Here is a 57,671-nt window from a genome sequence, read left to right on the forward strand (position 1 = left end):
GCGCCCGGAACTACACAGCCGACACCATGTCGACCCTCCTAACTGCGAGTCCACTCGCAAAGTGCGACCTCGTGTCGCAACGGCAGATCAGTGCATCGGCTGCGATCACCCACAGATGCGGGTGTGCGGGCTGGCAGGAGGCTGCGGCAGGAGCCCATTCACTGCGTCGCTTGGCTATCGTCCGACATTGTGTGATTGCAGGTGAAGGATGCTGGCACCTATTTGTGCGTGGGCTTGAGGTGTAACACGTCAGGGTGTCCGAGGGGCGCGTCATGAGGTCAGGCCGCCCTTGCCCGGTCGCGCCGTAGCGTTGCGCCCGGGGACCGGTCAGGGTCGGGAATCCGGTTCAGCTGCAGGCCTCGTCCTTCGCGGGGAGATTGCCGTTCAGGAGGTAGGAGGTCATCGCCCCTATCGCGCAGGCGTTGGGGTTCGGATGGATGAGCACGCCATGGCCACCGGCGTCGACCGTGACCAGCGCGGCATCCGAGCCCATCGCCCGCCGCATGCGTTGTGCCCCGTCGAGCGGGGTGGCCGGGTCACGCTCGTTCTGCAGGATCAGGACGTTGCGCGTGCCCAGCGAACGGACCTTGGGTCCTGGCCCGCTCGGCTGAACGGCCCAGGCCGAGCAGGGCGCGATGTTGGCCGGAGCACCGGCCGTCAGCGGGAATCGGGCGCGGTCGATTGCGGTGTTACGGGCGTACGTCTGGAGGTCGCGTGGCCATGCCTCGTCACCGCAGCTGAAAGCCCAGCCGGCGGAAAGCAGGTTGTCCTGCGGCACGCCCGGCATGGTCGCCTCGGCGATCAGGCCGTTGGCCTGTTCGGCGAGGAAGGAACGGTCCTCGGCGGTGGCGGTGCCGGCTGCGGCGTCACGGGCTGCCTTCCACAGCTGAGCCATCGCGGGCACCGGCGTGTCCGAGCTGGTGATCATGCTGGCGTCGCTGTAGGACAGCTGCCAGGTGAAGAGCCGCAGAAAGTTGCCGTTGATGGGAGCCTTGGTCTCGGCCAGCGTGACCGGATGGCGATCCAGTTTCGCCGCCAAGGCCAAGTAGTTGCGACGTACCTGCGCCGGGGTACTGCCGAGGCGCACCGTGTCGTTGTTGGCGACGGCGAACTTCGCCAGGTCGGGCCAGCGGTCCTCCATCGCGCGGGCAAACGAGCGGAAGTCGTCGTAGCCGCGGGCGTTCGGGTCCACCGAGCTGTCGATCACCATCCGGTCGATGGTCTGCGGGAACAGGGTCCGGTAAAGCGAGCCGAGGTAGGTGCCCCAGGAGATGCCCCAGTAAGAGACGGTGCGCTCGCCCAGGGACTGGCGGATGCGGTCCATGTCGCGAGCCACATTGGCGGTGCTGATGTGTTGGAGAAGGCCACCGGAGTTGGCCGCGCACTGCTTACCCATCCGCTTGGCGAAGGCCACGTTGTTCCTGATGGAACCGTTCGCGCCGGGGAAGGACAACACCGAGTACTGCAGGTCCCGGACCAGTTCGTCAGCGTCGCGGCCGCAGTTGATCGGTGTGCTGTAGCCGATGCCGCGCGGGTCGAAAGCCACCAGGTCGTAGCTGTCACGTATCTCCTTGGGCAGCAGACTGCCGAAGGCGGTGGGCACGTCGAGACTGGGACCGGGGCCGCCGCCGTTGACCATGAGAACGCCTTTGCGCTTCGCCAGGTCGGCCGCCGGGACGCGGGAGACCTCGACGTTGATGAGGCGACTGTCCGGCCGGGTGTAATCGAGCGGTACCCCGAGGATGGCGCACTGTTGCGGGGCCGGCGTGCCAGTCGGACACGGACCCCACTGCAGAGTCGAGGTGGCTGGCCGCGGGGTGCTGTCGGCCAGCGCAGGGAGGTACGCGGTGGTCGCGACGCCGGCGCAGACCACCCCGGCGACAGCGGCGCCGACAGCCAGCTTGCGCCCACGGCGGGAGCGGGGATTGCTTCCATCTACTCGCATGCCGAAACGATATTGATCATCGCGAAGCGTCTGAATGACGCTGGCTACCCAACTGAGGTAGGGCTGGCTGGAAGAACACCGCGCCGGATCGGCTGGTCCCCTCCTCCTACCAACCAGGGCCCGCAGATCAGTCGGCCGGTGACCGGTGCTCTCGAGCGGCCGGTGATATTCCTGCTTGGCCGCTTCGACCACCACGGGACTTTCCGGTTTGTCGGGCAGACCCATCCGGTGAAGGCCGACGATCGGCACGCTCTGGCAAGAGCGCTGCGTGGCCTGCCGTTCCGTGGTCCGGCGCCGGGCATCCGTCGCCGTGTCCGCTGCTGGCCGGGTGGTCGGGGAACCTCGCCGAGCGGCAGCCGGTGGCGTACATCCCGGTCGAGCCGACCGTCGTTGCCGAGGTGGAAGTCGACACGGCGCTGGACGGCGAAGCTCGGCCGTCAGCGTGTCACACCCGTCGTAGCCCTCGGTCAGCGCAGGAAACTGAGTAGCCGCTCGACCAGCGATGCTGGCTGCTCCTCGGCCAGAAAGTGTCCACTGCCGGCGATGACTGCCGACTCGACGTGCGGGGCCACGGGACGCAGGCTGGTACCCAGCCGGTCGCCGACAGACTGATCGCCGCCGATGGCAAGGACCGGCATGGGCAGTTGATTGCCCGCCGCGGCCCACGCCGTGTTGGTCCGGCCGTCGTCGAGCAGCGTTCGGTAGTGCCCGAAGCTCGAGCGCAGCCGCTTCGTTCCGCGGTATGCCTCGGTGTAGCGGTTGACGTCGTGGGCGGGCAGCGGATTGCTGGTGCCCGCGAGCTGGGCGTACCAAAGGGTGAAAAACGCGTCTTCGTGGCCGTCGAGCAGTAGCTCCGGCACCTCAGGAGTCATGAAGAATCCGAAGTGCCAGCGGCCACCGTGCGCCACGTTCATGGCCTGTTCCAGGCCGAGGCCGGGCACGGCAAGTTCCATCAGCGTCAGGCTGCGGACATCGTCGGGGTATTGGCGGGCCCAGGAGAAGGCGACCATGCCGCCGATGTCGTGTCCGGCCACGTGTGCGGCAGGTCCCAGGCCGAGCGCGCGCAGCAGGCCGCGGATGTCCTCAGTCTGCTCGTCTTTGCCGAAGCCGGTGTCGGCCGGCGCGGAGCGGCCGAGACCACGCAGGTCGGGCACGACGACGGTATAGCCGGCGTCGACGAGTGCGGGCAGGATTGGTTGCCAGCAGTCGCCGGTCTGCGGCCAGCCGTGCAGCAATACCAGCGGTTCGCCATGGCCACCGTGCGTGACGCTGAATTCGGTGCCGTTGACGCTGATCGTGCTGCGGGTGAGGCCAGGCACGGTGGTCATGGTCCGGGTCAGCTCTCCTACGGGACGAGGCTGGTGGTGACCGGGAGCAGGATCTGGCCTGCGGCCGAGCTCCAGTCCCGGGCCAGTTCGCTGAGCAGCATGATGGTTGCCGTGATGCCAGCTCCGGCGCTGCGCATACGCTCAACGGCGATGTCGTCGGCCTGCTTGCTCGTGGATCCGCCGGCGTCGGCGACGACCTGCACCCGGTAGCCGTCGCGCAGGGCGCTCATGGTCGGGTACACGGTGCAGACGTCGTTGGTGACTCCGGCGATGACTAGGTTCGGCCGGTCGGTGGCTTTGACCGCGGTGGCGAACTGGTGATCCTCCATGGCGTTGACCACTCCGGAGCGTCGGATACGGGTCGCGTATTGCTGTGGTGCGATGTCGCGCAGCTCAGGCAGCAGCGGGCCTTGCACCATGTCCTCGAGCGACGAGGTCAGCACCAGTGGCATGTCGAGCGCGGTGGCGGCTTTGGCCACCGCCAGGGCGTTGGCTTTGACCTGCTCGAGCGGCGCCGACCGGATCCAGCTCATCGTGCCTTCCTGATGGTCGATCAGCAGCACGGCCGTATTCTGCGGGGTGAACAAGTCGAGCGGCATTGTGTCTCCTCGTCAAGCGGATCTATTGTTCCTCGGGCGACGCGGAGCAGCTCGTCGAAGATTGATCGAAGTCCTCGATGTTCCCGTTCTTGACGGGATCGGTGTCCACCTCGCGTGGTCGATTCGATCGGTTGGCGATGGCTGTTCTGCTTCCTCGCGGCGCACCCGATACTCGCGGTCTACTTCCGCCGCCCCCTTCCCGTCCCGCGCCTTCTGCTGACCCAGCAAGGCGGCGGCCTCGCGATGGCCGCCTTCATGCGGCCGATCAAGCAACCCGCCGACGGCGAACCACTCGCTCCCGACAACCGCCCCGATACCGGCTGCGGCGAGGCCTACGATGGCAAGGCGAATGCGGCTTCGCGATCCTGTCATCCGAGACAGCGGCGAAGAGTTGCGGTGGGTTCAGTGGGCTTTCGGCGGGAGGAGTTCGGTGGCGAACTGAGGGGCCAGCTCCTGTGCTTTCGCGCGGAAGGCGGCCTCGGCCTGCGAGTCCAACGACGCCGGTGGTTCGGTTCGAGTGCCGACGGGCTGCCCTAACAGCGTAAAGAATTGTTCCTGCCCTGAAGGCGCGCAGAGGCACAGCAGTCGGGCGGGCCCGGTGCCGGCGTTGATGAACGAATGCGGTGCGTTCGCGGGGATGTTGATGGTCTCGCCCGCGCGTAGGGTCATGGTCTCACCGCGGAAGGTCGCCTGGACCTCGCCTTCGAGTACCGTGAACATCTCCTCGAAGTCGTGGCGGTGAGGCGGCGGCCCGCCGTTCGGCGGCACGTGCATGTCGATGAGCGTGTACTTGCCCGCGGTGTCCTCGCCTCTCATGAGGATCGTGTACGTGTCGCCGACGAGTCCAATGTGGGTAAGGCCTTGGTCCGTATCGGGTCGGGCAACGGTAATCCCGCGCGACAGGTCGTCAGCCGGGATGGACGTCTTCTCGTAGGGCACGCTTACTCCTCGATCGATAACACATATACGGAGGGTTTCCTCCGCTTACACTTCGCGTCTGGGGGGTGTCCATCCGGTGGAGCGGAGCCAGGTCGGCAGGTCCCAGGCACTGGGGTGGATCGCTTTGACGGCGCTGACGTCGGCCTGGTAGGCGGGGATCTCGGCGAACCAGCGGAACATCGCCTTGGCATCTTCGCTGTCCCCGAGGACCTCCAAGGGCAGTGCCTCGTACCGGGCCGGAAGCCCGGCGTGCTCGCCGAACGCTGCGGCGATCTGGCTGCCGGTGCGCTCGTCGCCGGCGATTTCGATGGCCCCGTCGGGCGCTTTGGCGTCTTCGAGCAGGAGCACGGCGCTGATCTGCCCGATGTCGTGGACGGCGATCAGCTGTAGCGGGATGTGGTCGGGCAACGGCAAGCGCAGCACGATCTCGCCGTTTTCCACGGTCAGTCCCCTGGAGACGAAGTTCTCCATGAAGGCGGCCGGGCGGACGTACGTCGCCCGCAGGCCTGACTGATCGAGATGCTGCTCCACGCGGCGTTTCGACTCGAAGTGCGGGATGCCAGAGTCGCGTTCCGCGCCGCCGACCGAGCTGAACACGACGTGTGGCACGGCCGCCGCGACCGCCGCGTCGGCCAGGGCAATGCCCTGTCGCGTTTCGCCCTCGATGGCGGCGGCGCTCTGACCCTCGGGGGTGGTCATGAAGAAGAAGGCAGCCACCCCTTGCAGGGCGGCTGACAGCGACGCGGCGTCATCGATGTCGATTCGCGCGAGTTCGACGCCGCGGTCGGCGAGCGCCTGCGCCTGGCCGGATGCGGGGTTGCGGACGAGGGCGCGCACCCGCGCACCGCGGGACAGAAGCGCGTCGACGACCGACCCGCCCTGTTTGCCGGTCGCGCCGAAGACGGCGATCCGGCCAAGCGAATGTTCGTTCATGGTTCCTTCTCGCGTCAGGTGCACGTCCGCACCTCATCAAGTTTGTTCATCCACTATAAGGTTCATCGACTGAACTATCTGGCACAGCGTACACTACTTCAGTCGGTGAACAATCGCGCTGGAGGATCGATGGGCCGCACGGACCGAGCTGGTCGTCTGGCCGAGGCGCGGCGGCTCTCACGGATGCTGGTGACGTTGGCCGAGCGGTCGCGTTTCGACTTCGTGGAAGCGATCGAATCACTCGGCCTGCCCCTACACCTCGCCCGCGCCCTCCTGCGGCTGGAGACGCCGGCGGCGATGAGCGACCTCGCTGACCGGCTGGACTGCAATCGCTCGAACGTCACCGCCATCGCCGATCAACTCGAACAGCGGGGACTGGTGATGCGGGTGCCGGGTGCCGACCGGCGGGTAAAACTCCTCGCGCTCACACCGGACGGGAAAGCCGAACGTGACCGGGTGGAGACCGCTGTGGCAGAGCAGAGCCTGGTGCTGCGGCGCCTCAACGACCGGGAACGCGCGGTGCTCGCACCGATGCTCGAACGCCTCCTCGAGCCGGAGGAGAGAATCGACTAACGGCACCACGTCGGAGATCTTCAGTCGGGCACGTGGATTGCGGCCAGATGAGTGCACATGATCTCGTCTTGCGGCAGGTCAGTCACCGACCAGCCGCAGAGCCAGGTTTCGGTCGTCGCGGCGCCGTTCCGCAAGGCTGTACGCCGCCGGTTCGGCCGAAATCGAACGAGGGCGTCACCCTCGCCGCTTCCGCGGTACGGGTATTTGAGGTGCTGGGTTGCGCTGGCCTGGTCCATATGACACTGGTTGAGCGCCGCGCAGCTGACGGCGAGATGGCTGCGGACGTCCACCATGTCGAACCCATGCCGAGTCCCGCTACGTGCCGCTGAGGTAGCGCAGCACCGCGGCGACCCGCCGGTCCACCTGGTCGTCGGGCGCGAGGTTTAGCTTGGCGAAGATGTTACCGATGTGCTTGTGTATTGCTCCCTGTGTGATGAACAGTCGCTCCGCGATGGCGGCGTTGCCCAAGCCTAGAGCCATCAGGCTGAGCACCTCCCGTTCCCGCGAGCTCAGCAGGTGCAAAGTGCTGCCGGGCCGGGTGGGGGCGAGTAGCGGGCCACCCGGTTCCACCTTGAGGGTCGTCTCGCCGTCTATCCGGTGCAGCGAACTGACGAGGAACGCACCGTAGGTCTCGAACGCCTCGCGCAGGCTGGCCTCGTGCGCGCGGAGCGCCGGGGCCCCCGGGGAGCCGGACCACATCGGCGATCCAGCATTCCGAGCTAGGGTGTTCTGTTCGTTGTCATTCATCGACGTTCTCCTGGTTGTGTTCCGACTCCGGGAAATGCGGAGTGAACGGCCGACGCCCGGTCCGAACCGCCAGCAACTCGGTGAGTACTTCGCGGGCCTGTGCGTCGCGGGCCGGTGCTTGGTAGGGCCGCCTGCGTCATCGGCCGCGACCGGTAGCGTGTTCGACCTCTCCCATGTCCTGAGTCTGCGACGAGTCAGCCGGCGGATACAGGCACAAGTGAGCCCCGGATAAGTGCGGTACCCCTGGACGTGAACCCCATCGCCGGAAGTGAGCGCGCTGCCGGGGCGAGGGTGGACGGACCCTGTCTGTCAGCAGTCCCACCGCCATCATCAGCAGAATCAGCACCGAGCCGATATTGAGCGCAACGCGCAGCGACCCGAACTTCTCGGCCTCCGGTGTCATCGCGGTGAACGGGGCCAACGGGTCGAACTCGGCAGCGAACCAACGCGGCCGCCCCGGCCACGTTCTACGGCGGTGACCACCACGGCTACACCGACTACCCGGCTCTCGCCGTCGCGTTGAGCTGACCGACGACCGGCTCGGCGCCAACGTGATGCGGGCTGCGCTGTACGGCCGAGGGCAGCCCGTCATACCGAGTTCGTTGCGGGGGTGCGTCAGTCTCGCGGTGCCGGCTCGTTCGCGAACTCTCCGGTTCGCGCGGCCCATAGGGCAACCTCGACCCGGTTGCTGACGTTCAGCTTGGTGCGGATGTTGGTCAGGTGGCTGGCGACCGTGCGCGCGCTGATGGAGAGCTCGCCGGCGATCTGAGCGTTCGTCAGACCGTCGGCCACTCGCATCGCGACGGCGAGCTCCCGGCGAGTCAGGACGCCGGTGGGATCTTCGTCGATCGGCCGGTCACCGTTGACCGCGAGATCGATGAGCTGCGGAAGGGTCATCGCGGAGCCGGCCGCCGAGGCCGCTCGCGCCGCCGCGAGGCCGATGGTGTGTTGTGCGGTGCTCGTCGCCGCTTCGAGCTGCCGAGTCCAGAACGTCTGCACCTGGCGGCCGATGGCGGCAGTTCCGGCCATCAAGGTGAGTGCGAGCACGTGTTTCTTCCGACGCACGGCGAGGAGCGCCGCGCACTCGATAGCGCTGAGGACGTTGTCGTGATCGGGAACCGGGATGGTGAGCACGGCCATGACGTACTCGGCGGCGGCCGCATCGTCGCGTTGCATGGTGGCGGTCACAGCGGCGGTGTGCAGCAGATTCATCCCGGCGTGGTTGGCGAAGCGGACCGTGATCGGCTGGTCCTGGTCGGCCTGCGACTCGTACGTCTGGATGGCCTCCGCGACGGCGTTGCTCGCGGCCGCCAGGTCTCCGCCGGTGAGCAGCAGCCACGCCTGTTTGGTGAGGATCCAGTCGACCTGGTCGGTCCGGCCCGCCCGGAGCAGCAATGCGATCAACTCCTTGCTCACCTCTACACCGCCGGCGAGGTCGCCGTTCGAGCCGCGCGTCATCATGAAACTGGTGAGCGCCATCGTCAGCGCGTTCACGTCATCGAGCTCACGTGCCAAGACGACAGCGTCGTCCGAGTGACGGACCGCCGCGTCGAGATCGCCTTGGCGGGCGGCGTTCTTGGAGAGCCAGGACAGCGCATTCGCGCGATGGAGTGGCGAGGTCAGGGGATTGTTCAGTACGTCGGAGAGGAGCTTTTCGACCTCGGCCAGATCGGAATTGTGGGCGAGGAAGCGCGAGAGCAGAATGGCCAGGCCTGGGTACGACGGATGACTGATGGTGGCCGCGACGTCCACTGCGTTTCGAAGGTTGTCCAGCTCGGCGACGATCCTTCGCTGTGTCATCGTCATTTCGTCACGCCGCTGGTATTCCGCGAGCTGCCGTTCGAAGGTGGCGAGCCAGTCCAGCAGCAGGAGCTGAGTGGGCACGACTCCGCCGGCATCGAGCAGGCGCTCCTGGCCGAACATCCGCAGCGATTCGAGCATCCGGAATCGGCCGGGGCGCTGCGGATCGATGACGATCATCGACTTGCGGGCCAGGCCGGTCAGCTGTGCCCACACGTTCGCCGGCGGCAGGCCCAGGTCGGCCGTCACGGCGGCGGCGCTCTGCTGATCGAAGCCGCCGGGCAGGACGGAGAGCCGGGCGAACATCTCCTGTTCGGGCTTGTCCAGTAGGTCGTAGCTCCATTGAATCGCGTCGCGAAGGCTCCGCCGGTGACCGACTGCTCCGCGCCGGGCATCGACCAGCAGATCGAGCCGCTCCGCCATCTTGGGCAGCAGGGTCTCCGGCGTCAGCACGTCCATCTGGCCCGCGGCAAGTTCGATCGCCAGCGGCAGACCATCGAGGCGATCGCAGATTTTCGCGATGACGTCGGGCCAGTCGGCGGGATCGAAGTCGGACCTCGACTCGGACGCCCGCGCACTGAACAGGAGTACCGCGTCGGCCCGCATCGGCTCGAGCACCATGACGATCTCGCCCTGCGCGCGAAGGGCCTCCCGGCTCGTGGTCACGATGTGCAACTCCGGTGTGGCGGCCCGCAGCTTCGAGACGACATCGATCAGGCCGTCGACCACGTGCTCGCAGTTGTCGAGCACGAGCAGGGCGGGTCCGACCCCGGCCGGCTCACCCGTTCTGCCCACCACTGATGCCACCTGCCACGGCTTGGTGACGCCGGCCAGGCCGACCCACCTGACTCCATCGGGGTAGGCGGGCTCGACACGCCGGGCGAACTCCGCGGCGAGTCGCGTCTTACCGACACCGACGGGGCCGATGACGCTGAGCAGCCGCGTCCCGGGCAGCAACTCGGACAGGTCAGCCAGTTCGCGCTCGCGTCCGACGAAGCGATCGAACCACGGTGGCACCCAGCCCGCCGCCGGTGGTGAATCCTGCGGGTGAGGTTGGGGCTCGGGGGTTGCCAGGTCGGCGCCGCCACTGCGGTACTGGCGGTGCAGTGTCGAGACCGGGATGTCGAGCAGATCAGCGAGTTGCCGCCAGCTGAGGCCCCTCTCGCGTCCGAGTTCCACCGCGGACCGAAGTCCCCAGGCGGCCACGCGTTGCGCCTCGGCGAGCGCCGACGCGATGGCCGCCGTCCCAGAGGCGTTGATGGCGGAATCCGTCACGGCGGCGAGCCGTCGCAAGTAGAACTTCACGTCCCGGCTCAGACTGTCGTCTTCCTGGCGTCCCAACGTGCCTCCGTGAGCTCATGACAGGCCGCGCCGATCGCTTCGCCTTCTGGGCCGAGTCGACGACCGACGAATCAACCGTTGCCGAACACGCTAATGGGGAGGTCGAAGGTGATCCTCTCACGGTGGGTGCTCAGGGGTGCGAATCGCCCATCACCGCATGCCGGGCTGCGCTCTTGAGGGGTTGATCAACTGCGGGTTTGGTGTTGAGACAGTCACGACGGCACGATGGCGGTGTGTGTGCGGCCGTCTCGTCTCGTCCCGCTCCGCAGGTCCAACTGCGGTGCTCGAGCCGCTGACGTACGTCAACGAGGAGACCGGGTACACCATCGCCCGGGCCGCGACCGGTCGTGGTTCGGATCTGCTGACTGTGGTCGGCGCCCTGCTGGGTGCACAGCCAGGTGAGAGTCGCGGTTGCAGGGCTGATGGTCGTCGCATCCGAGTACGGTCGTCCGGGTACCGATGTCGAGGCGGCTTGCCTACCTCACCTAGAGTCAGCGGGTGTCTGAGGACCCGCACCGTGTCGGGCGTGGTGGTACCGCCGCCTTCCGCGAGGTCATGCTGGGGTTGGACTGCGGCCAATGATCTCGACGTTCCTGGTCGAACATCGATGGCTGCCCGCGGTCGCCTTGGTGCTGCTGTTCCTCGTCGGACCATTGATGGGAAGCTGGTTGGTCACCCGGCCGAGGACAGCCTGGGTAATGACCGGTGTCACGTTGCTGCCGCTGGCGTTCCTGACCCTGCTGCCAGAGAACCGCCAGCTTTTCGCGCGCTGCCAGGTGCAGTGGGAAATCCCCCCGCTCACCGGTCCCGAGTCCATGGCGAACATCCTGCTCTTCGTCGCGCCGGTGTTGCTGGCGGGAGTGGCCACGCGACGCCCGGTGCTGGTCATGGTGGCCGGCAGCGGGCTGTCGGCGATGGTGGAGGCGTTCCAAGCCGCCGTGCCGGCCCTCGGTCGTTCCTGTGACTCCGACGACTGGGTGCACAACACGATCGGCGCGGTCCTCGGCACGCTGCTGGCGGTGCTGTCGCTGGCGCTGGCTCCCTACTGGTCGCGACGGGCTCGCTCCTCGTCTGTCGAGATCCATGATTAGGCCGACGCATCTCTGGGAGCCGACGCCCCCGACTCGGCATGTCCCCGCGCGTATGCGGCCCTACAACACCACAACACGCCGCGAGCGGGTCGAAGGGTGGCTGGCACCGCGCGTGGTTCGCCTGCTCGGCATGCGGCGGTTCGCCCGGATAGTGGCCCGCCCCGGTACCGGCGGAGGGCCGCCCCTGGCACCCGATCAGGTCGCATGGCTTCAAGACATGCTCGCGACAAACGCCACCACGCGGATGGCCCGAGCAGCAGCAGAGCTTTCCCGCTTCGACAGCGGGCCTTGGCTGCACCAGCGCATGACCCGCTCGCGGCCCTCGACTGGATCGGGCAGCGGCGGCCGTCTTGGCTGTCTACCCGGCGAGCCGGCCGACACCACAGAATTGATCCACTTCGGGAATGGCCAGGTCGCTCGCCTCGGGCCGCCACCGCGAACACGAGACCACGCCTGGGTCGAGCAGTTCCAGCCGGTCGAAGAACCGAGTTATCTGTTGCGCGGAGCGGAAGGTGATCGGGGGCGTGGCGTTCTCGTTCCAGAACCGCCGGGCTGCCTCGGCCTCGGCGGGATTCACCTCGTTGCTGGCGTGGGCGATCGCCAGGTAGCTGCCGGGCGGTATCGCGTCAAGGAGCCGGTCGACGATCGCTTGCGCCTCGTCGTCATCGATGACGAAGTTCAACACGCCCAGCAGGGTCAGCGCGACCGGTTGGGTGAAGTCCAACGTCCGAGCGGCCTCCTGTAAGACCTTCTCAGGTTCGCGCAGGTCGGCCTCGACGTAGTCGGTGACACCCTCGGGGGTGCTGGTGAGCAGTGCGCGAGCGTGCACCAGCACCAGCGGATCATTGTCGATGTAGACGATCCGCGACTGCGGGGCGACGGACTGGGCGACCTCGTGAGTGTTGTCCGCAGTGGGCAGCCCGGTGCCGACATCGAGGAACTGGCGTATCCCGGCCTCCCCGGCGAGGTATCGCACCGCGCGGCCGAGGAAGGCCCGGTCGGCGCGGGCGGTGGTCCGCATGTTCGGCAGGAACTGGAGGATCTGCTCACCGACCTCCCGGTCGGAGGCGAAGTTGTCCTTACCACCCAGCCAGTAGTTCCAGGTCCGCGCGGTGTGCGCCACACCAGTGTCGAACTTCGACGCGTACTCCGGGCTGTCGGCCATCTGTGCACCCTCCGACTTCACATGCGCGGCGACCTCGACGCTACGCGCAGCATAGGCGCCCGGTTCCTGCCCGCTACGACCGCCCGCGCCCGCTCAACCCATTGACGTCAGTTGCCCGGATACCGCTCCGGGGCGTGGTTGTGAACCGCCGTTGCGTCACTCATCCGTGGCCACTCCACCGCGGTTGTGGCGGCAGGCGGAACGTTCCGCACGGCTCGGAGGGCGTTCCGGAGCGGCGGGAGCCGCTGTTCCGGTAAGCGGGCAGGCGTGAAAGGGACATTCATCGCTGGGCCGGATCGCCGGACTACCGATCCAGGAAGTCAAGATCGACACGAGTTTCGTACGCGACCTCACCACCAAACGGGACCGGCAGGCGGTCACCGGCGCCGTCCTGCATCTGGGCCGTGGTACTGATGCGAAAATGGCCGGCATCGCTGATTCGTGGGAGTGACATGACATCCTTGTTGCCGGGTCGGGCGGCGGCTGTCCTGGATTTCGGGCCGGGCCGGGTGCTGCTGGACTCGGTCACCGGTGGCCCGACCCAGTTCGTCGATCTGGATCGGCCGAACCGTCGGTATCTGTTGGATGCCGGCGTCAGCTGGCACAGCGTGGAGCATCAGTGGGGCGACCAGGCCGCTCCGGCGCCGGTTCGCGACGCTGCTGGCAGACAAGGCCTACAGCAGTGCGACGTTCCGCCAGGCCTGCCGCGAGCGCGGCAACGAACGATCATCCCCAAGCCCAAGACCACAGGGATCAAGGGCCTGGGCAAGCTGCGCTACGTCGTCGAGCGGACCTTCACCCTGCTGCATCAGTTCCGTCGCCTCGGCGTGCGCTGGGAGGCACAACCCATCGACGAGATCCCGAATCCGCAGCCGACCGGCGAACGCCGCGACCACCGGCAACGACCACCGACGTGCGGAACGCGGGTCTAGCCGACCTCCTCCTGCACCCGCAGGACCACCACCCGCTCGGGACGTGCACCGGGGATACGGAGTCCGGTGACGGCCAGGGCCCGACCGCTCAGGACGATGCCCGTGCCGTCGTGGTACCACGGTGGCGGCGCGAGGCCGGCGTCCGGCGTGCCGACGACGACGGGAACGATGCGGTACCGCCTGTGCGGGTCGAGGCCGGGCAGCGTGAACCGCCCCCGGGGCGACCCGTCAGAGCGGCTCAGGTAGCCCAGGAACACCAGCGCCTCCGACCGGTCCGCGCTCACGACGCCGTGGATGGACAGGGTGGCGTCGCTGTCGTCCGAGCGGATCACGTCACCGGTGTGCAGCAGCTCCCGGTGCGCCTTGTGGAACGCCACCCACTCGGCGAGGTCGTGGATCTCGCTCGCGGAGGCCTTGGCGAGGTCACACTCGATCCCGAAGTGACCGTGGACGGCGGTGCCGGCCCGGAACGACAGCTCGTGCCGCCGTCCGGTCGTCTCGTTGACCGGCGAGCCCACGTGCGCTCCGACCAGTTCGGGCGGGAGCAGCTGCATGGTCCACAGGTTGATGCCCTGGCGCTCGAGAGGGTCGACGCAGTCGCTGGCCCACACCCGGTCCGTCCGCTCGAGGACGCCGAGGTCCACGCGCCCACCACCCGAGGAGCAGGACTCGATCTCGAGCCCCTGGAAGCGTCGCTTGAGCTCGTCCATGAGGCGGTATGCCGCGAGCGTCTGCCGGTGCGTGCCCGCGGCGCCGGTCGGCATGGTGCCCGCGTCGACGAGGTCACGGTTGTGGTCCCACTTGATGTAGGCGACGTCGTAGTCCGACAGGACCCGGGTCATCTGCTCCAGGACGTGGGCGTAGGCCTCGGGGCGGGCGAGGTCGAGGACCTGTTGGTTCCGGCTGCGGAGGGGGAGTCGTCCGCCGGTCTGCATGACCCACTCGGGATGCGAGCGGGCCACGTCGCTGTCCTCGTTGACCATCTCGGGCTCGAACCACAGCCCGAACTCCATCCCGAGCTGGGTGACCCGGTCGACGAGCGGTGAAAGGCCGTGCGGCCACACCGTCTCGTCGACGACCCAGTCGCCGAGGCCCCGACGGTCGTCCCGGCGTCCGCGGAACCAGCCGTCGTCGAGGACGAAGCGCTCGACTCCGAGTGCGGCCGCGCGCTCGGCGAGGTCGACGAGCCGGTCGACGTCGTGGTCGAAGTACACCGCCTCCCAGACGTTGAGCGTGACCGGCCGGGGCCGCGCGGGATGGGTGGCCCGGCCCCGCAGGAAGCGGTGGAAGCGGTGCGCCTGGTCGTCGAGCCCGTCGCCGTATGTCGCGTAGAGCCAGGGCCCGCTGTAGCCCTCGTCCCGCCCGAGCCGGACCTCGCCCGGAAGCAGGAGCTCGCCGCCTCCGATGACCTGCGCGTCGGTGGGGAGGCGCTCCGCGAAGTGACGGTGGTTGCCGCTGAAGGCCACGTGCACACCCCAGACTTCGCCGCGGGAGAAGCCGAAGCCCGGGACGCCGGCACTGAGGATCGTCGCCGCGTCGTGGCCGGTACGTCCCTTGCGGCCCTCGCGCTCGTGGATCCCGGTGATGAGCGCGCGGCGCTGGGGGATGCGCTCCTTGCTCCAGCGGCCCGCGAAGTCGAGGATCTCTCGTGCTCGGGAGGGGATCGGCATGGCCAGGCTGAGTTCGCTGACCGTGTAGACGGTGGGGCCACGGTTGGTCAGGTGGGCACGGGCGCGCAGCAGGCCGCTGGCCAGGAGTTCGACCTCGAGCTCGAGGCCGAGCATGGCCACCTCGTCGCGGGCGTGGAACACGATGGCGCTGGGCCCGCCGTCCACCAGCCCGTCGTCGACCGTCGCTCCGGGCCCGACGTCGAGGCTGGTCACCTGGAACCGCGGTGACCAGTCCGCGCCGTCGCGGTGCCCTGCGACGCCGGGCCGGCCCTGCCAACCGGCGTGGTGTTCGGGGAGGATGGCCAGGCGGACCGGCTCGTCCACGACGTTGCCCTCGCGGGACTCCACGTTCGCGGTGCTGAGTGCGCGCAGGTCTTCCCTCGACTGGGCACCCAGTGCGGCACCCCAGTGCACCACGGCCGGCAGCCGGCCCTGCGTCGAGTCGAGGACGACGCTCACACCGGAGGCGGTGAGGTGCACGAGCACGTCCGGCGCGGACTGCCGCACGTCCGTCACGACAGCGCTGTCAGACGCAGATCGAGGGTGCGCGTCTCGGGACGCAGGAGCGCGTCCGGCCACACGTCCGGTCCACAGGCCCGTGATCCCAGGCCGGTCTGAGCCGCGTCCAGGTAGAGGTGGCTGTTTCGTGGTACCGGCAGCTCGTGCTGGTGCGTCGCCTGGCCCACCTCCTCCGCGGTGTGTCGCGCCAGGGTGAACCCCGGTCGCCGACCCTGATGGTCCGCGGCGGCCTCGATCCGGAGCCAGCCCCCTCCGGCCGTGGCGAGGTCGAGGCTGCGCAGGTCGCTGCGGTGACCGCTCTCCTGGGGCCACGCGTAGGGGAACGTCAAGTCGGTGATGTTGGCCTGGTATCGGCCGACGAGCACGCCGTGACGGGAGTCGGGGTACGACTCCCCGGGACCCGTGCCGAACCACGCTGCCCGGTCCACCTCGACGGGCAGGTCGAGGCGGACACCCAGTCGGGGCCACACGAGGTTCCAGCGGGAGGAGGGGACCAGTCGCAGGCCGAGCCGGACGCCATCACCCTCGACCTGCCAGAGCTCCTCCACGGTGACCGACAGGCGCGAGTCGGCGGCGGCCCAACGGCTGCTGCGCCGGAGGCCGTCGGCGGTCCGGTGCACGCTCACCAGACGTCCGTTCAGCCGGTCGAGCCCGGCGTCCCGCCACTGGGCGCCATACGACGGCCCCGGCGTGCCCAGTCCCAGGTGCTCCATCGGGTCGGTCACGTCGTAGCTGCCCATGTGCGAGCCGGCGTCGTTGTCGGTCGGGGCGCGCCAGAGAGCGAGAAGCGGACCACGGACCGGCGAGCCGGCCAGGGCCACGAGGTGGCCGTCCGTGAAGTCCGCCAGGCCGATGGAGTAGTCACCCGCGACGGGGAGCGCGGTCGTGTTCGCCGGCCTCTTCGTGGGCATGGCGGCAGCGGGACCGGTGGGAGCGGTCCGAGCCTGGGCGGAGGCCAGGACGTGGCCGGCCGGGGCCCAGGCCGTCCTGTCCTGCAGTGCCGCCGACACGGTGAACCATTCCTCGCCCGCTCCGGCCCGCACTCCCTCGCCGGGCAGGGTCAGCTCGACCACGGCGGTGCCGCCCGCTGAGACGGGTCCACCGTCGTCCCCCACGACCTCGAGCACCCCCTCGTGGACGACCCGGCCGTCGTGCTCGAGGCGCCAGGGAAAGACGAGGTCGTCCGTCGGCGCGGAGTGCCGGGCGTTGGTGACGGTCACGACGACGCTGCGCCCGTCCGTGCGGACGTCGAAGCGGATCGGTGCCACTACCGCGGCGAACTCGACGAGGCCCGGTGTGGGTGTCCCGTCGGACAGCACCATGCCGTCCATGCAGAAGTGGCCGTCGTGGACGCCGGTCTCCCCGAAGTCACCGCCGTAGCCGAAGTACTCCACCCCGTCCGCCGTGCGGGTGCGTAGGCCGTGGTCGCGCCACTCCCAGACGAAACCGCCGTGGAGCCTGGGGTAGCGCCACACGAGGTCCTCGTAGCGGTCGATGCCCCCGGGGCCGTTGCCCATGGCGTGGACGTACTCGCAGAGCAGGAAGGGCTTCGTGCGCTGCCGGACCGACTCGGCCACGGAGGCCTTCTCGAGCGCGCCCGTCGAGTCGCTGCCGATGCTCACGACCTCGGCGACCGAGGGGTACATGCGCGAGTAGACGTCGGTGTACTCGCCGGCGCGGTCGCCCTCGTAGTGGACGGGGCGCTCCGGGTCGCGCGCGTGGACCCACGTGGCCATCGCGGCGAGGTTGGCCCCGGTGCCCGACTCGTTGCCGAGCGACCACATGACGACGCTCGGGTGGTTCTTGTCCCGCTCGACGGTCCTCTCGATGCGGTCGAGGAAGGCGTCGCGCCACCGCGGGTCCTCGCTCGGGTTGCCCATCCACTCGTCGATGCCCGGCGCCAGGGCGCTGCCCCCGTGGTGGAAGGAGTGCGTCTCGACGTCGCACTCGAGCATGACCCAGAAGCCGAGCTCGTCGGCGAGGTCGAGCACCCGCGGGTGGGGCGGGTAGTGCGCGGTGCGGATCGCGTTGACGTTGTGGCGCTTCATCAGTTCGAGATCATGGCGTACGAAGTCTTCGTCGAAGCCGCGGCCCAGGTCGGGATGGGTGTCGTGCCGGTTCATCCCGTGCAGGACGACCCGCCGCCCGTTGACGAGGAAGCGGTCGCCGACGACCTCCACGGTGCGGAACCCCAGCCTGAGCGAGACCGTCTCCGCACCGCCCGCGGAGACGACCGTCGCGTCGTACAGCCGGGGTCGCTCCGCCGTCCAGGGCTGCACGACGCCCACGTCCACGGGCGCGGTGTCGTCGGGGGTCGCCCACTCGACGTCCACCCCGAGGTCGGGGATGCGCAGTCGCACCGGGTACGCGGTGTCCGCGGCGGTCAGCTCGGTGGTGACGAGTCCGTGCCCACTTATGTGGTCGTAGCCCGCGCGGAGCCAGACGTCTTCGATGCCACCGACGGGCCGGGCCTGGAGGGTGACGTCACGGAAGATGCCGGGGAGCCACCATTGATCCTGGTCTTCGACGTACGTCGAGGCCGACCACTGGTGCACCCGTACCGCCACGGTGTTGGTGCCGGCCGTCACGACGCCGGTGACGTCGAACTCCTGGGCGAGCCGCGAGCCGGTGCCGACGCCTACCTCGGTCCCGTTGACCCAGACCCGGTAGCGCGATTCGACGCCGTCGAAGCGCAGGACGACGGCCTCGTAGGCGTCGCGGTCGTCCCACTCGGCCGGGACGACGAAGGTGCGACGGTGGTCGCCGGTGGGGTTCTCGTCAGGAGTGAACGGCGGGTCCTGCGGGAAGGGCAGTTGCACGTTGGTGTACTGCGGTGAGCCGTAGCGTCCCTCCCCGTGCAGGACCCAGTGGCTCGGGACCGGCAGGCTGTCCCAGCCGGAGTCGTCGTAGGCGGGCTCGGCGAACGCGTCCGGTGCCTCACCCTCCGGCAGCACCCCGGGTGCGCCGAGCGTGCCCGGCACGCCGGCCAGGAGCCGGAACCGCCAGTCTCCGTGCAGAGACAGGTGGGGCGCGTCGGTGTGGAGCCACGACCGCGCCTGCCGTCGCAGGCCACGTCCGGGGCCGACGTCATCCAGATAGGAGGCTGTTTCCGGTGCCAACGTTGGTCCTCTCATGCCGCGACGCGTGGCGCGCGAAAGCGCAGGGTCAGCAGCTCGAACGGTCGCAGGGTCACCTCGACCCGGCGTGGCTCGACCCGCCGGACCGCGCTGCCATCGATGGGGCGCTCGAGCAGGTCGGTGGCCTCGACGGCGTTCCAGTCCACCGATGTGGTCACGGCCGCCTCGGAACGGTCGCCGTGGGCCTCGTAGAGCCGCAGGACGAGGTCGCCGCTTCCATCCTCGGCCAGCTTGACCGCCTCGACGACGACGGCGGGGTTCGAGACGGCGACGAGCGGAGCCACGGGCGCGCCATGCAGGGCGCGCAGCGGGAGGTGCTGCCGGTAGCCGTCCGCGACGGCCTCGGGAATGCCACCGGGACGCAGGCTGACGGTGAAGCTGTGCTGCCCCTGATCGGCGGAGGGGTCGGGGTACCGGGGCGCACGCAGCAGCGAGAGCCGCGCCATCACCATCGGGCGCCCCGACGGTGCCGCGATGGTCCGCAGGTCGTGGCCGTACACCACGTCGTTCGCGATCGCCACGCCCCAGCTCGGTTCGCCGACGTGGATCCAGCGATGGGCGACGGTCTCGAAGCGCGCGGCGTCCCACGACGTGTTGCGGTGGATCGGCCGGTGCAGGTGTCCGAACTGGAGCTCCGACGTGGCCCGGTCCGCGCGTACGTCGAGAGGGAAGGCCAGTTTGAGCAGCTTCTGCGACTCCTGCCAGTCGATGTCGAAGGCCAGGTCGAGGTGGCCGTCCACCACGCTGATTCGTACGTCGACCGCGGACTTGCCGATCTCGTGCCGGACGACGACCGCGTCGCTGTCACCCTGGACCCGGGCCGGCTCGAGGAGCTCCCGGCCGGACCGCTGGTCCTCCTCGTTGATGTCCCACGCGTCCCACTCGCGGGGGGTGTCACGCAGCAGCTGCAGCACCCCGCCCGCGGTCCCCTCCGGGAGGACCTCACGGTCCGCCACGAGGTCGCGGATCGAGACCAGGGCGCCCCTGGCGTCGACGACCACCCGCAGCCGGTCGTCCTCGAGGACCCAGGTTCCGTCCTTCGCGCGGGGTGCTGCCGGTGCGGGCGCGGACGCCGGACCGATCCCCATGGCCGGAACGCCGTGCTGCGCCAGGGGACCGGCGTTCGCGGCCAGCGGCACGTCATCGTCATCGTCACCGTCACCGGCCAGGGCGGCCAGCGCGGTCTCGATGAGTCCCTGGAGCAACGACTCGACCCGCGCGTACCCTGCTTCGGCGTCCTGGTGGACCCAGGCGATCGCGGTGCCGGGCAGGATGTCGTGGAACTGCTGGAGCAGGACGGTGCGCCAGGCCTCCTCCAGCTGCGCCATGGGATAACTGGCGCCCTTCAGGATGGCCGCCGTGGCGGCCCACAGCTCGGCCTGGCGGAGCAGTGCCTCGCTGTGGCGGTTGCCGCGCTTGGTCTTCTGCTGCGAGACGAGCGCGCCTCGATGAAGTTCGAGGTACATCTCGCCGACCCACACGGGTGGGGCCGGCAGCTCCGCCTCGGCGGCCGTGAAGAAAGACGTGGGGTCCGTCAGGCGTACGCGGGGTGAGCCGTCGAGGTCGGCCTTGCGCGCCGCCATCGCCAGCATCTCCCGCGTCGGGCCACCTCCTCCGTCGCCCCAGCCGAAGAGGCCGAGCACCTCGCGGGCCACGCCCTTCTCGCTGAAGTTCCGTTCGGCGCGAGCCAGGTCGGGGGCGTCGAGGTCGGAGTTGTAGGTCTCGGACGGAGGCAGGTGCGTGAAGAGGCGCGACCCGTCGATGCCCTCCCAGAGGAAGGTGGAGTACGGGATGGCGTTCGTCTCGTTCCACGACGGCTTCTGGGTGACGAAGTACCGTGCGCCCGCCGCCGTGGCGATCTGCGGCAACGACGCGGTGTAACCGAAGGAGTCCGGCAGCCACACCTCGTCCGACTCGACCCCGAACTCCTCGAGGAAGAACCGCTTGCCGAGAACGAACTGGCGGGCCAGCGCCTCGCCCCCCGGCATGTTGGTGTCGGACTCGACCCACATCCCGCCCACCGGGCGGATGCGGCCCGCGGCGACGGCGTCGCGAACCCTCGCGTAGAGCCCCGGCTGGCGGTCCTTCAGCCAGGCGTACTGCTGGGCCGAGGAAGCGGCGAAGACGAACTCGGGGTCGCGCTCGATGAGGTCGAGCACGTTGGCGAAAGTGCGCGCCACTTTGCGCTCGGTTTCGCGGGTGGGCCACAGCCAGGCACAGTCGATGTGGGCGTGTCCCACGGCCGAGACGCGAAGCGCGCTCGCCGGTGCCTTCGCCGAAAGGACCGGCGCGAGGACCTCGCGCCCTTGCGCCGCCGTCCCGGGCACGTCGTCGGGGTCCATGACGTCGACCATCCGCTCGAGGGCGCTGACGATGGCCGCCCGGCGCATGCCCTCCGGTGGCAGCACGTCCACGAGCCCGTCGAGTGCGGCCACGTCCTGCAGGAGCTCCCACACGACGATGTCGCGTCGCGCGACTTCGATGCGGCGCAGGGTGTAGTGCGGCTCGTCGCCGGAGGTTCGCAGGTCACCGAGCAGGGTCGGCTCGTACTCGTGGGGGACCTGCACCACGGGGTTGGCCGCGGCCTCGATCAGGAGGTGGAAGGGGCCGCGCTGCGGCAGCGGCACCCACGCGTTGAGCGGCTCGATCGCCTTCACGATCGAGCCGTCCGGTCGGTAGGCCGTGGCCTCGGCCTGGAACCCAGGCTGCTCGGCGGTGAAGCCGAGGTCGACGACGAGTTCGGTCTCCTCCGGCGCCCAGGAGGTGGGCGCGACGCCCCGCACATCGAACCACACGGTGTCCCACGGCCGGCCCCACGGCATTCCCATCTCCACGGGCTCGAAGCGCCGGCCGCGGGCCTCGTCGAAGGGGACGGGCTCACCGCCGACGACCCAGGCGCTCACCTCGACCGGCCGGGTCTCCGAGTAGACCGCCGGAGCGAGGCGGAACCGGGTGAACCGGCGGACCCGCTGCATGGCCAGGGCGACGCTGTCCAGACGTACGCGTCCGTGGGGGTTCTGCTCGACGGTCACGAACTGGTCATCCCTTCAGCGCCCCGCCGAGGCTGGAGCGCAACAAGTGCTTGCGGACGAAGACGTAGAGGATCGCGGGCGGCGCCATGTAGACGATCGAGCTGGCGGCGAGCAGGCCCCAGTCGACCTGATTGTGCTCGCTGAAGGCGCGGAAGAGCCCGATGGACAGGGGGTAGAGCTCCTGGCTCTGGAGCATCACCAGGGGAGTGAGGAAGTCCCCCCAGACACCCATGAACGTGAGCATGGCGGCGGCGCCCAGGCCGGGTCCGACGAGCGGGAGGACGACGCGGCGGATCGCCTGGATGCGGGTGCTGCCGTCGAGCCAGGCCGCCTCCTCGAGCTCGATCGGCACGGCCGAGACCGTCCCCTTGAGCAGCCACAGGGTGATGGGCAGCTGCAGCACCGCCTCGACGAGGATCAGACCGTGCAGGGTGTTGGTGAGCTCGAGCTTCACCATGATGAGGTACAACGCCACGATGGTGGCGGGCGCCGGGACGACCCTCACCAGCAGGATGCCGAACATGAACAGCCGTCGTCCACGGAACTCGAACCGGGCGAGGGCGTAGCCCCCGGCCAGCCCGAGGACGAGGTTGATCGCCGTCGCGCCGACGCCGATGACGAGGCTGTTGACGAGCAGCCGAGGAGTGCCCGAGTCGGTGAAGAAGTGGACGAAGTTGTCGAGGGAGAGGGAAGGGGCCTGGACGTTGGGTCCGGCGTTGGCGTCGACGGCGCTGAGCACGACCCAGGCGAAGGGCACGACGCAGAAGACGACGAGCAGGGCGATCAGCATGTAGCCGAGCACCCGCTTCACGACATCGATGCTCGTGAGACGCCGTTTCCTCCTCGGCGCGGCGAGGTCTGCCGCAGGCGACGGCTCCCGGCGGCTAGTGACGGCGGTCATCTCACACCTCGACCTTCGCGAGGCGGACGTAGACCAGGCCGAGGACGAGCACCAGCGCAAGCAGGATCATGGAGGCCGCGCTGCCGATGCCGATCTGCGAGAACTGCAGGGCGCGCTCGTAGATGTAGATCGCGGAGATCGTCGTGCGCCCGCCCGGACCGCCCTGGGTGAGGAAGTAGACCAGTCCGAAGGCGCCGATGGTGCTGATCGTGGTGAGGAGCAGATAGAGGAAGACCGGTCCGCGGATGAGCGGCAGCGTGACGAAGCGGAAGACCTGCAGGGCTGTGGCGCCGTCCATGCGCGCAGCCTCGATGAGCTCGCCGGGAACGTCCTCCAGCGCGGCCTGGAACATGATCATGGCGAAGGCGATGCCGCGCCAGATGTTGACGACGACGACGGACGCCAAGGGCACGACCTGCAGCCAGTCGGTGGCATCGGCGCCGAACAGCCCGGTCAGCTGGTTGAGGGTGCCCGCTGAGTTGTTCGACAGCACACTCGCCCAGGCCAGGGACGCGACCACCTCGGGAACCACCATCGGCATGAGGATCGCGGCGCCGACGAGTCCCTTCCCCCGGACCCAGGGCCGGGCCAGCAGGACGGCGGCCGTCATCCCGAGCACGGTCTGGCCGATGATCGCCGAGTAGAGGACGAACTCGCCCGTCCGGCCCAGTGATGCCAGGAACTCGGAGTTCGACAGCAGGTAGGTGTAGTTGTCGACACCGACGAACTGCGGGTCACGCGCGGCGAACCCCGTCAGCTGGGTGTTGGTGAGGCTGAGGTACGCGCCGTACACGGCCGGCGCCAGGATGAACACGACGATGAGCAGGGCCGCCGGTCCGAGCAGCAGCAGGACCACGGGCCAGGTACGTCGGCGGCGCCGCTTCGGCGACGCCTGCCCCGTGGGGCCGGCCGCCGCCGAAGCGGTTGCGGCGATGGTGGTCATGGGTGTGCGGTCACTCCTTGACGAGGTTGGGCCCGAGGAGGTCCGTCGCGTTCTTCAAGAACGCGTCGTAGGCCTGCGCACCGTCGGCCTTGCCGTTGATGATGAGCTCGGTCGCCGCGGCAACGGCCTGGGCCACCTGCTCGGCACCGTCGCCGGTCGGCACGTAGACACTGGTGGCGAGGTCTTTGCCCGCCTGCAGGAGCTTCGGCTCGTCGGCGTACGGCTTGACGTCCGCGAGGTCGTCGCGCGGCGCCGCGGCACCGGAGCTCACCAGCTGGTCCGCGAGGGGCTTGCCGGTGGAAAGGTACTGGGCGAGGAGCATCGCCGCGTCCTTGTGCGGGGACGAGGCGGGGATGCCGTAGCCGAACCCGAGGCCGCTCCACCCGAAGGGCGCGTCACCGCTGCGCAGGCCGGGGTACTGCCAGGTGTCGACCTTCTCGTTGAGGCCCTTGATGGGCGCCTTGCCCTCCGGGCCCCAGTCGAACTTCCACCCCGAGGTGCCCTGCGCCGAGACCTGGATCTTGCCCTCGGGGAACTTGACGTACTTCGTCGGCTCCCAGGGGTTGGGGTTCTCGAGGTCCTGCACCGGGAGCAGGCCCTTGGAGTACATGGTGTAGTACAGGTCGAACACCGCTCGGAAGCCGGGGCTCTTGAGGTCCCACTTGCCGGTCTCGAGGCTGTAGTAGTTCTTGTCCGTGCCGCCGAGGATGGGCTGGAAACCCTCGGTCCACGTGCTACCGCCCCACGCGGTCCCGGCCGGGATGACGATGGGCGTGCCGCCGGTCTTCTGCTTGATCTGCTCGAGGCGCGAGAGGAGATCGTCCCAGGTGGCCGGCTGGGCGGTGTCGATGCCGAACTGGGTGAGCTGGTCCTTGCGGTAGAAGAGGTTCTGCACGCCGGTGTCGTGAACGAGGGCGTAGATCTTGCCGTCCTGGCGGACCATGGCCTTCTTGATCTGCGGGTAGTAGTGGTCCCACCCGTCCCAGTCCTTGAGGTAGTCGTCCAGGGGGGTGAGGTACCCGGCGCCGGCCCACCCGGGGACGAGGCTGTCGCCGATGTCGATGAGGTCGGGGGCCTGTTTGGCGATGAGCTGCTGGGTGACCTTCGTCTTGAACTGGTCGTCGGTGAGGGGATCGGCGACGAGCTTGACCTTGATGTCCTTGCCCTGCTTCTTCATGTCGGCCTCGAAGCCGGGGATGAGCTTGGCCACCGCGTCGATGCGCGACTGCTGGAACTCCATGACCGAGACGGTCACCGGTCCGTCACTGCCGTCCTTGCCGCCATCTTCACTTCCACCGGAGCAGGCGCTCAGCGCGCTCGCCACGATGGTCCCGGCGGCGACGATGGCGATAATACGTATCCGCTTCATCGCGTCCTTCTCCTGCTCACGGTCCGTGGACCTCTTTTACCCAATCGATGGGGAAACAACGTTGCGACAGTAATCCGTCGTTAACATGCTGGTCAAGAAGGCTGGGTCTTCCGCCTGCGATGGGGTCGATCCGGGCCGGTCGCATCTTGGCCCAATCGGTGGGAGAATGAGGCGCCACGGGTGCACGCCCGGGGACTGACGGACGTGTGAGGGAGGACCGACGTGCTGCGCGGGAGCAACCTGCTCCGCCTGGCGGACTTCAATCAAGCAGTCGTCCTGGACCTCATCCGCCGCGACCCAGGACGCAGCAGGGCCGACGTGCAACGCACCTCCGGGCTCTCCTCGCAGACCATCTCGAACATCGCTCGTCGCCTCATCGAGGGCGGGATGGTGGAGGAGAGCGCGCCGCTCGACGCGGTGCGGGGGCGGCCGAGCATTCCGTTGAGGGTCAAGGCCGACGGAGCGTTCGCCGTGGGCGTGCACCTCGACCCGGCACGCCTCACGCTGCTGCTGCTCGACCTCGCCGGCGAGGTCCGAGAGCGGCTGCAGCTGCGCATTCCCGGCGACCTCAACCCTCGCGACGTGATCTCGCTCATCGCCCTCAACACGGGCCGGCTCATCAGCGCCGCCGGGGCGGATCGGCACCGCGTGCTGGGTCTGGGCGTCGCGGTGCCGGGGCCCCTCGACGTCGTCAGCGGTGTCATGCTCGACCCGCCGCAGCTCCCTCGGTGGCACGACGTGAGATTGCGGGCGGACCTCCACGACTTCACGGGCATGCCGGTCCTGCTGGACAAGGACGTCACGGCGTCGGCCACGGCCGAGCTGCGCACCTCGGCCAGCTCGGACTTCCTGTTCCTCTACCTCGGGTCGGGTGTCGGAGCCTCCGTGGTCACGGCCGGCCAGGTGCTGCGCGGCGTGAGCAACAATATCGGCGAGGTCGGCGACATCCTCGTGGACCCCTTCGCGGAGGACCTCGGCTGGGGCGGGCGACGGGGTGGACTGGCGGCTGCCTGCGTCCCCGAGGCGCTGGTCATCCAGGCCGCACAGGCCGGACTCATGCCGCTGCCCAACCTGACCGACTACTCGGCCATCGACGACGCCTGCACCCTGATCTCGGAGCTCGCCGCCTCCGGTGACCCCAAGGCCTCCGACCTCCTGCGGCGGGCGGCCCACCGCGTCGCCGTCGGGATCGCGGTGCTCGTCAACTTCCTCGACGTCTCGCGCGTCGTTGTCGGCGGGCCGATCTGGGACCGCCTCAGCGAGGCATTCCTCCCCATTCTTGGACCCGCGGTCCGGAACGAGCTCATCGTTCCGCGGGAGTCGTTCTCCGTCGAGGGTTCCGTGGTGAGCGAGCAGGTCGCGGCGCTGGGCGCGGCAGAACTCGTGATGGACCACTTCCTGGCGCCCCGGGCCAGCGTCCTCGTCATGGACTGAGGGTCCACGAGCGCGACCGAATGCCGCCGGGTGCTGCGAGATCTAGCTCTGCACGGCGTCCGATTCGGTGGGGCTCTCCCGTGTGGTCTTGGGTTGCGGGGGTAGTGCTGACCGGCAGCACCGCACCATCGGCCGGGGAGAGCAAGTGTCCAATGACCAGGAACGGTTGGACGAGGAAGAGGCGGAGCAGGTCGAGGCGGTCCGGCCGCCCGACCTGAATCAGGAGTCGGATCGGTCCGCCACCCGCCTGGAACTCTTCTTCGACTTGGCCTTCGTGCTGTTCGTGGCGCGCTGCGCGGACGTGCTCGCGAAGGACGAGACGTGGCACGGCGCGCTGGTGTTCTGCGCCGTTCTCACCATCGGCTGGTGGGCCTGGGCGGTCCCGCGTCGAGGTCCTGCTGGCCGACCTCCTCACGAAGCGCTGAGGTTGCCCAGCGACTCGACGAGGTTGTCCCAGGTCTCCCGGTCGTCCTCGGTGTCCCCGTGCGGTGCCGCGAACCACGCCAGCCCTTCCGCGATCTCGCTGAGGTCCCACCGCAGCCGATAGAGCTCGAGCGCATCGGCCCGCAACACCACCCCGGTGGCGGCCGTGTAGGCCTCCTGCATCCCGTCCAGCTGCCAGACGTCCCGCTCGGGCGGCGCGACCATGGCCGTCTCCCAGTCGATGAGCAGCCACCGCCCACCGGCCCGCATCGTGTTGCCCGGGTGCGGCTCCCCGTGCGTGAGCACCATCTCCGGCGGCGACGAGCGGACACCGTCGACCAGCGAGCCGTACCGGGCCGTGGCCGCGGAAACCGGGCTCAGGTCAAGCTTGGCCACCCGGGGCCCGTAAGGCCCGGCTTCCGGACGCACCGGACCACCGGCTGGAATCGCATAGTCATCCGCACAGGCCAGGTCCCGGACGGAGGCCGGCGCCGCGTGAACGGCCACCACGAGGTCGAGCATCGCCGCGCGATGGGAATCCGAGTAGTCGTCCCACCCGAAGCTCTCACCCTCGACATGCGGGTAGACCGTCACCGCATAGAACTCCCCGACGCGCACGACAGGCGCCCCGACCGGCGCCACGACAAAGTCGCATCCGGAGTCCCGCAGGGCGGTAGCCGCGGTGAGCGAGGCCAGTAACTGGTCGAAGCCACCCAACTGGTCGAAGCCACCCTTGCGCAGATCGACCACCGAGACGAACCACCGCCTGCCGCCGGCGTCGACGACGGCCCAGTGATGCGCCCCGAAGCCGACCGCCCGATAGTCCAGCGTCGCGGCGGTCAGCGACCAGCCGGCGGCGAGAGCGTCGCGCACCACCGGCTCGGACAGGTCATCGGGCGGAGTCAGCACAGGCTCACGATAGGACCCCCGGCAACCGGATTTCAGCCGGCGCGGCGCTGGAGGAACTCGTAGACGTCCTGGGCGTCGACGCCCGGGAAGCTGCCCGGTGGCAGCGCGGCGAGCAGGTGGCTGTGGACCCGGGCGCTCGGCCAGGCGTGGCCCTCCCACGTGTCGACCAGCGTGGCGGGCGGGCGGCGGCAGCAGGACGGATCCGGGCAGCGGGACACCGTACGCCGGGAAGTGTCGCTTCCCCGAAACCACGCCGAAGCCGCGCTACGGGCAGAACCTGTCCCGGAGCGATCGACGTGCATGCCAATCACTCAACGGACAACAGCCGACACCGATACGCGTCGATCAGCTGAGACGCGGAAGAGTCTCTGGAGAACCGTCCCACTTCATCTCATAGGCGCCGGCGTTCGACTGTCCTCGGGCGTACGGACGGCCGATGCCCGAACCGGATCGACGGGCCAGCGCAGCATGACGACGGTCCTCCAGCACCCGGGACCTTCTCGACGCTAGCCGCAAGGATCAGGGTATGACCATGGGAAACGCCGAATTCGTGCTCGGTGGAAGGACAGTCAGATGGCGCGGGAGGCGCCATACAGGTTTGGCTGGGTATGAGGGCGCCGGAGGTGTCAGAACCGCTCAGCCCGTCATGGCGTGACGTTTCGGCCAACGAAGGCGCGCCTGGTTCGCTGCCGCGGACCTGGGCTTCTCAGTGGGGCATCTGGGCTGCTGCTGGCGGCTCGGGCGGCAGCTGCTCACGTTTGCGGCCGATGTGCTGCAGGGTCTCCTGCAGCGCGGAGACCTCGCCGAGCCACTGTTTGGTCGGTGCCTCGGCGATCCGTTCATGGGTATTGGCTTCGATGGCGTCCAGCAGCGGCCGCTGCGCCGGGTCGAGCCGCAGGTGGGGGCAGCGGATACAGGCTTAACCGAAATGATCTTGGATTCTCGGCTTCCAGGGTGACGCGACCAGTCCGCAGGCTAAGGGGCCGAAGGTCGTCGTCCACGTGTGCAATGACCTCGGCGGCTGGGGCAAGGGTTTCGTGGTGGCGATCTCACGTCGGTGGCCGGAACCTGAGAACGCCTTCCGGCGGTGGCACCGCGAGCGCGCGGGTAACGACTTCGGCTTGGGCGCCACCCAGCTCGTGCAGGTGCGGCCCGACCTGTGGGTGGCGAACATGGTCGGCCAGCACGGCATCCGCCGGGGCAGCGCCGGCCCGCCGGCCCGCCGGTCCGTTACGACGCCATCGACAAGTGCCTGCACACCGTCGCCGAGGACGCCGTCCGGCTCTCCGCTTCGGTCCACATGCCGCGGATTGGCTGCGGTCTGGCGGGCGGTCGCTGGGAACGCGTCGAGCCGCTGATCGTCGCTGCGTTCTGCGAGTGCGACGTCCCTACTACCGTCTACGACTTCGACTGATCCCGGCGATGCCCGGGGTTGCCGGGAGCATCGACCGGGCGCTGGGCTGTTCCCTGGTTCGGTGGACGAGCTTTGAGCCTGTCCTACCCGAAAGGATGGTCGGCATTTTCCGGCGTGGGACGGTGTGGCGTGGCAGGGGTGCCGGTACCCCGGCGGGGATCTTGCTGGCGAGTGTCAGCTGGCCGACGTGATGGATCGCAATGTCGTGCGCGTGCCACACTCCCGAATGGGTAGGTGCGATGTCCGGATACCGATCGTTCGAACCCTGACGGCCGTCACCCGATCGGTTTGCGGCTTGGTGACGTCGAGTGCAATGGCTTCATGACTGCTAAGCGCCGGATCGCCGGTCGGTCGGTACGGGAAGCGATGCGGTCACAGCGGTGGCAGCTGACGACTTCGGTGCTCGCCATCATCGCCAGCGCCGCAGTCCTCGTGCCGTGGTCGTGGTCGTGGTGGCGGCAGGGTGCACGGCTGGCGGACGAGTTCGGCTGGCGGTGGTTCCCGCTCGTCCAGCCGCCAGCCGACCTGGGCCAGGTCGAGCCGAGGTCCAGGTGATGGCCGAGCATCCGGCCGGTGGCGGCACCGCCGCCGACCCGCGCAGTCCATCTCGGACACTTTTCGAAAAGGCATGAATCCGACTGTATCGAGATTCTCGGCCCGCCGGACGGGATGCTGATCCGAGGGATTGGCCACTATGGATGAGGTGTGAGGGATGCCGCGTCCGGAACGTTCGCTGGATCCTGCTGCCGGTCCGGTGCAGATGCTGGCCGCGGAGCTTCGTGACCTGCGCCGGCTGGCGGGAAACCCGGGATATCGCGACCTTGCCGCCGAAGCCGGCTATTCGGTCGCGGCGCTGGCCAATGCCGCTGGTGGCCGGAGTCTGCCGAGCTTGGCGGTGACGTTGGCGTTCGTCCGCGCGTGTGGCGGCGATCCGGCCGACTGGGAGCGGCGGTGGCGTCAGGCCTCGGCCGAGTGGGCGGCGTCGCGGGAGAACGGTGTGCCGCGGCAGTCCTCGCCGGCCGAGAAGGAGCCGCCCTATCTCGGGCTGATCGGCTACGGCGTGCAGGACGCGGAGCGCTTCTTCGGGCGGCGGCGAATCCTGGCGCGATTGGCCGAGATGCTCGCCCGGCACCCGTTCGTGGCGGTGTTCGGAGCGTCCGGCAGCGGCAAGTCCTCGCTCCTGCGGGCCGGTCTGATCCCCGCGGTACGGTGCGGCGGCGACCACGTCGAGCTGATCACTCCGGGTGCGGAGCCGCTCAGGACGCTGCGTGACGCGCTGGAGCGGGTCCCGGTCCTGCTGGTCATCGATCAGTTCGAAGAGCTGTTCACGCAGTGCCGTGATCCGGCCGTTCAGGGCGACTTCATTGCCGAGGTCGCGGACGCGGCGGAGGGTGCCGAGCCGCGGACGCGAATCGTGATCGGGGTCCGCGCTGACTTCTACGCACGCTGTGCGGAGTCCGCGCCCCTGGCCCGGCTGCTCGCCGGGGCCAACGTCCCCGTGGGCCCGCTGACCCCGGACGAGCTGCGCGAAGTGGTCACTGAGCCGGCCCGGCCCGCCGGCCTGACTGTCGAGCGCGCGTTGGTGATCAAGATCGTGGCGGATGCCGAAGGGCAGCCGGGCGCCCTGCCGCTTGTCTCTCACGCGTTGCTGGAGACGTGGCGGCAACGCCGCGGCAATGTCCTGACGGTGGCCGGGTACGAGGCCGCGGGCGGGATGAGCGGCGCGATCGCCCAGACAGCGGAGTCGGTCTACCAGCGTCTGGACGCGCGGAATCGGGAGACGGTCCATCAGGTGCTCACCCGCCTGATCACGCTGGGCGAGGGGGTACCGGACACTCGGCGCCGGGCCCGGATCGACGAGTTCGACCAGCCCGGCGTGAGTACGGTGCTCGCCGAGCTGGCCGGCGCACGTCTGCTGGTGCTCGGCACCGACACCGTCGAGATCGCTCACGAGGCGCTGATCCGGGCCTGGCCCCGGCTCGACGACTGGCTGCAGGCCGACCGCGGCGAGCTTCATCTGCACCACAGGCTCACTGAGGCGAGCCTGATCTGGCGATCGCATGACCGCGACAGCGGCGCGCTCTACCGCGGCGCGCCACTGGCTGCGTGGGACGGGCGTGACCTGCGGCGCCTCAATGCCCTGGAGCGCGCGTTCCTGACCGCCGGCCGCGAACGGCGGGCGGCCGAGGCGATGGCCCAGCGCCGCCGCGTGCGGCTCGCCCTGACCGGACTGACGGCCGGTGTGGTGGTGCTGAGCGTGCTGGCCGCCGTCGCGGGGGTCCAGGCGCGCCGGGCGAACGAGCAGCGCGACCTGGCCCGCTCTAGCCAGCTGGTGGCCAACGCCCGGGCCCAGCTGCAAGTCGATCAGGAGGTCGCGCTGTTGCTGGCGATCGAGGCGGACGACACCCGGCCCACCGAGGAGGCCCAGGCGGCGCTCCGCCAGGCGGTGGCCGACTCACGGGTCCGGGCAACCGTGCCCGCGGGCCAGGGCCAGGTGATCCAGGTTTCGTACAGCCCGGACGGCCGCATGGTCGCCAGCGCCGGCGATGACGGCACCGTCCGTCTGTGGCAGCGCGCCGAGCCGGACGGGCTGATGGCGGCCCCACGCGTCCTGCGGCACGGCGACTCGGCCGTGAACGGCCTCGGCTTCAGCCCGGATGGACGTCGGCTCGCCGCGGGCGGGGCTGACGGCCTGGTCACCGTGTGGGATCTGGCCGGCGGTGCACCGGTCGTGCTGCGGGGACCGGAGACCGTCGTGCACGCTGTCGCGTTCAGCCCGGACGGCCGGCGGGTCGCCGTCGCCGGCGACGACGGCACCGTCCAGATCTGGGACCCCGCCGGCCGGCGGCCACCGCTGACCCTGACGATCGGCAGCCCCGCGCTCAGCGTCGCCTTCAGCCCGGACGGAAAGCAGGTCGCCGTCAGCGGCACCGGGACGATCCACCTCTGGAACGCGACCGGCCGGGGCCGCCCGAGGGTGCTCACCGGTCATGAGTGGACCGTCAAGGATGTGACGTTCAGCCCGGACGGACGCCGCCTGGCCAGTGCCGGCTCCGACGGCACGGTACGCATCTGGCCGGCCGCCGGTCCCGGAGCGCCGGTCATCCTGCGTGGCAACGACTCCTACGTCGAGTCCGTGGCGTTCAGCCCGGACGGTCTCCGGGTGGCCAGCAGCCACAGCGGCAGCAACACCATCCGGGTCTGGAACACGACCGGCGAGCAGGACCCGGTGGTGTTGCGCGGGCATGACGGAGCGGTGTGGAGTGTCGCGTTCAGCCCGGACGGCCGGCGGCTGGCCAGCGCGAGTACCGATGGCACGATCCGCTTCTGGGATCCCGGCGTCGCCGCCGACCCGCTCGTCCTGCGCGGCCATCATGGGGCGGCGTGGACCGTCGCCACGGGCGCCGACGGGCGGCTGATGGCCAGCGGAGGGTTGGACAAAGCAGTGCGCGTCTGGCGAGATCCGTGGCGCTCGGATCCGCTCGTTCTGCGGGGCAACACGGATGAGGTCCTGGCTGTCGCGGTCAGCGCGGACGGCCGCTGGGTGGCGAGCGGCGGACGGGACCGGACCGTACGCGTCTGGGACGCGCGGACCGGCGAGGCACGTGCCGTGCTGCGCGGCCACACCAAACCCGTCTTCGGTGTCAGCTTCAGCCCGGACGGTCAACGCGTGGCCAGTGGCAGCAAGGACGGCACGGTACGCGTCTGGTCGCTGGCCGGCGGCTCACCGCTGGTGCTGCGGGGCCATGCCGGCGGCGTCCGTGCCATCGCGTTCGCGCCGGAGGGCCGGCGCATCGCGAGTGCGGGCGCCGACGGCGCGATCCGCATCTGGCCGGCCGACGGCACGGGAACACCGACAGTGATCCAGGACCAGCCGTCCGGCCGCCAGGTATGGGCGGTCGCGTTCAGCCCGGACGGCCGGCGCCTGGCCGTCGGCGGCCAGGACGGCGCGCTCCGGCTCTGGTCCAGTGACGGCCAAGGTCCACCGCTGTCCCTGCACGGTCATCGCGACGTCGTCTGGAGCGTCGACTTCAGCCCGGATGGCCGGCTGCTCGCCAGCAGCGGCCAGGACGGCGACGGCGTGCGGATCTGGCAGGCCGGGACCGGCCGTGAACTGGTCACGGTGCGGGGCCACGGCGCCTCGGTCGAACAGGTCAGGTTCACCCCCGGCGGCCGGCTCGCCACCGCGCACGGCGACGGCACCATCCGGCTCTGGCACTGCGAGGTCTGCGGACCGATCACCGAGGTCCGCAGCAGGGCGAGGGCCCGGGCGACCCGGGCCCTCACCGCCGAGGAACGTGACACCTTCGTCCTTCCGTCCCGGTGAAGCAGTGTCAACAGCCATCCGGCCAGCTGTTCCACCGGTGCGATTGGATGAAGACCCCCGCGTTTTCAACGTACTGGCCGCCCCGCTGCTCGAGCCAGACCCAGAAGTTCTGATAGCCGGCGCTCAGGTAGAAGCAGACGCCGCTGTAGGCCGAGTTCTGCCCGTTGTTGTAGAGGGCCTTCACTGCCTGGTCGTCAGCCCAGGAACAGACGACCGGCTGGGCGTACCAGTTGTCGTCGGAGTTGCTCCAGCTGCATCGCTGGCTCGTGCCGCCGTTGGTGTGCGGCCAGGCGCATACGCTGCCCGCCGGGCAGGACAACGCGAGCCGGGCCGATACCTCCGCGGGCGTGGAGGCGCCGCCCGGATCCGGTCGGGCCGCGGCGGCGGCGCCGGTGCTCCCCAACACCAGGGCCCCGATAAGCACCAGGGCGCTGAACACCCGGCGCAGGACGTGATTCATCGTTTGCTCCCCTTCGCCTGAGGCGCCGGCCGGGCCACCTCGGCGGCCCGGCCGGCGGCAGTGCTAATAGCCGTACATGAACGTGTCGTCACCGTCGTTGAACGTGTAGTAACGACAGTGATAGGTGGTACACATGTCCCAGTACGCGTAGGTGTCCCCGGTGTTGTCGTTGAGGATGTACTGCGTCCCGGCGTTGTCGCAGGACCGTGCCTGGCGCACCTGGCCCGGGTTCCAGAAGTAGACCGACACGCAGCTGCCGTCGGTGTACATGTCGAAGACGTGGCCACGGTATTGGCCGTCGCCGTCGCACGTGCTGGCGTACTGGGCGGCCTCCTGCCCGATGAGGTTGCCGCCGTAGTACATGGTCACCGCCTGCGCCGTGCCGTAGCAGGCGGCCTGCGCCGGTGCCGCCGGCCCGGCCACGGCGCCCACCACCGCGAACGCGAGCACGACCAGGGCGGCTGTCAGCCGCCGCACCGGACCGCGGCGGACGGCGGATCTGTCGGATGGCAACATTGTCCTTTCCCCTCTCGCTGGCGGAAACCCGGCCTAATAGCCGTACATCGTGTCGTCGCCCGGGTTTCCGGTCGTGTTGAACCGGCAGACGTACGTCGTGCACATGTCCCAGTAGGACGCCAACCGTCCGCCGTAGGTGTCGTTGAAGATGTACTGAGTTCCGGCGTTGTCGCAGGACCGTGCCTCGCGCACCGGGCCCGGGTTCCAGAAGTAGACCGACACGCAACTGCCGTCGGTGTACATGTCGAAGACGTGACCGCGGTATTCGGTGTCGCCGTCGCACGTGCTGGCGTACTGGGCGGCCTCCTGTCCGATGAGGTTGCCGCCGTAGTACATGGTCACCGCCTGCGCCGTGCCGTAGCAGGCGGCTCGCGCCGGTGCCGACAGGGCGACGGCCCCGGTGGCGGCGACGGCGAACGCGGCCAGGCCGGTCAGGAGCCGCCGCACCACTTGTCTGAATATCATCCCGATCCCCTCGTTCCGGATGACCGATCTGGTCATCGAGCGGGCAATTGATGCAGGGCCGACAGCTCGTACTCGCGGTGCACGGCGTCGACCACGGATTTCAGCGCCGTGCCGCAGGGCTGCTCCACCACCGCGACGGCGATCTCCTCCCGTTGCAGCCGGCGCAACTGCGCGAGCCGCGGCGGCGGGAACACCTCGGCCAGCGTCAGGTCCGACGGGTCACCACCGCGGTCGGCGCGAGCGGTGGCCTGGGCCTGGAACGCCGTCGTGTACGGGCGCGCCTTCCGCTGGAAGTCGGCGGTGACCTCAGCCGGTGTGCTCGCCGGCTGACCGGCCGCGCTCATGCACGACCGGTAGGCCGCCCGGGCGCGCACCACCCGGGCGTCGCGTTCCGCCGCGGTGGCGATCTCCCGAAGCTGGTCGCCGACGGCAGAACTGGTCACGAACTCACCCGCGCCGGAGATCGGCGGGACCCCCAGCACGGACATCGCCCGCCGGTCGCAGGCATCCCGCGCCGACCGGTACGCCTGACGCTGCTCCGCGCTCAGGGTCCGGAGAGCCTGCCGGTTGGGGTCGACGACCGGCCGGCCGGGCTGCACCGATCCGATGCTGGTCGAGATGCCGAAGCCCGCGGTGGCGGCGAACTCGGCGGGCGCCAGGCCGGAGGCCAGCGGGGGTGGCAGCGGGCGATGCCACGGCCGGTACGGCAGGCCGTCGGCGGCCATACAAGCGGTGACCACGGCGTCCCAGCGGCTCTGGTACTCATCGACGGCTCCGCTCGGCTGCGGTGTCGTCGTGGTGGTGAGCACGTCGCGGATCTGCTCGATCTCGGTGTCGCTCAGGCGCTCGCCGCCCTCGACCCGGCAGGCGCCGAGCAGCAACGCCATGGCCACCGCTACGGTCAGCCGGCGGACGTTCCGCGAAGACGTCGACACGGTTCCCCCTCTCCCGACTCGCTCGGCACCGCACAGGTGCCGGTCCCCAGGGAACCCGGCGGCCGGGTTGTTCAGTAGCCCCGTGAGCAGGTAAACAACTGGGCCTGGGGTCGGGCCGGCTGGTGCGGGCGCCGGCACCGGTCAAGATCGGATGGTGCAGCGGTGAACCGTTGTGCTCCTGGCCGGTGGCATCGCCGTCGCCTCGGCCCGACGGGTCCTCGCGGCACCGGCGGCGGTTACCGGGTGCGACTCGACCATGGCGGCCTGCGCCGCGCACCTGCACCACGAGCAGCGGATCGGCCGGCCGAAGGTGCGGGCGCACTTCGCCGGCCGGCCATCACCACCGACGACCGCGAGTACGGGCCCGGCACGTCAGCCGGAACCGCCCTGCCCCGAGCCCGTCCCGCAGCGGGCCTCGGGCCGCTCAGTCGTTCAGCTGGGCGCGTTCGATCTCGGCGAAGGCCGCCGTGAGGCAGGCCGTGACCTGCTTGTCGGCGGCCTCGTCACCAGCGGGGGTGTCGCCGAGCAGGTCGGCCAGGCCGAGCAGGTCGGCCAGGAGGAGGGCCGCGTGGCGGGCCCGGGAGGACGGGGGAGGCAGCGGCTCGCCGTCGTCGTCGTGGACGCCCAGGGCGCCGGCCAGCAGGAGCAGCAGCACGTGCGGGTCGGTGTCGGGGTGCCAGGTCAGGGCGGCCCGGGCGCAGCGTTCGAGGATGGCGCGGACGTCGTCGCCGTCGACCCCGTCGGGGTGGGTGTCCTCGAGGACCGATGGACTGTCGCGCTGCGGGTGGCGCGCATGGCTTCGAGCTTTTGGGCCGCAGCCGCCATGGTGGTCTCGATCGCGGCGACCTCACCGAGCCAGCCTTAGGTCGTGCAGTGTCCAGTTCGCGCCGAGCGCGGCGTTGGTCTTGTTGAAGACCATCCGGGTCGCATCGTAGGTCAGCGGACGGAACGGCCGCCGCAGTGTCCACCACACCGCCTCCTCCGGCCCTCGCGGGACGATGTCCCGCAGCTCCTGCTGGTAGAGCCGCAGCCACACGAACGCGTCCGTCGAGGCCGGCAACCGCTGCAGTGCCCGGCTCCCCTTACGGACTACGCCGATCACCTGATCCTCCGGGGCGACCAGGCCCTGACAGACGCCGAGCAGCTCCGAAGCGCGGGCACCGGTGGAGATGTAGAACGCGATCAGCGCCCGATCCCGGTTGCAGTCCAGCGCCGCGAACAGGTCGTTGAACGCCTGATCCGGGATGCTCCGCGGAGCCGGCTTGGGCTCCTTCGGCTGATACGCCGCACGCCGAGACGGCGATCGGAACGGCTGCATCGGATTGTGATGGGCATTGAGCCGCTCCTCACCGTCGCCTTTGACCATGGGGAAGGGGTTGACCAGCGGCCGGCCGTGCATTTCCCGGTGGTACTCGTAGAAGGACCGGATCACCGCCCGGGCGTGCCGCCTGGTCCGGGCCGCGTAGTTGCTCGCAGGTGTCGCTTTGCCGGTGACCGGGTTCACCGACCCTGGTGCCGGCGCATCAGGGCGACGCTGCCGCGACGGCTTCTTGGCGATTTTGAGCCACAATGCGAAATCACGGGCCTCCACGCGGCGCAGCTGGAAGTGTTTCTCGAACCCGGCCCATTCGTCGGCGGTGACATCGCGGTACTCGGCGGCGTCGCGCACCGCGCGGCGGCGGGTGATGAATTGCTGGTGGCGGGCGATGACGTCGTCCTGGAACACGGCGGTTTAGCCGCGGGTGGTGTCCAGGTCGAGGTGCCCGAGCAAAGCTGCGGCGATGTGCAGGGGCAGGCCGTTGCCGACGGCTTCGGTGGTGAACAGCCGGCGGAAGTCGTGCGGGGTGAACCTGATCGGCTCGTCGCCGTCGCGCAGCCCGGCCGCTTCGGTGGTCGCGGCCGGCACGGTTCGCACGTGGTGCGGGGACAGGACTTCCTGGCGTGCACCGACCAGGCGGGAGAACAGGTGCGGCAGGGCCGGCCCATGGTTCTTTCTCGGCCGCGTCGTAGCGCACGGCCAGGGGGATGGTGTCGGCGCCCGCGCGGGCTCGCCGCTGCACGGCCAGCAGCACCTGGACCAGCTCGGGGCTCATCGGGATGACTCGTTCGCGGTCGGGTCGGCTGGCCGTCGGGGTCGCGCAGCCAGATCCGGTCCCGGATCCAGCGGCCCCGTTCTGGCGGATCGTGCCATACGACTACGACTGGTACGGGTCGCGTTGGGTGTTGCGGGACGCCTCCAGCGAACCTCCCTTTCGCCTCGGTTATTGCCAAGCGTCTGCGAGCGCTCCAGCCGGTGCTTAACCAGGTTAATGAAGGGACCGGCCTTGAACTGAGCTTCGATGGTCAGGCGCTGACGCTCGAAACGTGGGAGGGAGAGGTCACGACATGACCGGCAAGGCGCCCGAAGCTGCTGCAGGCATTGAGAGCCGGCACTAGGAAGCACTGCCAGACCCTCGGCATTGCGCGCCGGGCGTGGGACGACTGATCGGCTCTGGCCGATCGCGCGAAGCCGCGCCCCGATGCGCGCAACGCCGCACCGGCTGAGCCGGCGGCGGCTACGGTCGGTACACCGCTGGAGCACGAGCCGACCGGGAGAACACCATGCCGACCGCCGACCGCGTCGCCGCAGCCCAGTACGAGCCGGTGTGGCTCGACGCGGACGCTACAGTCGAGAAGAGCATCGGCCTCATCGAGGACGCGGCCGCCGAGGACGTCGTCCTGCTCACCTTCACCCAGACCTAGGTCGGGGTTACCCGCTGTCCCTGTGGCTCGGCCCGGCGGCCGGCAGATGCCCCAAATAGTCAGGTGCCACGCGAACCCGCTCATCGTGGACGGCAGACACCGTAGCGTCGTGGCGACTGGCCAACGCTGGCGTTGGCATCAGATCGGCATAGGAGAACAATGACCAACGCTACCTCTGAAAAGGTTGCTCTCCTCATCGGAGCGTCCCGCGGGCTCGGGCTCGCGATGGCCACGGAGTACGTGACCCGTGGTTGGCAGGTGATAGCCACTGTCCGAGGCGCCGGACGGACACAGTTGCAGGACTTGGCGGAATCATCCGGCGGCCGGCTGACCGTGGAGAAGGTTGACATCACCGTGCCGGCGCAGGTGGCCGCTCTGCACCGGCGGGTGGCCGACATGAGGTTCGATCTACTCTTCGTCAACGCCGGGATCAGCAACGGCGATCTGGAAGTCAACGACGTATCGACCGAGACGTTCCACCGCGTGATGGTGACTAACGCATTAAGCCCCATGCGCGTGGTAGAGGCATTCCAGGACGTCGTCACTCCGGCCGGCACGATCGGGGTGATGTCGTCGCGTCAGGGCAGCATCACGCTCAACGATAACGCCGGCTACGAAGTTTATAGGGCCAGCAAATCCGCGTTGAACCAGCTGATGCGCAGTTTCGCCGCCCGCCACGTCGACGACCCGCGCACCCTGCTACTCATCTCGCCGGGCTGGGTAAGGACGGAGTTGGGCGGTCCATCCGCACTCCTGACCATCGACGAGAGCGTCCCAGGGGTCGTTGACACGATCGAGAAGCACGTCGGCGAGGGTGGCTTGCATTTCCTCGACTACCGGGATCAAATCGTGCCCTGGTAGCCGAGTTGACGCCAGTCCCCGGCTCGGCCAACACGTTCGTGCTCGGCCTCGGTCGTGAGCGGTCACCCGAATTGCGCGCCCGGCATCGGGACCCGCTGATCCGGACCGTGGGCGCTGCCGGCGCACCGCTGCGAGCCTTCTGCCTCGAGAGGAACTGGTGGTCACAAGGCGCCGGCCATCACCTGCGACACGTTGGCGCACCTGACCGCTGCCCCGTAGGCGTGCCTCGTCAACCGCCTGGGTGAATCCTTCCCGACGCGGGGGAACTGACCGACCTCCGACGCCCCGGTGGGCGCGCATGAAGCAGGCGTGAAAGATCATCCCCGCCTCGGAGTTGACCGCGGTGACCAGTCTGCCACGTTGCGCTGCCGGCCTCTGCGACGACGTCTATTGCTCGCCGCGTCATCTGGGGCCGGCACCAGCCGGTTGCACGGAGGCAGCAGCTGCCGTCGGCTCATCGTGACGCCACGCCGCGCACTTGTCAGCGGCAGATGAGGGCGCCTGCGCGGGGTCGCGCAATGCGCTATCTCGGAGTGCAACAGCGGATGAGTGCACCGCGATGAGAAACCTGGTCGCAAATCGAGGAGTTGATCCATTAAGTCGAGCGGTTCCGCTGCCCGCGCTGGCGGTTTTCCTTGCCTTGACGCCGATGGCAACCTATAGCGTGCCGAGCGTCCTGGACCTCCGAACAATGGAGATCGGTCTTGAAGTTCGCTATCAGCTACAGCACTGCTTCGCTCGGCGTGGATCCTGAGCACATGGTCGCCTATGCGCGTCACGCGGAAGCATGCGGCTTCGAGGCGCTGTACATGCCGGAGCATGTGGCGCTGTACCGCGGCGCAATGCTCGGATCGATGGAGTTGCCGGCGGACCTGCCACTGGTCGACCCGCTCGACGCGCTGAGTTTCGTCGCAGCCGCGACCAGCCGCATACTGCTCGGTACCGGTGTGCTGCTGGTGCCGTATCAGCATCCGGTCGTGCTGGCGAAGCGCCTCGCCACCATCGATGTGCTCTCCCGGGGGCGGATGCGGTTGCTGACCGTAGGGCTGGGCAGCCTGCCCGGGGAGGCGCGGGCGCTGGGTGTCGACTTCCGCTCGCGGGGTCGGCGCGCCGACGAGGCTATCGACGTGTTGCGCTTGCTGTGGTCCGGTGGTGCGGACGGCGTCAGTTTTCGCGGTGAATACTTCGCCTTCGACGAGTTGTGCAGCTTCCCGAAACCGTACGGCGTGACCACCCTGCCGATTCATGTCGGCGGGTCGAGCCGGGCCGCTGCTCGCCGGGCCGGACAGCGCGGCGACGGCTATTTTCCCGGTGGGATGCTGAGCCCGCAGGAGCGCGCCACCCAGCTCGATCTCGCTCGGTCCGAGGCCGCGGCGAGCGGTCGTGACCCCGGCGCGCTGGAATATACGAGATGGGCTTCGATCTCGATGACCCAGGAACGAGCAGAGGCGCTGGCCGCGGAGGGCGTCACCCGAGTGGTGGTCAACGTGACCTCGACAGACCAGACCGAACAGCAGGACGAGATGTCGGCGCTGGCGGAACGCTTCGAGCTGGCCGGCCTCGACAGGCGGCGCTGAACTGGCCACGCGCAATGCCCGCGATGCGGCGCGCCTGCCGCCATTCAGGCAACCCTTGCCCACGGTCGGCCACCCGAGCGCTATCCCGTCGTCGGCGATGCCGGTCTCGGCGGCGACGCGTCCGTGCGCACCAGTGCGGTGGCGTCGCGTGGAACCCGCTACGGGCGGGGGAACATGAGCCTGCTGTGCAGGACCGGGCTGCCGCCGTCGCCGTCGGTGACCACCGTGTAGAGCCAGCTGTCGTCGGTGGACCAGGCCAGGCCGCGCGGCGCGACGTCGTTGGCCGCGGTCTCGCGGGTGCCCAGCTCCTGGGTCCACTCCGGCTCGGTGCCGCCCTCGATGTAGCCGAAGAGGTCGGTGTCGTCGCCGCGCGGGCTCCACGAGCCGAGCGCCAGGCGGCCCCCTGGCGCCACCGCGACGGCCGTGGGGTACGGGCCCGTGGGATAGGTCCGGATCTCGGCCAGGCCGAAGATGGACAGCTCGGGGTGGAACTGTGCCCCGGTGGCCAGGACGATGTCGGCGGCGCCCGCGGTCACCGCGAGGTCGCTCACGATGCCGCGGATGCGGGCCTCGCAGGGGCCGGGGCCCCAGCACATCGGGTCGGGAGCGCCGCTGGTGATGTCGAGGACCCGCAGCTCCGAGCTGCTCAGGTCACGGGCGGCGACGATAAGGCGCACACCCCAGCCCTCGCGCTCGAAGACCGTCAGCAGCGGGGCGCCCTGGGCGGTCGGAAGTCTGGTGACGTACGTGGTGATCACGCCGGTCTTGAGGTCGAGCGCACTGACGCTGCCGTCGGAGCCCTCGGCGCACGAGGAGGTGAACCACAGCTTGCCCACGGCGGTCACGACGTCGCCGGGGCACGCCCGGCCGACCGGGTAGCGCCGCAGCTCCCGCCGGGTAGCGGTGTTGATCGCCGAGATGGCGTGGGCACCGCTCAGCGCGGCGTAGACGCGGCGGCCGTCGGCACTGGTCGCCAGGCCGGACACGCCGGTCTGGCCGTTGATCGTCCGCACCAGGTTGCCGGTCTGGTCGGCGACCACGATCCGGTCGCCGCCGGCCACGTAGAGTTCGTGGCGGAGAGGAACGACCAAAATGTCCGCGTGATCCGGCAGCGGCAGGGGCGTGACCGTGTACGTCGCCGCGGACGCCGGGGCCGCTCCCGTCAGGATCCCCACCGTCGACAGCGTCGCTGCCAGAACCGTGTGTGTGATCGCTCGAAGCCGCATGTGCGCTTCCCTTCGACGTCGTTCTTCCCCGCTGCTTGACGTTTGGGGTCCATCCAAGCACCGACTGCCATCCTAAATGGAGCCGTACGTCGCCGCTGCCCTGTCAGGATGTCCCACGGGTTTCCGGTCCGGACACCACGTAGAGGCCCAGCTCCAAGAGTGACCGATCCGGCTGTGAACCGGAGCGTTGGTTGGCCGTACGGCCGGGTCACTCACCGGGATGACTGGGGGAAACATGCAGGGCGTCAGGAGGACCACCGCCGACTGACCGCGGAACGCGGCTGAGGCTCGGAAATTGGTCGAGATCCATTTCTGGACCCGGTTGGCCCGACGGCCCTACGATCGCAGACGCCCTGTGCTCCGGAAAGGAGCTGCGGATCATGCCGATCGCTTCCGTCCGGCGCGCATGGCGGCGCCATGTCGCGATTCTGGTCGTTCTCGGGGTCGTCGGGGCCGGATGCGAGTCCGGTGGTTCGGCGACCGCGGAGGGCCAGGCGGCGGATCGTTCCGCCGATGCCGCTGTGTCGCTCGCGGGCGTCTGCCCGGCACGGTGGTCATCCAGACCAACTGGTGGCCACAGGCCGAGTACGGCGGCCTGTACCGGCTGCTGGGCCGGGACGTGCGGATCGACACGAGCAAGAAGCTGGTCTCGGCGCCTCTGGTGGCGAGCGGCGCCGATACCGGCGTGCGGATCGAGATCCGATCCGGTGGTCCGGCGAACAATTTCACCCCGGCCTCGAAGCTTCTGTACGTCGACCGCAACGTCACCCTCGCCGGCTCGGACCTGGATCAAGCGGCCCAGTTCAGCAAGGAGTCTCCGATAACCGCGGTATTTGCCCCGATGGATCTCTCGCCGTTGGTTCTCATGTGGGATCCGCAGACCTATCCGGCCGTCAAGACGATAGCCGACGTCGGGCGGGCCGGCGCCCGGGTGCTGACCTTCCAGGGATCCACCTATGTCGACTACCTGACCGGCGCGGGGATTCTGCGCAAGGCACAGGTGGAGGGCTCGTACGACGGTACGCCGGCCCGGTTCGTGACGGAGAAGGGCAAGGTCGTCCAGCAGGGATACCTGACCAATGAGGTCTACGCGTACGAGCAGGAGATCTCGCAGTGGAAGAAGAAGGTGGGGTGGGCCTTGGTCAATGACGCGGGATATCCCAACTACCCCGAAGCGCTCACCGTCCGGCAGGATCGTAGGACGGAGCTGGCGTCTTGTCTGGAGAAGTTGGTGCCGATCCTCCAGATGGCGACCGTCGGCTACGTCGCCGATCCCCAGCCCACCAACGACCTTCTCGTACGGCTCACCGACGAATACGGCGCCTATCCGTACAGCGCCGCCCGGGCCGCCCACGCGGTCACGGCGATGAAGGACAACCGCCTTCTCGGCAACGGTGCGAACGCCACGATCGGTGACTTCGAACGGGAACGGGTGCAACGCATCGTTGACGTCGTCACGCCGATCTTCGCCGGACAGCGGCAACCGGTGAAGGACGGGCTGTCAGCCGACGATCTGTTCACCAACGAGTTCATCGATACCACGGTCAGTCTGCCGTAGGAGCCGCCGTCATGTCGCCAGCACCAGTACCGCTGTTCAACCCGATCGCCGAGCTGTACGAGCGGTACGCCGAGATCAACGACGCGATCTACCGGCCGTACATCGCCCGCGCGCTTCCGGCTGCCGGTGCCCGCGCGGTGGACCTGGGGTGCGGCTCCGGGCGGTTCACCGGATTGCTGGCTGAGCGCTGCGGGCAGGTCCTGGCCGTCGACATCGCCGAACGGGAGGTGGCGATCGCCCGGGCCGAACGGGCCCGCCCGAACATCGAGTACCGCGTCGGCAGCCTGCTCGACGTCTCGCCGGACAGGGACGGCCGGTTCGACATCGTGCTTTCGGTCAACACGCTCTTCCACCTGTTCGCGGAGCACGACGCCGATGCCGTACTCCAGCATGTGCGGTCACTGGTCGCACCGGGCGGCGCGGCGGTGATCGTGGACATCGTCTCGCCCGGCCCACGGGCCGTGCCGATCCACCGCTGGTGGGGCTTCACCGATGCCGTACGCACCCTGGTCCGGCGGCGGTCGTTCGGCGACGCGTGGACGGTCTTCCGGTTGCGCCAGCACCCGGTGTGGATGCGCCATGTCCGGAGGAACCAGCCGTTGACCCGGCCCCACTTCCACAGCCGGTACGCCGCGCTGTTCGCCGGGGCCGTGTTCATCGACACCATCGACCCGTTCGTCTGTGCCGTGGTCTGGCGCGACCCGGAGCACCGCTGATCAGCCTCAGGATCCACCCGGGCGAGCCGACTCGTGCCACCCGCCGACCACCCATCGGGCCAGGAACCCGAAACCCCAGAACACACTCAGACCGAACAGCGAGGACAGGATCACGGCGGCGAAGAGCTGCTCCGATTGCAGCCGCTGACGGTACAGCTCGATCAGGATGCCGATGCCCGGCTGGCCCTGCTTGAAGAAGTTCAATGGCGACTTCGGTTTCGTCCGGGCCCACGCCTATCGTATCGTTCGGGGCAACCACATCCGTCGGCCGATCCCCATCGCCCCGACCGATGAGGGAGTTCTGCCATGGACGTGCACACCGACGAGAGCGCCGCCGCCAACGGCGCCTCCGTCTTCGAGGTGAAGCCACCCGAGCTGCCCACCTGGGAAGCGCCGTCGCCCGCCGTGCCCGCGGTGGTCCCGCCGCCCGCGCCGATCGCCGAGCCACCGGCCGAGCGTCCCGCGCAGCTGGGCTGGCGCGGCCGGGCCAACCGGGTCACCGGCGGCCTGCTCAGCCTGTCGGCCGGCCGCGACGAGATCAACGACCGGTCGGCCCGCAAGCGCCTGCTGCGCCCGTTCAGCCGCACCATGACCGTGGTCGTGGCCAACCCCAAGGGCGGCGCCGCCAAGACCCCGACGTCGCTGCTCGCGGCGGCCACCCTCGGCTTCCACCGTGGCGGCTACACGCTGGCCTGGGACAACAACGAGACCCGGGGCACCCTCGGCATGCGCGCCGAGGAGGCCACCCACCACCAGACGGTCATCGACCTGCTGCACGACATCGAGGAGTTCCTGTCCACCTCGGCCAGCGTCGGCCGGCTCTCCGGCTACCTGCGCCCGCAGAGCGCCCGCTTCGACGTGCTCGCCTCCGACGACCAGCCCGGCAGCATGGTGATCGTCGACGACAACGCGTTCGGCAAGCTGTGGACCGCGCTGTCCCGCTACTACCGGCTCCTGGTCGTCGACACCGGCAACAACGTCCGGGCCCCGAACTGGGTGGCCGCGACCGACCTGGCCGACTGCCTGGTCGTGCCGACCACCGTCCAGCAGGACGTGGCCGAGAGCGGCCTGTGGATGCTCGACCACCTCGCCCGCAGCGGCTACGCCGAACTGGCGGCCAACGCGTTGGCCGTCGTGTCGTGCGCCGACCCCAGGACCGACCAGAAACTGCTGGCCGACATCGTGGAGCGCTACCGGGCGGTGGTGCGCGACGTCGTGGCCATCCCCTTCGACCCCTACGTACGCTGCGGCGGCCGCATCGAGTACCACAACCTTGACGACGCGACCCGCCGCGCCTGGCTGCTCGCCTGCACCTCGATCATCGACTCTCTGGGCATCCGCGACCAGTGACCGGCGGCTGTCACAGCCCGGCCGCGCGCGGTGTCCTGTGGTCGTCCAGGGAGACGAACACGAGGGAGAACGACGTCATGGAACCCCGTTTCGACATTTTCGGCAGTGCGCTCGGTATGAAGTTCGCGAAGCGGTTCGCCAACGCCGGCCAGGTGGTCCAGCAGTCGTCGCTGCCGGCCGGCCTGCAGGAGCTGATCTCGCTGCGGGCCAGCCAGATCAACGGCTGCGGCTGGTGCGTCGACATGCACACCAAGGAGGCAGTGGCCGCAGGGGAGAGCCCCGTCCGGCTGAACCTGGTCGCCACCTGGCGGGAGTCGACCGTGTTCACCGAGGCCGAACAGGCGGCGCTCGCCCTGGCCGAGGAGGGCACCCGCCTGGCCGACGCCGCCACCGGCGTGTCCGACGAGACCTGGGCGCAGGTGCGCAAGCACTACGACGACGACCAGGTGGCGGCGCTGGTGTGCGGGGTGGCGCTGATCAACGCGGCCAACCGGCTGGCGGTCATCGTGCACCAGAAGGGCGGCTCGTACGAGCCCGGGATGTTCGCCGCGGTCCTGGCGAGCTAGCCCTCAGCCGACGGTGGCCGTCGCCCGTTCGCGGGCGGCGGCCACCCGGCGCAGGGACTCGCGGACCGCGTCGTCGGAGCGGCCGTCCCGGTCGGACAGCTCGCGCAGGAGCACCAGCGACGGCTGGTCGGCGGGCCCGTCCACGGCGAGCACCCGGAACCGGGTTCCGGCCCCGAACTCAACCGTGCGGTCGTCGCGCCGCTGTCCGGCGACCGTCCAGACCAGCACGGCCGCGTCGGCGGGGGCGACATCCGGGTTGGCCGCGCGGGCCGGGCCTTCGGTGGCCAGCGTCCGGCCGGCCGCCCACGAGCCGGCCGGCGGCAACCAGGCCGCGCTGAGCGCGGTTCCCGCCAACTCCCGCTGCCGCCCGTCCGGGTCGTCGGCCGGTTCCGTGGGTTCGACGGCGGCCAGGCGGACGGCCTCGAGCGGGATCGCCGGCGCCGGTAAGGTCTGGACCGGGACGGGCCCGGCCTTCAGCGCGTCGCCCGGGCTGGGCGCGTGGTGGACCGTGGTCGGCGGAGGGTTCACCGGCGAGGCGGGGGCCGGGGTGGGAGCGGCTGAGGCCGGGACGCGCGGCGTGATCAGCGGGTACTCGCCGGTGCCGAGCTGCTCGGCCGCCGGCAGGACGGCCAGCTCACCGTCGCCCACCGTCACCAGCAGCGGGCCGTAGGTCTCGGTCAGCGAACGCCACCCGGCGGCCCGGCCGTCGACCGGTGGGCTCGTCACCACCAGCCGCAGCCCGGGCAGCAGCGGCGCCAGCGCGGCCACCCGGCCGGGCAGCGTCACGATGTCGGCCTGGGCGGCCGACCCCAGCACCAGCAACGGATGTGCGTCCGCCGGCACCCGGCGGGCCGCCTCCAGCTCAGGGTCGTGGTCACCCCGCAGCCAGAGCCCGGCCCGGACGACTTCCACGGTCAGCCCGCCGAACCCGGCCGCTCCACCGGCGTCGGATGGCAGGCGGCTGTTCACCAGCTCGGGCGCGGCCGCGGCCCGGTAGCGGAACCGTGTGCCCCACGGCTGCCAGCCCCGGTGACCGGAGGCGTCCACCGTGGTGAGCGCGGGCGCGCCGTCGGCCCCGGTGTCCGGCACCCCGGCCAGCACCTCGATCGTGCCGCCGTCGCGGGACGCCAGCCGTTCGGCCACCCGGTGCAGGCGGGCGCTGTCCGGGCCGTAGGGCACGAGCAGCAGCAGGCGGCGGCGGACGGTCTTCGGCAGGGCGTCGAGGCCGGCGGCGTCGTCCAGGGGTGCGCCGGGGTGGCCGACCACCACGGTCGGCTGGTCGGGGTCGACCGGGATGGCCAGCACCGCCGGCGGCAGCACCGGGCCGGCGCCGCCGTGCAGCCAGGCGCCCGACGGCGTGGCCGCGAAGCCGACGGTTTCCGGGAGGTCCCACGACGGCGACGGGTGGCGCGGCCCCTGCCGTATCGGCGGGCGGCCGGGCCGGTAGACGTTCCACCCGCCGCCGGACACGAACACCCGCCCACCGGGCAACAGCATCACCGCCCCGCTGGGCGCGATCACCTCGATCCGCAGCCGGTCCGAGAGCGGCCTCGCGACGTCGGGCCGGCCCGAGTGGGACAGCACGAGGCGGATCGACTCGCAGCCCACCGGCAGCCGCTCGGCGAGAAGGGTGGCCAGCTCGGCCACCGCCAGCGGCGGGTCGGCGGCGACGATGACGGTGTGCCGCCCGGGCTCGCGGGGGAGCGCGGTGACCACCGCCTCGGGCGGCCCGTCGACGCCCCGCAGGACGACGGTCGTCTGTGGATGACCCAGGACACGCACGGCGGACCGAATCGGCACGCCACCATCCTGGCCGATCCGGCCGGGAGACGGAAGCCGGGGCTCAGAAGGGCGGCGGAGCCGGGGCCATCGGCTGCGGGCCGACGGACCGCAGGTAGTGCTGGAACTCCGCCTTGGCCGCGACGATCTGCCGGAGGAAGTCAGCCCCATGATCACAAATCTTTTTCGCTGGAAGCTACGGGCGCAGAGGTCCCTGGCCACCGCCCAGGCAGCTACGACACCGTGATCGACCGGTTCCCGTGCAGAGCGGCCGCCGCCGCACCCACCAGATAAGTCACCGACCATCCGTAAGTTACTCGCCGGCTACTACGCAATGGCATGGCCGCGCTCGCGGGAATCGGTGCGGCCGAGGCGGTGGACGCGGTGTCGTTCCCGGCGCGGGCGGTGGTCTTGCTCGACGCCCAGCGACTCCTATGACATCCCGACCACCCCGCGTTGGCACAACGCCGGCATGGCCTGGCCGGCGACGCCGTCCCGGCCGCCGCCCAGGGCGCATCGATGGCCACTGAGGATGCCGTGGCCCTGGCCACCGCCCTGCCACGACCACGACAACCCGATATCCGCCTTGGCCGCGGCGGAGGAGACGGTCGCCGCGAGCGCCCGCCTAGGATCCCAGTAAAGGCCACGCTGGACGCCGACCACCCGCACCCCTTGTTTACCAGGGTCATCAGCGTGGTGGACTCAGCCCTCGAGAATCGCACGCAGCCAGGACTCCGACGTATTGACATGCAAGAGCGCGGCCGATTGCGCAAGGAATGGATCGCGGGCTTGCAGGGCGTCGTGGATCGCCTGATGCTCGTCGATGGTGGCTTCGGTGACGTTACCCAGCACCAGGCCTCGCCAAATCCGCGCGCGGACCGTCTTGCCCGACAGGCCGTCCAGCAGTGACGTCAGTGTCTCATTTCCGGCCGACACGACGACGGCGTGGTGAAACGCCACATCGGCTTGGATGAGCATCTCCGGGTCGGAAGCGGCGTCACGCATGTCTTGCAGCGCGCCGGCCAGAACTTCGAGCTGCTTGTCGGAGATGCGCCGGGCCGCCAGCCCGGTTGCCGCGGGTTCGAGCAGGCGGCGGACCTCCATGACTTCGAGCAGGGTGTCACGCTGCAGCAGTTCCACGGCGAAGCCGATGCCCTCGAGCAGGAGCTTCGGCTCCAGGCTGGTGACGTAGGTGCCGTCGCCGCGGCGTACATCAAGCACGCGTGCCGATTCGAGGACCTTCACCGCTTCCCGTACGCCGCTGCGCGAGATCCCGATCTGGGCGGCCAACTGGTTCTCCGGCGGGAGGCGGGCGCCCGGCGGCAGTTCGCCCGACTGGATCATGTTCCGGAGCTTGGTGATCGCCTCGTCGGTCAAGGCCATGAATTCTCCTCGTCGCGAGGTGGACGCTGGACTTTAACAGACATCTAATGTCTGCCCCTCGTATTCGCATTTGTGGGGAAGACGCGCTGGTCTCGTGGTCCGGAAACATCAGATGTCCGCGGGCGGAACTTCCTTCCGGCCGACGTTCAGCGCAGGCGGAAGCGCACGACCACCGGTGTCCCGGCGGTGTTCTCGGGGTTCTGTACGCGGATACCTCCGCTGACCGCCTGAGCGGTGACGGGGGTGCCGTCGGGCAGCGCCGCGGACTGCTCGTCGACGGCGTCGGCCCGGCACGGTAGATCGGCCGAGGTCCGGGTATCGACGATGCCGTACAGGAAACCGCCGCCCTGAGTCCAGCGCATCCACGGTTCCTCCGCCGGACTCGCGATGGCGGTGTCGACCGGTGCGGCGGCGTGCACGGCGGCCGCATTGACCGCCATCCAGGTGGCGATGCCCTCCAGGCAGCTCCGCTGCATCTCGGGGATCCGGCCGGCCGCGTCAGGGCCGACGTTGAGGAGCAGGTTGCCGCCGCGGGAGACGACGTCGACCAGTTCCTTGATGGCCCCCGGAGCGTCGAGATAGTGACGGGAGTCCTCCAACTCGTTGTACCCGAACGAATATCCGATACCGCGGCAGCTCTGCCACATCCCGTGACCTTGGACCTCGAGGCCCTGCTGGTATTCACTGGTACGGAAGTCCCAGTGGGTCAGCCCCCACCGGTCATTGACCACTCCGTCCGGCGTCGTCTTGTAGAACCGGTCGAGCACGTTGGCGAAGCTGATCGGTCCCTGCGGCACGCCGGCCGCGGGGTAGCCGATGTCGCCCCACAACACGTCCGGGGCGTACCGGTCGATGAGGTCCATGGCGTGTCGGTAGACGTATCCGGCGTACTCCTCGCCGCCGGGCACGAAGAAGCTGTCGCCATCGTCCACGATGGGTGGTGTGGGTGCGGCGTGCCAGTCGAGGCCGCATGAGTAGTAGACGCCGAATCGCAGACCGGCGTCGCGGGTCGCGGCGGCGAGGTCGCCGATCAGGTCACGCCGAGGCCCGCGGTGCACTGTGTCCCGTGCGCTCGTGCCCGGTGCGTCCCACAGGGCGATGCCGTCGTGATGCTTGGTCGTCGGGATGACGAAGCCGGCGCCGCACCGGCGAAAGAGCGCCGCCATGTCCGCGGGATCGAAGGACTCGGCCGACCAGGCGTCCAAGAAGTCATCGTAGGGCGCACCGCCATAGATCTCGCGATGGTGCTGTTGCGCCGGCGACCCGTCGATCCGGATGGTGTTGTAGTACCACTCGGCATAGGGGTTGTGGGCGAACCAGTAGCTCTTCTCGATCGTGCCCAGCTCGCCGATCGGCTCGGCCCACGCCGGCACCGAGTAGGCGCCCCAGTGGATGAAGATGCCGAGCCCGGACTCCTTGAACCAAGCCGGGGTAGGCCGGACGAACCGTTGATAGAGCTCCGGGCGGACGGCATCGGCGGCGAACATGGCCACGACTCCTTCACAGGCTTTCAGTACGGCCGGCAACGGTAGGGATCAGGGCGTTGCGGTAGCCGACGCGGGCGGCTGGTCGGCACGCCACGTCGCGCCGTCGGGAAAGACGTAGTCCTGCAGCGTCTGGGGGCGCATCTGCGCGGAGTACCCGGGATCCAACGGCGCCAGGTAGCGGCCCTTTTCCACCACGACTGGGCTCAGGAAGTGATCGTGCAGATGGTCGACATACTCGATTGTCCGGTCGTCGGTCGTCCCGGAGACGGCGACGAGATCGAACATGGCCAGGTGCTGCACCAGCTCGCAGAGCCCGACGCCGCCGGCGTGTGGGCATACCGGCACCTCGAAGACAGCGGCCAGGAGCAGGATCGCGATGTTCTCGTTGACGCCGGCCACCCGGGTGGCGTCGATCTGCACCACGTCGACCGAGCCTGCCTGCAGCATCTGCTTGAAGACGATGCGATTCTGGACGTGCTCACCGGTTGCTATCCGGATCGGCGCCACCTCACGGCGGATCGTGGCGTGCCCGAGGATCTCGTCGGGGCTGGTGGGCTCCTCCACCCACCACGGCGCCCACGGGGCCAACGCTTTGATCCAGGTGATCGCTTCGCTGACACCCCACCGCTGGTTCGCGTCGATCGCGATCCGGATGTCCGGGCCCACGGTCTCCCTCGCGAGGCGCATCCGGCGGATGTCGGCGGCCAGATCGCCACCCACTTTGAGCTTGATCTGACTGAAGCCTTCGGCGACCGCCTCCTCGGCCAACCGCGCCATCTTCTCGTCGGCATAGCCGAGCCATCCCGGTGTGGTGGTGTAGGCGGGATAACCGGATCGCAGCAGATTCTGGCGCCGAGCCTCGCGTCCCGGCTCTGCTCGGCGCAGGATTTCCAGTGCCTGCTCACGGGTCATGGCGTCGTCCAGGTAGCGGAAGTCGACGAGGTCGACGAGTTGCTCCGGCGTCATGCGCGACAGCAGGTCCCACAGGGGCAGGCCGGCGCGTTTGGCGCGTAGATCCCACAGCGCGTTGACCACAGCGGAGATGGCCATGTGCATCACGCCCTTCTCCGGGCCGAGCCAGCGCAACTGGCTGTCGTCCACAAAGGAGCGGGCGGTGGCGCCCATGTTCGCGAGAGCTGTGTCGACGTCGAGGCCCAACACGTGCTCGGCCAGCGAGTTGATCGCTGCGACCTGTACGTCGTTGCCGCGTCCGATGGTGAAGGCGAACCCGTGACCCTCGAGACCGTCGGCGGCGTCGGTTCCGATGACGAGGTAGGCCGCCGAATAGTCGGGGTCCGGGTTCATCGCGTCCGATCCGTCCAGGGTGTGCGAGGTCGGGAAACGGACATCATGGGTAACAAATGATTCGAAGCGACTCATTGTGCGGCTCCCAGCGTCCCGTCAATGGCTGCGAGTCCGCCCAGCAGGTGCGGCATCTTGTCCGCCGCCTGCAGGTGTTGCTCGTCCACTCGGACTCCGGTCCGAACGATCCTCAGACATCAGATGTATGTCAAGTCCGCCATGAGGGCGTCGACCCTTCGAGCGGCCCTGTCAAGGGAAGAAACCCGGGATGTTGTTACGAGCTGATTAAGAAACGTTGACATCTTTCCGCCTCCTCTGCCAAGGTGGCGATAGAGACATCAGATGTCTGATGGTGTTGCATTCGGGTGCGGCCGCGGCCGCGCCGAGGTCGTGCCGGGCGCCGGCGGGACCCCTGTGAATCGCGAACGTGCCGCACTTTTTCCTCTCGCTTTGCTTCTCGCCGACGAACCGCCGTCGGCCAGAACCACGACCCCTCCGGAAGGAGCGGCATGCGAACATCCCGTCTGACCTCAATTGTCTCGATCGCTCTGGCTACGGTTCTCATCGCCGGTTGCGGCGGCGGAGATTCCGGGTCGTCCGAGTCCGGCGACAAGGGCGTCACCTTGAACTGGTTCATGTGGTCCGGTTCGGATGTGGAGAAGAACGCCTGGCTGCACATCGCCGACATGGTCACCCAGAAGTATCCGGACATCAAGATCAGGTTTGAGACCGCGCCGTTCAATGACTTCTGGACGAAGCTGACGACGCAGGCGGCCAGCGGCAACGCCCCGTGCGTGATCGGTCTGCAGGGCCAGCGAGCTCCGCAGTTCGGCAATCTGCTGGTGCCGTTGGACGACTACATGAGCAAAGCCGGCATCAAGGCGGCGGATTACGTGCCGAGCATCACCACGGGCCTGCAGTACAAAGGCAAACAGGTCGCCCTTCCGTACGATGTGGGTCCGTTCGTGATGTTCTACAACAAGGACGCCTTCAAAGCCGCCGGGCTCAAGGAGCCTGCGATGGGCTGGACCACCGACGAGTTCATGAGCGACGCGAAGGCGCTGACGAAGGCACCGAAGTACGGGTTCTGGGCGCAGAGCGACATCGGTCAACTCCTGCCGTGGGTGTTGAGCGCTTCCGGCAAGTCGGCGCTCAACGCCGAGGGAAAGCTCGACGTCGACACCCCGGAGTGGCACACGGCCGCGCAGTGGTACACCGATCTGGTCAGCAAGGACAAGGTCTCCGCGCAGATTCCGAGCGCGAACTCCTCATCCTCGACCGCCAACCAGTTCCTGGCCGGCAACGCCTACATGTCGCTGGACGGCCCCTGGGACCTGATCAACGCCCGTGAGCAGGCCAAGTTCAAGGTCGGGATCGCCCCGATGCCGGCCGGCGCGAGCGGCTCCAAGACGTGGTCCGACGGATCCGGGTTCGGCGTCACGAGGGACTGCAAGAACCCCGACCAGGCATTCAAAGCCGTCAGCGTGATGGTCGGGGCGGATGCCGAGAACTATCTCGGCAAACTCGGGCGGGCCTACCCGGCCCTCATCTCCACCCAGAACTCCTGGTACGAGGGGAACAACACGCAGGACGTCAAGCCCGTCATGGACTACTCGCTGACGAACTCAATCCCCTACACCACGATCCCGAAATGGCAGCAGGCCGTGACCGCCTTCTCCAAGCAGGCTGTGGCCACGTACAACGGCCAGGGCTCGGTCAACGATCTTCTGAGCCAGACCCAGGCACAAGGTGGTTCATGACCTCATCCGACGCGGATGCCGGCCCCCGGCCGGCATCCGCGTACCTCGGACAGGAGAACATCTATGGCCATACTTCCGGTCGACGTCACTGAAGTCGCCAGCACCCCGGGCGGGCGGAAACGGGGCGACGGCCGGGTCGCCGTTGGTTTTCTGGCCCCCAGCATGCTCGGTCTGCTCGCGTTCACGGCATTCCCCATCGTCGCGTCGCTGCTGCTCGGATTCTTCGACTGGCCGGTGATCGGCGATCACGCATTTACCGGGACGCAGAACTACGAGTCCCTGTTGCACAGCTCGGAGTTCAAGACGGCGATCATCAACACGGTCGTCTTCGTCATTCTGTACGTCCCGCTCAACATCGTGATCTCCCTCGGCCTCGCGGTCTGGATCGGACCGAAGATCCGGCCGCGTGGCCTCTACCGCACGATCTTCTTCATCCCGGTCGTGACGCCGGTCGTCGCCAACGCGGCGATCTTCTCGCTCATTCTGTCGCCGAACGGGTTGATCGACTCGCTGTCGCTGACATGGTTCGGTGTACAGGCGCCGAACTTCCTCGGCTCGACGACCTGGGCCATGCCGGCTGTCGTCCTGCTGTCGATCTGGCAGGGCTTCGGATACAACATGCTGGTCTTCTCGGCGGCTCTCGACGCCGTTCCGGCCAGCCTCACCGAGGCCGCGACCATCGACGGGGCCAGTCCATCCGCCCGGTTCTTCCGGATCGTGCTGCCGCTGATCACGCCGTCGATCTTCTTCGCCGTCGTGCTCACGCTGATCTCGTCGTTCCAGGTCTTCACCCAGGCCTATGTGCTCACCGGCGGCGGCCCGGGCAACGCCACCACCACGATGGTGCTCTACCTGTACGAGCAGGGCTTCCGGTTCTTCAATCTGGGGCTGGCGTCGGCAATCGCCTGGGTTCTGTTCCTGATCATCTTGATCATCACCATCGTCCAGTTCATCGGGCAGAAGAGGTGGGTGCACTATGACCAGTGATACCTCCAGCGCCATCGGGACTCATCCGCCCGAGCCGGCGGTGTCCGCTCCTACGCCGGTGATCCGGCGATCCCGGGCCGCGGTGCTGCGCGCGGTCCTTTCTCAGACGCTGCTTTCGCTGGTCGCCCTGCTGTTCCTATCGCCAATCATCTGGATGGTGCTGTCCGCGCTCAAGCCGAGTGCCGAGGTCTTCACCGTCCCGCCCAAGCTCTTCGGCTCGCGCATCATGTTCAGCAACTTCCCGGAGGCATGGAACTACCTGCCGTTCGGCCGGTTCATCATCAACACCGTCTTCGTAGCATCCGTTGGCACAGCCATCACGCTGGTCGCCTCGGCACTGTCCGGGTACGCCTTCGCCCGGCTCAACTTCCGCTTCCGCGGCGGCCTGTTCGTGCTGTACCTGAGCACTCTGATCGTGCCTCAGGAGGTCATCGTGATCCCGATGTTCCTGGTGATGAAGGAGATCGGCTGGGTCAACTCGTACCAGGCACTGATCCTGCCGTGGGCGTTCACCGCGTTCGGCACGTTCCTGCTACGTCAGTTCTTCCTCACCGTACCCAAGGAACTGGAGGAGGCCGCCAAGCTGGACGGGTGCGGGCATCTCCGCATCCTGAGCCGGATCTTCGTCCCCGTCGCCGCCCCGGCGTTCGCCGTGCTCGCGGTGTTCACGTTCATCGGCTACTGGAACAGCTTCCTGTGGCCGTTGATCACCGTCAGCGACACCAGCCGGATGACCGTGCCGCTGGGCCTGCAGCTCTTCCTCGGCCAGCAGGGCCAACGGTGGGAGCTGCTCATGGCGGCCTCCACCATCGCGATGGTGCCCACCGTGGCCCTGGTCCTCGCGCTGCAGAAGTACCTAGTCAGGGGCATCATGCTGTCCGGTTTGGGCGGGCGCTGATCCCTTCAGTTGTGGAGCCAACGGCCCCGCGGCCGCGGTTCCGGGTGTGCGAGCGTGATCCGCAGGGCGAGGCCGGGCGCCGACGCCGGGCCGGCGGGCAGTTCGACCTCCAGGGCGGCGTCCGTACGCCGGAAGGTCAGCGGCTTTCCGTCGCCGAGCAGCGCCACCTCGCGCACACCCGGCACCACCACGCCGGACGCCTGCCCCAGGGCGGTGATGCGAACCAGGCCGTCCTCGGGCCAGGCCGTGCTCATCGCGTACACATAGGTCTCGTCGGGGTAGACGTGTTGGGTGAAACGGAAGTCGCGGGACGTCAGCTGCAGTGGCGAAGCGTCAGTGAAGGAGCCTTCCGGGACCGTGGTCGGACCCTCGCCCGGCACCACCCAGGGCGAAGTGCCGTATATCGCTTCGCCGTTGACATTCAGCCAGTCGCCGACGCCCTCAAGCAGCTCCCGCTCGGGTGGAGCCACGGTGCCGTCGGGCTTCGGGCCGATGTTGAGCAGCAGGCATCCGTTCTTGGCGACGACGTCGATCAGCTCAGCGACGATGTCCCGTACCGACTTGTAGTCGTGCCCGTCGATCCAGCCCCACGAATTGCGAGACACTGACGTGTCGTTCTGCCACGGTTCCTCGCGGATTCCGGCGAATCCGCCTCGCTCGACGTCGAACACCGCCGTCCCGGGCCTGAACGCACTGTGCTTGTACTGTATGACGACCTCGCGTCCCCACGCGGCCGCCCGGTTGTAGTAGTAGGCGGCGAGCTTGCGCAGGTACGGCTCGAATCCGGGAGTCTCGATCCACCAGTCGAACCACAGGACCTGGGGCCGGTAGCGGTCGATGATCTCCGCCGTGCGGAGCAGCCAGTCCTCGAGGAAGGCCTCGTTCGGGCTGGTCTCCTCCCGCTGGGCCGGCCCGTAGAGGTCGGCGAGCTCCGGATCGAGAACGTCCGAGTCGAACCTGGCGCCGCCGTTGAAGTAGAACCAGTGCTCGGCGCGGTGTGAGGACGCCCCCGGGACGAGCCACTGGCGGCCCAGCTCGGAGACGAGCTCACCGTAGGCATCCCGGCGCGGGCCGACGAGCGGGGCCTTCCACCGGGTACGGGGCTCGTCATACATCGCGAAGCCATCGTGGTGTTCCGCGACCGGCACCACGAACTGCGCGCCGGCCCGCCGGAACAGGGCGGCCATATCGCGCGCGTCGAAGCGGTCCATGGTGAACCGCGGGATGAAGTCCTTGTACCCGAACTCAGCCTGGGGCCCGTACGTGGCGACGTGGTGCTCGAAGTCGGGTGTCCCTTGGCGGTACATGTTCCGCGGATACCACTCGGATCGGAATGCCGGCACGGAGTAGACGCCCCAATGCACGAAGATGCCGAATTTCGCCTCCCGGAACCATCGTGGCACCCGGTACGCCGCCAGAGATTCCCACGTGTCGTCGTACGGGCCGGCGTCGATGGTGGCCCGGATCTCGGCCAGCCCGACTGCGTTCTCGCGGGCGATCTCGGCCGGGATCCAGCCATCGTCGGCCGCGTGCCGCTCGGCGTCACCCACGAGCGTCCTCCTGCTCCGTGCCGGTATCTGCCCCCGGCGGGCGAAACGATTCGCTCTACCATGTCGAGGCTAGGCAGTGTTG

General features: G+C 69.0%; 47 protein-coding genes and 3 pseudogenes. 19 read left to right on the forward strand and 31 right to left on the reverse strand.

Annotated features, from left to right (window positions below; genetic code table 11):
* Positions 1-346 precede the first annotated feature (346 nt).
* The 5 genes from AB0O15_RS44455 to AB0O15_RS44475 form a co-directional block, all read right to left on the reverse strand.
* Entirely contained in the window at positions 347-2,170 is a 1,824-nt protein-coding gene (locus tag AB0O15_RS44455; protein ID WP_364333018.1) for an alpha/beta hydrolase, read from the reverse strand.
* Between the two features lie 242 nt (positions 2,171-2,412).
* Positions 2,413-3,273, reverse strand: a complete 861-nt coding sequence (locus AB0O15_RS44460) for an alpha/beta hydrolase (protein WP_364333021.1) — start codon at positions 3,271-3,273, stop codon at positions 2,413-2,415.
* 17 nt (positions 3,274-3,290) lie between these two features.
* A complete protein-coding gene (locus AB0O15_RS44465; RefSeq protein ID WP_364333024.1) occupies positions 3,291-3,872 on the reverse strand; it encodes an isochorismatase family protein in 582 nt (193 codons plus the stop codon).
* A 402-nt stretch (positions 3,873-4,274) separates the two neighbouring features.
* Positions 4,275-4,811, reverse strand: a complete 537-nt coding sequence (locus tag AB0O15_RS44470) for a cupin domain-containing protein (RefSeq protein WP_364333027.1) — start codon at positions 4,809-4,811, stop codon at positions 4,275-4,277.
* A gap of 45 nt (positions 4,812-4,856) precedes the next feature.
* The gene (locus AB0O15_RS44475; RefSeq protein WP_364333030.1) at positions 4,857-5,744 is read right to left on the reverse strand and encodes an NmrA/HSCARG family protein; all 888 of its coding nucleotides are present in this window, start codon (positions 5,742-5,744) and stop codon (positions 4,857-4,859) included.
* 129 nt (positions 5,745-5,873) lie between these two features.
* Here AB0O15_RS44475 and AB0O15_RS44480 point away from each other — a divergent pair, with 129 nt between their 5' ends.
* On the forward strand, positions 5,874-6,317 hold the full coding sequence (locus tag AB0O15_RS44480) for a MarR family transcriptional regulator (protein ID WP_364333033.1): 444 nt from the start codon (positions 5,874-5,876) through the stop codon (positions 6,315-6,317).
* A 20-nt stretch (positions 6,318-6,337) separates the two neighbouring features.
* Here the strand turns inward: AB0O15_RS44480 and AB0O15_RS44485 are convergent, their stop codons facing one another.
* From AB0O15_RS44485 to AB0O15_RS44495, 3 genes and pseudogenes are all read right to left on the reverse strand, one after another.
* Positions 6,338-6,610, reverse strand: coding sequence for a hypothetical protein (locus AB0O15_RS44485; RefSeq protein ID WP_364333036.1), 273 nt, complete (start codon positions 6,608-6,610; stop codon positions 6,338-6,340).
* Between the two features lie 22 nt (positions 6,611-6,632).
* Positions 6,633-6,830, reverse strand: a pseudogene (locus AB0O15_RS44490) (LuxR C-terminal-related transcriptional regulator); the annotation flags it as partial.
* A gap of 849 nt (positions 6,831-7,679) precedes the next feature.
* Positions 7,680-9,614, reverse strand: coding sequence for a LuxR C-terminal-related transcriptional regulator (locus tag AB0O15_RS44495; protein WP_364333039.1), 1,935 nt, complete (start codon positions 9,612-9,614; stop codon positions 7,680-7,682).
* A gap of 826 nt (positions 9,615-10,440) precedes the next feature.
* Here AB0O15_RS44495 and AB0O15_RS44500 point away from each other — a divergent pair.
* Positions 10,441-10,625 (forward strand): annotated as a pseudogene (locus AB0O15_RS44500) (hypothetical protein); the annotation flags it as partial.
* Between the two features lie 158 nt (positions 10,626-10,783).
* On the forward strand, positions 10,784-11,296 hold the full coding sequence (locus tag AB0O15_RS44505) for a VanZ family protein (protein ID WP_364333042.1): 513 nt from the start codon (positions 10,784-10,786) through the stop codon (positions 11,294-11,296).
* A gap of 358 nt (positions 11,297-11,654) precedes the next feature.
* Here AB0O15_RS44505 and AB0O15_RS44510 read toward each other — a convergent pair whose 3' ends face one another.
* Positions 11,655-12,461, reverse strand: a complete 807-nt coding sequence (locus AB0O15_RS44510; RefSeq protein ID WP_364333045.1) for an SAM-dependent methyltransferase — start codon at positions 12,459-12,461, stop codon at positions 11,655-11,657.
* Between the two features lie 452 nt (positions 12,462-12,913).
* On the opposite strand from AB0O15_RS44510, the gene AB0O15_RS44515 reads away from it, so the two are divergent.
* Complete coding sequence (locus AB0O15_RS44515) at positions 12,914-13,393, forward strand: hypothetical protein (protein WP_364333048.1); 480 nt, start codon at positions 12,914-12,916, stop codon at positions 13,391-13,393.
* Here the strand turns inward: AB0O15_RS44515 and AB0O15_RS44520 are convergent.
* The 6 genes from AB0O15_RS44520 to AB0O15_RS44545 form a co-directional block, all read right to left on the reverse strand.
* Complete coding sequence (locus AB0O15_RS44520) at positions 13,390-15,579, reverse strand: alpha-galactosidase (protein ID WP_364333051.1); 2,190 nt, start codon at positions 15,577-15,579, stop codon at positions 13,390-13,392. The genes AB0O15_RS44515 and AB0O15_RS44520 overlap by 4 nt on opposite strands.
* Positions 15,576-18,701, reverse strand: coding sequence for a glycoside hydrolase family 2 TIM barrel-domain containing protein (locus AB0O15_RS44525; protein ID WP_364333054.1), 3,126 nt, complete (start codon positions 18,699-18,701; stop codon positions 15,576-15,578). The genes AB0O15_RS44520 and AB0O15_RS44525 overlap by 4 nt, the downstream gene beginning before the upstream one ends.
* A gap of 11 nt (positions 18,702-18,712) precedes the next feature.
* Positions 18,713-21,751 (reverse strand): glycoside hydrolase family 38 C-terminal domain-containing protein, encoded by a 3,039-nt coding sequence (locus AB0O15_RS44530; protein WP_364333056.1) that lies wholly within the window; start codon positions 21,749-21,751, stop codon positions 18,713-18,715.
* Between the two features lie 7 nt (positions 21,752-21,758).
* Positions 21,759-22,562, reverse strand: coding sequence for a carbohydrate ABC transporter permease (locus AB0O15_RS44535; protein WP_364333059.1), 804 nt, complete (start codon positions 22,560-22,562; stop codon positions 21,759-21,761).
* 91 nt (positions 22,563-22,653) lie between these two features.
* On the reverse strand, positions 22,654-23,595 hold the full coding sequence (locus AB0O15_RS44540; RefSeq protein ID WP_364333062.1) for a sugar ABC transporter permease: 942 nt from the start codon (positions 23,593-23,595) through the stop codon (positions 22,654-22,656).
* A 10-nt stretch (positions 23,596-23,605) separates the two neighbouring features.
* On the reverse strand, positions 23,606-24,964 hold the full coding sequence (locus tag AB0O15_RS44545) for an extracellular solute-binding protein (RefSeq protein ID WP_364333065.1): 1,359 nt from the start codon (positions 24,962-24,964) through the stop codon (positions 23,606-23,608).
* A 222-nt stretch (positions 24,965-25,186) separates the two neighbouring features.
* Here AB0O15_RS44545 and AB0O15_RS44550 point away from each other — a divergent pair, with 222 nt between their 5' ends.
* Entirely contained in the window at positions 25,187-26,398 is a 1,212-nt protein-coding gene (locus tag AB0O15_RS44550) for an ROK family transcriptional regulator (RefSeq protein WP_364333068.1), read from the forward strand.
* Between the two features lie 145 nt (positions 26,399-26,543).
* Positions 26,544-26,765, forward strand: a pseudogene (locus AB0O15_RS44555) (low temperature requirement protein A); the annotation flags it as partial.
* Positions 26,766-26,809: 44 nt separating this feature from the next.
* Here the strand turns inward: AB0O15_RS44555 and AB0O15_RS44560 are convergent.
* Positions 26,810-27,730, reverse strand: coding sequence for a phosphotransferase (locus AB0O15_RS44560; RefSeq protein WP_364333071.1), 921 nt, complete (start codon positions 27,728-27,730; stop codon positions 26,810-26,812).
* Positions 27,731-27,762: 32 nt separating this feature from the next.
* A complete protein-coding gene (locus tag AB0O15_RS44565) occupies positions 27,763-27,948 on the reverse strand; it encodes a hypothetical protein (protein WP_364333074.1) in 186 nt (61 codons plus the stop codon).
* A gap of 941 nt (positions 27,949-28,889) precedes the next feature.
* Between AB0O15_RS44565 and AB0O15_RS44570 the strand changes: the two genes are divergently transcribed.
* From AB0O15_RS44570 to AB0O15_RS44580, 3 genes are all read left to right on the forward strand, one after another.
* Positions 28,890-29,144 carry a hypothetical protein gene (locus AB0O15_RS44570; protein ID WP_364333077.1) on the forward strand — a complete coding sequence of 85 codons (255 nt, stop codon included), beginning with the start codon at positions 28,890-28,892 and terminating at the stop codon, positions 29,142-29,144.
* A 321-nt stretch (positions 29,145-29,465) separates the two neighbouring features.
* On the forward strand, positions 29,466-29,699 hold the full coding sequence (locus tag AB0O15_RS44575; protein WP_364333080.1) for a hypothetical protein: 234 nt from the start codon (positions 29,466-29,468) through the stop codon (positions 29,697-29,699).
* A gap of 157 nt (positions 29,700-29,856) precedes the next feature.
* Positions 29,857-33,471, forward strand: a complete 3,615-nt coding sequence (locus tag AB0O15_RS44580; RefSeq protein WP_364333082.1) for a hypothetical protein — start codon at positions 29,857-29,859, stop codon at positions 33,469-33,471.
* Positions 33,472-33,478: 7 nt separating this feature from the next.
* Here AB0O15_RS44580 and AB0O15_RS44585 read toward each other — a convergent pair whose 3' ends face one another.
* The 7 genes from AB0O15_RS44585 to AB0O15_RS44615 form a co-directional block, all read right to left on the reverse strand.
* Positions 33,479-33,931, reverse strand: coding sequence for a peptidase inhibitor family I36 protein (locus tag AB0O15_RS44585; protein WP_364333085.1), 453 nt, complete (start codon positions 33,929-33,931; stop codon positions 33,479-33,481).
* Between the two features lie 63 nt (positions 33,932-33,994).
* A complete protein-coding gene (locus AB0O15_RS44590; protein WP_364333088.1) occupies positions 33,995-34,408 on the reverse strand; it encodes a hypothetical protein in 414 nt (137 codons plus the stop codon).
* Between the two features lie 72 nt (positions 34,409-34,480).
* Positions 34,481-34,897, reverse strand: coding sequence for a hypothetical protein (locus AB0O15_RS44595; RefSeq protein ID WP_364333091.1), 417 nt, complete (start codon positions 34,895-34,897; stop codon positions 34,481-34,483).
* A 47-nt stretch (positions 34,898-34,944) separates the two neighbouring features.
* Entirely contained in the window at positions 34,945-35,847 is a 903-nt protein-coding gene (locus tag AB0O15_RS44600; RefSeq protein ID WP_364333094.1) for a hypothetical protein, read from the reverse strand.
* A gap of 424 nt (positions 35,848-36,271) precedes the next feature.
* A complete protein-coding gene (locus AB0O15_RS44605) occupies positions 36,272-36,502 on the reverse strand; it encodes a hypothetical protein (RefSeq protein ID WP_364333097.1) in 231 nt (76 codons plus the stop codon).
* Positions 36,503-36,694: 192 nt separating this feature from the next.
* Positions 36,695-37,573: a hypothetical protein gene (locus tag AB0O15_RS44610; RefSeq protein WP_364333100.1), complete on the reverse strand. Its 879-nt coding sequence runs from the start codon at positions 37,571-37,573 to the stop codon at positions 36,695-36,697.
* A 6-nt stretch (positions 37,574-37,579) separates the two neighbouring features.
* The gene (locus AB0O15_RS44615) at positions 37,580-37,822 is read right to left on the reverse strand and encodes a tyrosine-type recombinase/integrase (RefSeq protein ID WP_364333163.1); all 243 of its coding nucleotides are present in this window, start codon (positions 37,820-37,822) and stop codon (positions 37,580-37,582) included.
* Between the two features lie 626 nt (positions 37,823-38,448).
* Between AB0O15_RS44615 and AB0O15_RS44620 the strand changes: the two genes are divergently transcribed.
* The 3 genes from AB0O15_RS44620 to AB0O15_RS44630 all read left to right on the forward strand — a co-directional run bounded on the left by AB0O15_RS44620 (position 38,449) and on the right by AB0O15_RS44630 (position 41,027).
* Positions 38,449-38,589 carry a hypothetical protein gene (locus AB0O15_RS44620; RefSeq protein WP_364333103.1) on the forward strand — a complete coding sequence of 47 codons (141 nt, stop codon included), beginning with the start codon at positions 38,449-38,451 and terminating at the stop codon, positions 38,587-38,589.
* A gap of 159 nt (positions 38,590-38,748) precedes the next feature.
* Positions 38,749-39,450, forward strand: a complete 702-nt coding sequence (locus AB0O15_RS44625) for an SDR family NAD(P)-dependent oxidoreductase (RefSeq protein ID WP_364333106.1) — start codon at positions 38,749-38,751, stop codon at positions 39,448-39,450.
* Between the two features lie 704 nt (positions 39,451-40,154).
* On the forward strand, positions 40,155-41,027 hold the full coding sequence (locus AB0O15_RS44630) for a TIGR03619 family F420-dependent LLM class oxidoreductase (RefSeq protein ID WP_364333108.1): 873 nt from the start codon (positions 40,155-40,157) through the stop codon (positions 41,025-41,027).
* Positions 41,028-41,185: 158 nt separating this feature from the next.
* On the opposite strand, the gene AB0O15_RS44635 is transcribed toward AB0O15_RS44630, so the two are convergent.
* Positions 41,186-42,202: a hypothetical protein gene (locus AB0O15_RS44635; protein WP_364333110.1), complete on the reverse strand. Its 1,017-nt coding sequence runs from the start codon at positions 42,200-42,202 to the stop codon at positions 41,186-41,188.
* Positions 42,203-42,548: 346 nt separating this feature from the next.
* Here AB0O15_RS44635 and AB0O15_RS44640 point away from each other — a divergent pair, with 346 nt between their 5' ends.
* Positions 42,549-43,811: a hypothetical protein gene (locus AB0O15_RS44640; RefSeq protein WP_364333112.1), complete on the forward strand. Its 1,263-nt coding sequence runs from the start codon at positions 42,549-42,551 to the stop codon at positions 43,809-43,811.
* Positions 43,812-43,822: 11 nt separating this feature from the next.
* The gene (locus tag AB0O15_RS44645; RefSeq protein ID WP_364333115.1) at positions 43,823-44,527 is read left to right on the forward strand and encodes a class I SAM-dependent methyltransferase; all 705 of its coding nucleotides are present in this window, start codon (positions 43,823-43,825) and stop codon (positions 44,525-44,527) included.
* 6 nt (positions 44,528-44,533) lie between these two features.
* On the opposite strand, the gene AB0O15_RS44650 is transcribed toward AB0O15_RS44645, so the two are convergent.
* Complete coding sequence (locus AB0O15_RS44650) at positions 44,534-44,731, reverse strand: hypothetical protein (protein ID WP_364333118.1); 198 nt, start codon at positions 44,729-44,731, stop codon at positions 44,534-44,536.
* Between the two features lie 102 nt (positions 44,732-44,833).
* Between AB0O15_RS44650 and AB0O15_RS44655 the strand changes: the two genes are divergently transcribed.
* Positions 44,834-45,877 carry a cobalamin biosynthesis protein CobQ gene (locus tag AB0O15_RS44655; protein WP_364333121.1) on the forward strand — a complete coding sequence of 348 codons (1,044 nt, stop codon included), beginning with the start codon at positions 44,834-44,836 and terminating at the stop codon, positions 45,875-45,877.
* A 77-nt stretch (positions 45,878-45,954) separates the two neighbouring features.
* Complete coding sequence (locus tag AB0O15_RS44660; RefSeq protein ID WP_364333124.1) at positions 45,955-46,443, forward strand: carboxymuconolactone decarboxylase family protein; 489 nt, start codon at positions 45,955-45,957, stop codon at positions 46,441-46,443.
* Positions 46,444-46,446: 3 nt separating this feature from the next.
* Here the strand turns inward: AB0O15_RS44660 and AB0O15_RS44665 are convergent, their stop codons facing one another.
* The 4 genes from AB0O15_RS44665 to AB0O15_RS44680 all read right to left on the reverse strand — a co-directional run bounded on the left by AB0O15_RS44665 (position 46,447) and on the right by AB0O15_RS44680 (position 52,472).
* Positions 46,447-48,243: a hypothetical protein gene (locus AB0O15_RS44665; RefSeq protein WP_364333127.1), complete on the reverse strand. Its 1,797-nt coding sequence runs from the start codon at positions 48,241-48,243 to the stop codon at positions 46,447-46,449.
* A 681-nt stretch (positions 48,244-48,924) separates the two neighbouring features.
* Positions 48,925-49,605 (reverse strand): FadR/GntR family transcriptional regulator, encoded by a 681-nt coding sequence (locus tag AB0O15_RS44670; RefSeq protein WP_364333130.1) that lies wholly within the window; start codon positions 49,603-49,605, stop codon positions 48,925-48,927.
* A 146-nt stretch (positions 49,606-49,751) separates the two neighbouring features.
* The gene (locus tag AB0O15_RS44675) at positions 49,752-51,092 is read right to left on the reverse strand and encodes an alpha-L-fucosidase (RefSeq protein ID WP_364333133.1); all 1,341 of its coding nucleotides are present in this window, start codon (positions 51,090-51,092) and stop codon (positions 49,752-49,754) included.
* Between the two features lie 48 nt (positions 51,093-51,140).
* A complete protein-coding gene (locus AB0O15_RS44680) occupies positions 51,141-52,472 on the reverse strand; it encodes an enolase C-terminal domain-like protein (RefSeq protein WP_364333136.1) in 1,332 nt (443 codons plus the stop codon).
* Between the two features lie 431 nt (positions 52,473-52,903).
* Here AB0O15_RS44680 and AB0O15_RS44685 point away from each other — a divergent pair, with 431 nt between their 5' ends.
* The 3 genes from AB0O15_RS44685 to AB0O15_RS44695 all read left to right on the forward strand — a co-directional run bounded on the left by AB0O15_RS44685 (position 52,904) and on the right by AB0O15_RS44695 (position 56,039).
* Positions 52,904-54,154 (forward strand): sugar ABC transporter substrate-binding protein, encoded by a 1,251-nt coding sequence (locus tag AB0O15_RS44685; protein ID WP_364333139.1) that lies wholly within the window; start codon positions 52,904-52,906, stop codon positions 54,152-54,154.
* 63 nt (positions 54,155-54,217) lie between these two features.
* Positions 54,218-55,141, forward strand: a complete 924-nt coding sequence (locus AB0O15_RS44690) for a sugar ABC transporter permease (RefSeq protein WP_364333142.1) — start codon at positions 54,218-54,220, stop codon at positions 55,139-55,141.
* Positions 55,131-56,039, forward strand: a complete 909-nt coding sequence (locus AB0O15_RS44695) for a carbohydrate ABC transporter permease (protein ID WP_364333145.1) — start codon at positions 55,131-55,133, stop codon at positions 56,037-56,039. The genes AB0O15_RS44690 and AB0O15_RS44695 overlap by 11 nt, the downstream gene beginning before the upstream one ends.
* A 5-nt stretch (positions 56,040-56,044) precedes the next feature.
* On the opposite strand, the gene AB0O15_RS44700 is transcribed toward AB0O15_RS44695, so the two are convergent.
* Positions 56,045-57,589: an alpha-L-fucosidase gene (locus AB0O15_RS44700; RefSeq protein WP_364333148.1), complete on the reverse strand. Its 1,545-nt coding sequence runs from the start codon at positions 57,587-57,589 to the stop codon at positions 56,045-56,047.
* Positions 57,590-57,671 lie beyond the last annotated feature (82 nt).

Source organism: Actinoplanes sp. NPDC089786 (genome assembly GCF_040684855.1).
GTDB lineage: Bacteria > Actinomycetota > Actinomycetes > Mycobacteriales > Micromonosporaceae > Actinoplanes.

Excerpts from the sequence above, each read along its gene's own strand:
- AB0O15_RS44455 (WP_364333018.1), bottom strand. The coding sequence starts at position 2,170 with ATGGGTCTGCCCGACAAACCGGAAAGTCCCGTGGTGGTCGAAGCGGCC.
- AB0O15_RS44460 (WP_364333021.1), bottom strand. The coding sequence starts at position 3,273 with ATGACCACCGTGCCTGGCCTCACCCGCAGCACGATCAGCGTCAACGGC.
- AB0O15_RS44465 (WP_364333024.1), bottom strand. The coding sequence starts at position 3,872 with ATGCCGCTCGACTTGTTCACCCCGCAGAATACGGCCGTGCTGCTGATC.
- AB0O15_RS44475 (WP_364333030.1), bottom strand. The coding sequence starts at position 5,744 with ATGAACGAACATTCGCTTGGCCGGATCGCCGTCTTCGGCGCGACCGGC.
- AB0O15_RS44480 (WP_364333033.1), top strand. The coding sequence starts at position 5,874 with ATGGGCCGCACGGACCGAGCTGGTCGTCTGGCCGAGGCGCGGCGGCTC.
- AB0O15_RS44485 (WP_364333036.1), bottom strand. The coding sequence starts at position 6,610 with ATGGTGGACGTCCGCAGCCATCTCGCCGTCAGCTGCGCGGCGCTCAAC.
- AB0O15_RS44505 (WP_364333042.1), top strand. The coding sequence starts at position 10,784 with ATGATCTCGACGTTCCTGGTCGAACATCGATGGCTGCCCGCGGTCGCC.
- AB0O15_RS44510 (WP_364333045.1), bottom strand. The coding sequence starts at position 12,461 with ATGGCCGACAGCCCGGAGTACGCGTCGAAGTTCGACACTGGTGTGGCG.
- AB0O15_RS44515 (WP_364333048.1), top strand. The coding sequence starts at position 12,914 with ATGACATCCTTGTTGCCGGGTCGGGCGGCGGCTGTCCTGGATTTCGGG.
- AB0O15_RS44540 (WP_364333062.1), bottom strand. The coding sequence starts at position 23,595 with ATGACCACCATCGCCGCAACCGCTTCGGCGGCGGCCGGCCCCACGGGG.
- AB0O15_RS44545 (WP_364333065.1), bottom strand. The coding sequence starts at position 24,964 with ATGAAGCGGATACGTATTATCGCCATCGTCGCCGCCGGGACCATCGTG.
- AB0O15_RS44575 (WP_364333080.1), top strand. The coding sequence starts at position 29,466 with ATGACTGCTAAGCGCCGGATCGCCGGTCGGTCGGTACGGGAAGCGATG.
- AB0O15_RS44580 (WP_364333082.1), top strand. The coding sequence starts at position 29,857 with ATGCCGCGTCCGGAACGTTCGCTGGATCCTGCTGCCGGTCCGGTGCAG.
- AB0O15_RS44585 (WP_364333085.1), bottom strand. The coding sequence starts at position 33,931 with ATGAATCACGTCCTGCGCCGGGTGTTCAGCGCCCTGGTGCTTATCGGG.
- AB0O15_RS44620 (WP_364333103.1), top strand. The coding sequence starts at position 38,449 with ATGCCGACCGCCGACCGCGTCGCCGCAGCCCAGTACGAGCCGGTGTGG.
- AB0O15_RS44625 (WP_364333106.1), top strand. The coding sequence starts at position 38,749 with ATGACCAACGCTACCTCTGAAAAGGTTGCTCTCCTCATCGGAGCGTCC.
- AB0O15_RS44645 (WP_364333115.1), top strand. The coding sequence starts at position 43,823 with ATGTCGCCAGCACCAGTACCGCTGTTCAACCCGATCGCCGAGCTGTAC.
- AB0O15_RS44655 (WP_364333121.1), top strand. The coding sequence starts at position 44,834 with ATGGACGTGCACACCGACGAGAGCGCCGCCGCCAACGGCGCCTCCGTC.
- AB0O15_RS44660 (WP_364333124.1), top strand. The coding sequence starts at position 45,955 with ATGGAACCCCGTTTCGACATTTTCGGCAGTGCGCTCGGTATGAAGTTC.
- AB0O15_RS44670 (WP_364333130.1), bottom strand. The coding sequence starts at position 49,605 with ATGGCCTTGACCGACGAGGCGATCACCAAGCTCCGGAACATGATCCAG.
- AB0O15_RS44675 (WP_364333133.1), bottom strand. The coding sequence starts at position 51,092 with ATGTTCGCCGCCGATGCCGTCCGCCCGGAGCTCTATCAACGGTTCGTC.
- AB0O15_RS44680 (WP_364333136.1), bottom strand. The coding sequence starts at position 52,472 with ATGAGTCGCTTCGAATCATTTGTTACCCATGATGTCCGTTTCCCGACC.
- AB0O15_RS44685 (WP_364333139.1), top strand. The coding sequence starts at position 52,904 with ATGCGAACATCCCGTCTGACCTCAATTGTCTCGATCGCTCTGGCTACG.
- AB0O15_RS44690 (WP_364333142.1), top strand. The coding sequence starts at position 54,218 with ATGGCCATACTTCCGGTCGACGTCACTGAAGTCGCCAGCACCCCGGGC.
- AB0O15_RS44695 (WP_364333145.1), top strand. The coding sequence starts at position 55,131 with ATGACCAGTGATACCTCCAGCGCCATCGGGACTCATCCGCCCGAGCCG.